General features: G+C 71.5%; 48 protein-coding genes, 2 tRNA genes and 1 pseudogene (2 of these 51 only partly in view). 24 read left to right on the top strand and 27 right to left on the bottom strand.

The genetic code is table 11. The features are described 5' to 3' along the window. The 3 genes from serS to ABZ671_RS11640 all read left to right on the top strand — a co-directional run. On the top strand, positions 1-531 hold the final stretch of the coding sequence (gene serS / locus ABZ671_RS11630; RefSeq protein ID WP_357855156.1) for a serine--tRNA ligase. Its footprint begins 756 nt before the window's first position; the window shows 531 of its 1287 coding nt (coding positions 757-1287); its start codon lies off the left edge, out of view; it ends in the stop codon at positions 529-531. 152 nt (positions 532-683) lie between these two features. Next, positions 684-2129 (top strand): alpha-amylase family protein, encoded by a 1446-nt coding sequence (locus ABZ671_RS11635; RefSeq protein ID WP_357855159.1) that lies wholly within the window; start codon positions 684-686, stop codon positions 2127-2129. A gap of 36 nt (positions 2130-2165) precedes the next feature. Then, positions 2166-3068, top strand: a complete 903-nt coding sequence (locus ABZ671_RS11640) for a L,D-transpeptidase family protein (protein ID WP_357855162.1) — start codon at positions 2166-2168, stop codon at positions 3066-3068. Positions 3069-3101: 33 nt separating this feature from the next. On the opposite strand, the gene ABZ671_RS11645 is transcribed toward ABZ671_RS11640, so the two are convergent. The 4 genes from ABZ671_RS11645 to ABZ671_RS11660 are packed head-to-tail and all read right to left on the bottom strand — an operon-like array spanning position 3102 to position 6666. Next, positions 3102-3716 (bottom strand): response regulator transcription factor, encoded by a 615-nt coding sequence (locus ABZ671_RS11645; protein ID WP_357855321.1) that lies wholly within the window; start codon positions 3714-3716, stop codon positions 3102-3104. Positions 3717-3721: 5 nt separating this feature from the next. Next, positions 3722-4858 carry a sensor histidine kinase gene (locus ABZ671_RS11650; protein ID WP_357855164.1) on the bottom strand — a complete coding sequence of 379 codons (1137 nt, stop codon included), beginning with the start codon at positions 4856-4858 and terminating at the stop codon, positions 3722-3724. Between the two features lie 21 nt (positions 4859-4879). Then, positions 4880-5686 carry an ABC transporter permease gene (locus ABZ671_RS11655; RefSeq protein ID WP_357855167.1) on the bottom strand — a complete coding sequence of 269 codons (807 nt, stop codon included), beginning with the start codon at positions 5684-5686 and terminating at the stop codon, positions 4880-4882. Between the two features lie 2 nt (positions 5687-5688). Next, a complete protein-coding gene (locus ABZ671_RS11660) occupies positions 5689-6666 on the bottom strand; it encodes an ABC transporter ATP-binding protein (RefSeq protein WP_357855170.1) in 978 nt (325 codons plus the stop codon). Positions 6667-6834: 168 nt separating this feature from the next. On the opposite strand from ABZ671_RS11660, the gene ABZ671_RS11665 reads away from it, so the two are divergent. Next, on the top strand, positions 6835-7686 hold the full coding sequence (locus tag ABZ671_RS11665) for an alpha/beta fold hydrolase (RefSeq protein ID WP_357855173.1): 852 nt from the start codon (positions 6835-6837) through the stop codon (positions 7684-7686). A 122-nt stretch (positions 7687-7808) separates the two neighbouring features. On the opposite strand, the gene ABZ671_RS11670 is transcribed toward ABZ671_RS11665, so the two are convergent. Then, positions 7809-8117, bottom strand: coding sequence for a DUF559 domain-containing protein (locus tag ABZ671_RS11670; RefSeq protein WP_357855176.1), 309 nt, complete (start codon positions 8115-8117; stop codon positions 7809-7811). A 984-nt stretch (positions 8118-9101) separates the two neighbouring features. Between ABZ671_RS11670 and ABZ671_RS11675 the strand changes: the two genes are divergently transcribed. Next, a complete protein-coding gene (locus tag ABZ671_RS11675; RefSeq protein ID WP_357855179.1) occupies positions 9102-10244 on the top strand; it encodes a site-2 protease family protein in 1143 nt (380 codons plus the stop codon). Here ABZ671_RS11675 and ABZ671_RS11680 read toward each other — a convergent pair whose 3' ends face one another. The 3 genes from ABZ671_RS11680 to ABZ671_RS11690 form a co-directional block, all read right to left on the bottom strand. Continuing rightward, complete coding sequence (locus tag ABZ671_RS11680; RefSeq protein WP_357855183.1) at positions 10245-11477, bottom strand: FAD-binding protein; 1233 nt, start codon at positions 11475-11477, stop codon at positions 10245-10247. Continuing rightward, a complete protein-coding gene (locus tag ABZ671_RS11685) occupies positions 11474-12202 on the bottom strand; it encodes a hypothetical protein (RefSeq protein WP_357855186.1) in 729 nt (242 codons plus the stop codon). Before ABZ671_RS11685 ends, ABZ671_RS11680 begins: the two co-directional genes overlap by 4 nt. 124 nt (positions 12203-12326) lie before the next feature. Further along, the gene (locus ABZ671_RS11690; protein ID WP_357855189.1) at positions 12327-13256 is read right to left on the bottom strand and encodes an LLM class F420-dependent oxidoreductase; all 930 of its coding nucleotides are present in this window, start codon (positions 13254-13256) and stop codon (positions 12327-12329) included. Between the two features lie 52 nt (positions 13257-13308). Here ABZ671_RS11690 and ABZ671_RS11695 point away from each other — a divergent pair, with 52 nt between their 5' ends. Then, positions 13309-13965 (top strand): ABC transporter ATP-binding protein, encoded by a 657-nt coding sequence (locus ABZ671_RS11695; RefSeq protein WP_357855192.1) that lies wholly within the window; start codon positions 13309-13311, stop codon positions 13963-13965. Continuing rightward, on the top strand, positions 13962-15503 hold the full coding sequence (locus tag ABZ671_RS11700; protein WP_357855195.1) for a DUF6297 family protein: 1542 nt from the start codon (positions 13962-13964) through the stop codon (positions 15501-15503). The genes ABZ671_RS11695 and ABZ671_RS11700 overlap by 4 nt, the downstream gene beginning before the upstream one ends. 23 nt (positions 15504-15526) lie before the next feature. Here ABZ671_RS11700 and ABZ671_RS11705 read toward each other — a convergent pair whose 3' ends face one another. From ABZ671_RS11705 to ABZ671_RS11715, 3 genes are read right to left on the bottom strand one after another with little or no spacing between them, the layout of a single operon-like run. After that, positions 15527-16180, bottom strand: coding sequence for a response regulator transcription factor (locus ABZ671_RS11705; protein ID WP_357855198.1), 654 nt, complete (start codon positions 16178-16180; stop codon positions 15527-15529). Beyond that, complete coding sequence (locus tag ABZ671_RS11710) at positions 16177-18234, bottom strand: sensor histidine kinase (RefSeq protein ID WP_357855201.1); 2058 nt, start codon at positions 18232-18234, stop codon at positions 16177-16179. Before ABZ671_RS11710 ends, ABZ671_RS11705 begins: the two co-directional genes overlap by 4 nt. A gap of 24 nt (positions 18235-18258) precedes the next feature. Beyond that, positions 18259-18945 (bottom strand): hypothetical protein, encoded by a 687-nt coding sequence (locus tag ABZ671_RS11715; RefSeq protein ID WP_357855204.1) that lies wholly within the window; start codon positions 18943-18945, stop codon positions 18259-18261. A 220-nt stretch (positions 18946-19165) separates the two neighbouring features. On the opposite strand from ABZ671_RS11715, the gene ABZ671_RS11720 reads away from it, so the two are divergent. After that, positions 19166-20329 carry an acyl-CoA dehydrogenase family protein gene (locus tag ABZ671_RS11720; RefSeq protein ID WP_357855207.1) on the top strand — a complete coding sequence of 388 codons (1164 nt, stop codon included), beginning with the start codon at positions 19166-19168 and terminating at the stop codon, positions 20327-20329. A 117-nt stretch (positions 20330-20446) separates the two neighbouring features. On the opposite strand, the gene ABZ671_RS11725 is transcribed toward ABZ671_RS11720, so the two are convergent. The 3 genes from ABZ671_RS11725 to ABZ671_RS11735 all read right to left on the bottom strand — a co-directional run bounded on the left by ABZ671_RS11725 (position 20447) and on the right by ABZ671_RS11735 (position 24878). Then, positions 20447-21406 (bottom strand): TIGR03560 family F420-dependent LLM class oxidoreductase, encoded by a 960-nt coding sequence (locus ABZ671_RS11725; protein WP_357855210.1) that lies wholly within the window; start codon positions 21404-21406, stop codon positions 20447-20449. Positions 21407-21493: 87 nt separating this feature from the next. Further along, a complete protein-coding gene (locus tag ABZ671_RS11730) occupies positions 21494-21892 on the bottom strand; it encodes a hypothetical protein (protein WP_357855213.1) in 399 nt (132 codons plus the stop codon). Between the two features lie 28 nt (positions 21893-21920). Then, complete coding sequence (locus tag ABZ671_RS11735; protein ID WP_357855216.1) at positions 21921-24878, bottom strand: FlgD immunoglobulin-like domain containing protein; 2958 nt, start codon at positions 24876-24878, stop codon at positions 21921-21923. A 105-nt stretch (positions 24879-24983) separates the two neighbouring features. Here ABZ671_RS11735 and drmD point away from each other — a divergent pair, with 105 nt between their 5' ends. The 3 genes from drmD to ABZ671_RS11750 all read left to right on the top strand — a co-directional run bounded on the left by drmD (position 24984) and on the right by ABZ671_RS11750 (position 33217). Beyond that, a complete protein-coding gene (gene drmD / locus ABZ671_RS11740; protein WP_357855219.1) occupies positions 24984-28154 on the top strand; it encodes a DISARM system SNF2-like helicase DrmD in 3171 nt (1056 codons plus the stop codon). Next, positions 28154-32260 (top strand): DNA methyltransferase, encoded by a 4107-nt coding sequence (locus ABZ671_RS11745; protein ID WP_357855222.1) that lies wholly within the window; start codon positions 28154-28156, stop codon positions 32258-32260. The genes drmD and ABZ671_RS11745 overlap by 1 nt, the downstream gene beginning before the upstream one ends. A gap of 132 nt (positions 32261-32392) precedes the next feature. Continuing rightward, complete coding sequence (locus tag ABZ671_RS11750; RefSeq protein ID WP_357855225.1) at positions 32393-33217, top strand: hypothetical protein; 825 nt, start codon at positions 32393-32395, stop codon at positions 33215-33217. Positions 33218-33259: 42 nt separating this feature from the next. Here the strand turns inward: ABZ671_RS11750 and ABZ671_RS11755 are convergent, their stop codons facing one another. From ABZ671_RS11755 to ABZ671_RS11780, 6 genes are all read right to left on the bottom strand, one after another. Further along, positions 33260-33526: a hypothetical protein gene (locus tag ABZ671_RS11755; protein WP_357855226.1), complete on the bottom strand. Its 267-nt coding sequence runs from the start codon at positions 33524-33526 to the stop codon at positions 33260-33262. A 5-nt stretch (positions 33527-33531) separates the two neighbouring features. Next, the gene (locus ABZ671_RS11760; RefSeq protein ID WP_357855229.1) at positions 33532-34077 is read right to left on the bottom strand and encodes a hypothetical protein; all 546 of its coding nucleotides are present in this window, start codon (positions 34075-34077) and stop codon (positions 33532-33534) included. A gap of 43 nt (positions 34078-34120) precedes the next feature. Then, complete coding sequence (locus ABZ671_RS11765; protein WP_357855232.1) at positions 34121-34363, bottom strand: hypothetical protein; 243 nt, start codon at positions 34361-34363, stop codon at positions 34121-34123. Continuing rightward, positions 34360-34632: a hypothetical protein gene (locus tag ABZ671_RS11770; protein ID WP_357855235.1), complete on the bottom strand. Its 273-nt coding sequence runs from the start codon at positions 34630-34632 to the stop codon at positions 34360-34362. Before ABZ671_RS11770 ends, ABZ671_RS11765 begins: the two co-directional genes overlap by 4 nt. 175 nt (positions 34633-34807) lie before the next feature. Beyond that, positions 34808-35011, bottom strand: coding sequence for a DUF397 domain-containing protein (locus tag ABZ671_RS11775; protein ID WP_357855238.1), 204 nt, complete (start codon positions 35009-35011; stop codon positions 34808-34810). Continuing rightward, complete coding sequence (locus ABZ671_RS11780; protein WP_357855241.1) at positions 35008-35910, bottom strand: DUF5753 domain-containing protein; 903 nt, start codon at positions 35908-35910, stop codon at positions 35008-35010. The genes ABZ671_RS11775 and ABZ671_RS11780 overlap by 4 nt, the downstream gene beginning before the upstream one ends. 127 nt (positions 35911-36037) lie before the next feature. Between ABZ671_RS11780 and ABZ671_RS11785 the strand changes: the two genes are divergently transcribed. Further along, a complete protein-coding gene (locus tag ABZ671_RS11785) occupies positions 36038-36391 on the top strand; it encodes a hypothetical protein (RefSeq protein WP_357855244.1) in 354 nt (117 codons plus the stop codon). 53 nt (positions 36392-36444) lie between these two features. Here the strand turns inward: ABZ671_RS11785 and ABZ671_RS11790 are convergent, their stop codons facing one another. Further along, the gene (locus ABZ671_RS11790) at positions 36445-37818 is read right to left on the bottom strand and encodes a hypothetical protein (protein ID WP_357855246.1); all 1374 of its coding nucleotides are present in this window, start codon (positions 37816-37818) and stop codon (positions 36445-36447) included. A 469-nt stretch (positions 37819-38287) separates the two neighbouring features. Here ABZ671_RS11790 and ABZ671_RS11795 point away from each other — a divergent pair, with 469 nt between their 5' ends. Next, a complete protein-coding gene (locus tag ABZ671_RS11795; RefSeq protein WP_357855249.1) occupies positions 38288-38971 on the top strand; it encodes a hypothetical protein in 684 nt (227 codons plus the stop codon). Next, on the top strand, positions 38968-39321 hold the full coding sequence (locus tag ABZ671_RS11800) for a transcriptional regulator (protein ID WP_357855252.1): 354 nt from the start codon (positions 38968-38970) through the stop codon (positions 39319-39321). The genes ABZ671_RS11795 and ABZ671_RS11800 overlap by 4 nt, the downstream gene beginning before the upstream one ends. 260 nt (positions 39322-39581) lie before the next feature. Here ABZ671_RS11800 and ABZ671_RS11805 read toward each other — a convergent pair whose 3' ends face one another. After that, a complete protein-coding gene (locus ABZ671_RS11805; protein WP_357855256.1) occupies positions 39582-39833 on the bottom strand; it encodes a hypothetical protein in 252 nt (83 codons plus the stop codon). 131 nt (positions 39834-39964) lie between these two features. Here ABZ671_RS11805 and ABZ671_RS11810 point away from each other — a divergent pair, with 131 nt between their 5' ends. The 5 genes from ABZ671_RS11810 (at position 39965) to ABZ671_RS11830 (ending at position 47734) form a co-directional block, all read left to right on the top strand. Further along, positions 39965-41893: a hypothetical protein gene (locus tag ABZ671_RS11810; protein ID WP_357855259.1), complete on the top strand. Its 1929-nt coding sequence runs from the start codon at positions 39965-39967 to the stop codon at positions 41891-41893. Positions 41894-41947: 54 nt separating this feature from the next. Continuing rightward, a complete protein-coding gene (locus ABZ671_RS11815; RefSeq protein ID WP_357855262.1) occupies positions 41948-43465 on the top strand; it encodes a helicase-related protein in 1518 nt (505 codons plus the stop codon). Continuing rightward, positions 43462-45303, top strand: a complete 1842-nt coding sequence (locus ABZ671_RS11820; RefSeq protein ID WP_357855265.1) for a DUF1998 domain-containing protein — start codon at positions 43462-43464, stop codon at positions 45301-45303. Before ABZ671_RS11815 ends, ABZ671_RS11820 begins: the two co-directional genes overlap by 4 nt. Then, positions 45300-46103, top strand: a complete 804-nt coding sequence (drmC, locus tag ABZ671_RS11825; protein WP_357855268.1) for a DISARM system phospholipase D-like protein DrmC — start codon at positions 45300-45302, stop codon at positions 46101-46103. Before ABZ671_RS11820 ends, drmC begins: the two co-directional genes overlap by 4 nt. Positions 46104-47182: 1079 nt before the next feature. Continuing rightward, on the top strand, positions 47183-47734 hold the full coding sequence (locus tag ABZ671_RS11830) for a site-specific integrase (protein WP_357855271.1): 552 nt from the start codon (positions 47183-47185) through the stop codon (positions 47732-47734). Positions 47735-47750: 16 nt separating this feature from the next. On the opposite strand, the gene ABZ671_RS11835 is transcribed toward ABZ671_RS11830, so the two are convergent. From ABZ671_RS11835 to ABZ671_RS11850, 4 genes and pseudogenes are all read right to left on the bottom strand, one after another. Beyond that, positions 47751-47824, bottom strand: a tRNA-Ile gene (locus ABZ671_RS11835). Positions 47825-47999: 175 nt separating this feature from the next. Next, positions 48000-49156 (bottom strand): annotated as a pseudogene (locus ABZ671_RS11840) (FAD-dependent oxidoreductase). Beyond that, positions 49146-51284 carry an MMPL family transporter gene (locus ABZ671_RS11845; RefSeq protein WP_357855274.1) on the bottom strand — a complete coding sequence of 713 codons (2139 nt, stop codon included), beginning with the start codon at positions 51282-51284 and terminating at the stop codon, positions 49146-49148. The pseudogene ABZ671_RS11840 and the gene ABZ671_RS11845 overlap by 11 nt, the downstream one beginning before the upstream one ends. 188 nt (positions 51285-51472) lie before the next feature. Continuing rightward, positions 51473-51545: transfer RNA gene (locus tag ABZ671_RS11850), tRNA-Asn, on the bottom strand. Between the two features lie 297 nt (positions 51546-51842). On the opposite strand from ABZ671_RS11850, the gene ABZ671_RS11855 reads away from it, so the two are divergent. The 5 genes from ABZ671_RS11855 to ABZ671_RS11875 all read left to right on the top strand — a co-directional run bounded on the left by ABZ671_RS11855 (position 51843) and on the right by ABZ671_RS11875 (position 57508). Further along, the gene (locus ABZ671_RS11855; RefSeq protein WP_357855277.1) at positions 51843-52196 is read left to right on the top strand and encodes a hypothetical protein; all 354 of its coding nucleotides are present in this window, start codon (positions 51843-51845) and stop codon (positions 52194-52196) included. Positions 52197-52328: 132 nt separating this feature from the next. Further along, positions 52329-52658: a DUF4158 domain-containing protein gene (locus ABZ671_RS11860; protein ID WP_357855280.1), complete on the top strand. Its 330-nt coding sequence runs from the start codon at positions 52329-52331 to the stop codon at positions 52656-52658. A gap of 624 nt (positions 52659-53282) precedes the next feature. After that, a complete protein-coding gene (locus tag ABZ671_RS11865) occupies positions 53283-53813 on the top strand; it encodes a hypothetical protein (RefSeq protein WP_357855282.1) in 531 nt (176 codons plus the stop codon). A gap of 849 nt (positions 53814-54662) precedes the next feature. Beyond that, positions 54663-55844, top strand: coding sequence for an ROK family transcriptional regulator (locus ABZ671_RS11870; RefSeq protein ID WP_357855285.1), 1182 nt, complete (start codon positions 54663-54665; stop codon positions 55842-55844). A gap of 140 nt (positions 55845-55984) precedes the next feature. Continuing rightward, complete coding sequence (locus ABZ671_RS11875; RefSeq protein WP_357855288.1) at positions 55985-57508, top strand: M28 family metallopeptidase; 1524 nt, start codon at positions 55985-55987, stop codon at positions 57506-57508. A 160-nt stretch (positions 57509-57668) separates the two neighbouring features. Here the strand turns inward: ABZ671_RS11875 and ABZ671_RS11880 are convergent, their stop codons facing one another. Beyond that, positions 57669-57671, bottom strand: the end of a protein-coding gene (locus ABZ671_RS11880; protein ID WP_357855291.1) for a sugar phosphate isomerase/epimerase family protein. Its footprint extends 1005 nt past the window's final position; the window shows 3 of its 1008 coding nt (coding positions 1006-1008); the start codon falls outside the window, past its right edge — the gene reads right to left on this strand; the stop codon is at positions 57669-57671.

Raw genomic sequence — 57671 nt, forward strand, 5'->3', positions numbered from 1 at the left:
CCGCTGAAGGCGTTCGCCTACACCCCGTGCTACCGCCGGGAGGCGGCCGGGTCGCACTCGGACGAGCGCGGCACCGTGCGCGGCCACCAGTTCAACAAGGTGGAGATCTTCCAGTTCACCCTGCCCGAGCAGGCGGACACCGCGCTGGCGGAGATGGTCGGCCACGTGGAGGGCCTGGTCGAGCAGTTGGGCCTGCACTACCAGACCAGCCTGCTCGCGGCCGGTGATTCCAGCGCCTCGATGAAGAAGACCCTCGACATCGAGGTCTGGATGCCGAGCACCGGCAAGTACAAGGAGGTGTCGTCGGTCTCCTGGGGCGGCGACTACCAGGCCCGCCGGGCGGCCATCCGCTACCGGGAGCCGGGCGGCAAGCAGACCCGTTTCGTGCACACCCTCAACGGTTCGGCGCTGGCCACCAGCCGGCTCTTCCCGGCGATCCTGGAGCAGTTCCAGCAGCCCGACGGTTCGGTGCTGGTGCCGGAGGTGCTCCGCGACAAGCTCGGCACCGACCGGCTCACCCCGGTCCGCTGACCGGTCGACCCGCAACGCGGGGGTCGGGCTTCGCCCGGCCCCCGTCTTTTTCCCCTAGACAACGACACATTTCCATGCGTTGACAGCTGCTGCAAAACGCTTGTAACCTTGCGGAAAATTTCAGGCGGATCTGCAAGAAGCAGGAGTCCCCGATGCAGCAAACTCAACGTCGCTCGGCGGTCCTCACCCTCGGCCTGGCCGCCAGCCTGCTCGTCCCGACCACCGTGGCGGCACCCCCGGCCACCGCGGCCACCCCCGGCAGCAAGAAGGTCATCGTCCAGCTCTTCGAGTGGAACTGGACCTCGGTGGCCAGCGAATGCACCACCCAGCTCGGCCCCAAGGGGTACGGCTACGTCCAGGTCTCCCCGCCACAGGAGCACGTCACGGGCAACCAGTGGTGGCTGGCCTACCAGCCGGTCAGCTACAAGATTGAGTCGCGCAAGGGCACCCGGGCACAGTTCCAGTCCATGGTGAACACCTGCCACGCCGCCGGCGTCAAGGTGATCGTGGATGCCGTCATCAACCACATGTCCGGCCAGGACAACGGCGGCACCGGCTGGGCCGGCACCGCGTACGGCCACTACAACTACCCCGGCACCTACGGTTCGCAGGACTTCCACTACTGCGGCCGCAACGGCAACAACGACATCGTCAACTACTACGACCGCTACGAGGTGCAGAACTGCGAACTGGTCAACCTCGCCGACCTCAAGACGGAGTCGGACTACGTGCGGTCGACGATCGCCGGCTACCTGAACGACCTGCTCTCACTCGGCGTGGACGGGTTCCGGCTGGACGCCAGCAAGCACATGCCGGCCGCCGACATCGCCGCCATCAAGGGCAAGCTGTCCCGCTCGACGTACCTCGTGCAGGAGGTCATCTACGGCGCCGGTGAGCCGATCCAGCCGACCGAGTACACGGGCAACGGTGACGTGCACGAGTTCCGCTACGGCAAGGACCTGGCCCGGATGTTCAACAGCGAGCGGCTGGCGTACCTGAAGAACTTCGGCGAGTCCTGGGGCTACCTGCCCGGCAGCCAGGCGGTGGTCTTCACCGACAACCACGACACCCAGCGCGACGGCGGGGTGCTGACCTACCGCGACCGGGGCGAGTACGCCCTGGCCAACGCCTTCATGCTGGCCTGGCCGTACGGCACCCCGGCGGTGATGTCCAGCTTCACGTACAGCAACCGGGACCAGGGCCCGCCCTCGGACGCCGGCAACAAGACCTTGAACACCGTCTGCTACTCCGGCTGGGAGTGCGAGCACCGCTGGCGGGTCATCGCCAACATGGTCGGCTTCAACAACGCCACCCAGGGCGCGGCAGTCGCCAACTGGTACGACAACGGCTGGCAGCACATCGCGTTCAGCCGGGCCGGCAAGGGCTACCTGACCATCAACGACGAGGACTATGCGATCACCGGCCGCTCGTACTACACGGGTCTGCCCGCCGGCCGGTACTGCGACGTCATCCACGGCGACTACAGCAACGGCTCGTGCAACGGGCCGGTAATCACCGTCGACGGCAACGGCTGGTTCGCCGCCAACGTCCCGGCCCACGACGCGATCGCCATCCACGTCGGCGCGAAACTGTCCTGACCACGCAAGGGCCCGCCGTCGACTACAGTGCGGATCGTGCTGTCTGGCCGATTGACATCGCGGCGGGCCCTCGGCTGGCTGCTGGCCGCGCTCGGCGTACCGCTGCTGCTGGTGGCGGCGCTGCTGGCCGGAGGAACGCTGACCGGCACCCCGGCCCCAGCCGCCGCACCGGTCGGCACCACGCCGGCGTCGCCGACCGCGAGCCCGGCGCCGGAGGGATCCGTGCCGCCGGCCGCCCCGGCCCCGAACGAACTGCCGGTGATCACGTACGCCCCGGCACCCCGCGGGTTCCCCGCCGACCCGGGCGTGGGCGACATCCGACCGCTCACCGCGGGTCTCGCGCCGGCCCGCATCATCGCCGCGTACGACGCGCCGGGCGGGCGGCCGCTGGCCTTCCTCACCCCCAGCATCAGAGGCGCCAAGCTGACCATGCCGATCGTCGACCGGCGGGCCGGCTGGACCGCGGTGCTGCTGCCCTCGGCGAACCGCCGCATCGCCTGGCTTCCGGCCGACGGCTGGACCGAGGTCGCCCTGCCCGACCAGATCGTGGTGGAACGCCGATCCCACCGGCTCACCTGGTACCGGAACGGTCGCGCGATGCAGTCCTGGCAGGTCAGCCTCGGCATGTCCGGGCAGTCCACCCCGCTCGGACGCACCTTCATCCTCGGCCGCACGCCCCCGCCCGAGGCCGTCTACGGCGGCGTCGACGTCCTCGCCCTGGGCGCGATCCCCGACGACCCGGACGCGGTGCCGACCGGCCTGCGCGGCGCCCACATCGGGCTGCACAGCTGGTACACCGACGCGCAGCTCGGAAAGAACGTCACCAACGGCTGCATCCGGTTGACCCGCAGCGGCCAGCGCAAGCTGCTCGCCGAGGTGCCGCCGGGCACCAGCGTGGTGGTGGTGGACCGACTCCGCACCCCGCCGGCGACCGCCTGACCGTCGAGAGGGTCGCCGGCCGTCCGGCCCGGCTCACTGGCCGAGCAGCCAGCCGTTCTCCTCGGCGACCCGGACCGCGTCGGCCCGGTTGCGGGCACCGGTCTTGCCGATCGCCGAGGAGAGGTGGTTGCGGACCGTCCCCTCGGAGAGGTGCAGGATCGCCGCCAGCTCCGCCACGGTGCCGCCGGACCGCGCGGTCCGCAACACCTCGGTCTCCCGCTCGGTCAGCGGGCTCGCCCCGCTGGCCAGGGTCTCCGCGGCCAGGGTCGGGTCGACCACCCGCAGCCCGGCGTGCACCCGACGTACCGCGTCGGCGAGCTGCCGGGCCGGGGTGTCCTTGACGACGAAGCCGCCCGCGCCCGCCTCCATCGCCCGACGCAGGTAGCCGGGGCGGCCGAAGGTGGTCACCACCAGCACCCGGCAGTCGGGCACCGCCGCCCGTAGCGCGGCGGTCGCGGCGATCCCGTCCAGGCCGGGCATCTCCACGTCGAGCAGCGCCACGTCGGGCCGGGTACGCCGGGCCTCCGGAACCACCTCGTCGCCACGCCCCACCTCGGCGACCACCGTCAGGTCCGGCTCCAACGACAGCAGCGCCGCGAGGGCGCCCCGCACCAGCGCCTGGTCGTCGGCGAGCAGCAGCTTGATCACGCTCATCAGGACACCGCCGGCAGGGCGACCCGCAGCAGGAAGCCGCGCCCGTCGGGGCGGCGGCCGACGATGACCGTGGCGTCCAGCCGCCGCGCCCGCTCGCGCAGCCCGACCAGGCCGTGCCCCGCCGCGCCGGACTCCCCGACCGGCCCCCGGCCGTCGTCGCGCACCTCGACGGCCGAGTCGTCCACCCGGATCTCGCAGCGCCGGGCGCCACTGTGCCGGACCACGTTGGTCACCCCCTCGCGTACCGTCCAGCCGAACAGCTCGTCCGCCTCCGTGGAAAGCTGCGGCACCGTCTCCGGCAGGTCCGCGGCGATGCCCGCGGCGGCCAACGCCGAGCGGGCACCGGCCAGCTCCGTGGCCAGGCGCACACCCCGGTACGCCCCGACGGTGCCGCGCACGTCGGCGAGGGCCTGCCGGGCCAGCCGCTCCACGTCGGCGATCTCGGTGGCCGCCCGGGCCGGGTCCAGCTCCAGCAGCCGGCCGGCCAGCTCGGCCTTGACGGCCACCACGGTCAGCGAGTGGCCGAGGATGTCGTGCAGGTCGCGGGCGGTGCGGGCCCGTTCCTCGGCCACCGCGAGCCGGCGGATCTCCTGCTGGGCGGCCTGCAGCTCGGCGTTGCGTTGGGTCAATCGGCTCACGCCGAACATGGCGAACGAGGCGAGCAGGACCGCGAAGACGATGCTGTCCTTCGACTTCCAGCCGGGCACCAACGCGGCCGTGACCGCCGGGGTCAGCGCGGCGACGACGACCATCGCCAGCGCCTGGCGCCCCGGCAGCAGGAACACCGCCGCCGCCGCGACGAAGGCCAGGGTGGTGAGCCAGTCGCCCTCCGTACCGGGAATTCCGGCGAGCCCGAGGCCGACCAGCGCCGCCAGGGCGATCCAGGCCCGGCTGCGGGGGATGCTCTGATGCGCCTGCCGGCGGGCCCGCGCCCACTGAAACACCAACACGTAGCAGACGCCGAAGGCGACGAGGGTGGATGCGCCCAGCACCCGCCGCCACAGTTCGGGCTGTTGCAGGGCGGTGACCAGCGGGATGTTGAGGAAGATGAGCCAGACCGCGGCAAGCAGCCAGCCGGTGACCCGCCAGTGGTTTCTCGGCTGGCTGCGTTCCGGCGGCGGGTTCACGGTGAACACGCTAACCTCCCGCCGCGACCGTCAGACGCGGCTGGTGTCCCGGCGGAACAGCCGGGCCGCGCCGAGACCGAACACCGCCGTCCAGGCGGCCACGTTGCCCACCGCCGCCCAGTCCAGGCCGTCGCCTGTCAGCGGGGCCCGGGCGAGCTGGCCGACCCCGTACACCGGGGTGAACTTGGCGATCTCCTGGAGGGCGTGCGGCAGCATCTCCAGCGGCACGAAGAGCCCGCCGAACATGGCCAGGATGGCCAGGATCGGGCCCATGAACTGCATGACGTTCTCGGCCGGGGCGAGGTAGCCGACGAAGAGCCCGAAGGCGGCGAAGACCAGCGACCCGATCCAGGCGGCCAGGCCGGCGAGCAGCCAGACGTCGGCCGGCAGGCGTACGCCGGCGGCGGCGCCGACCGCGAACTCGACCAGCACGCCGACCAGCCCGAGCACCATCGCGGTGGCCGCCTTCGTGGCCACGTACGCGGCCGGGTGCAGCGGGGTGAGCCGCAGCTGCCGGCTCCAACCCAGGGCCCGCTCGGTGGCGACCGCCGCCCCCGCGCTGGTGGTGGCGACCATGGCCGCGTACACGGCGAGGCTGATCATGATCCAGCCCATGACCGGGCTGCCGTTGGGCAGCTCCTGGCCGCGCTGCGGCAACCCGAACAGCAGGAAGAACACCGCCGGCATGATCAGCGTGAACATCAGTGTCCGGCGGTTGCGCAGCAGGCGGCGGACCTCGATGCCGAGCACGGCTGTGGAGAACCCGCCGAGGGCCGGCGGACGGCGGTCGGTCGGACGGTTGGACGACGTGGTGGTGGACGAGGCGGCGACGGTCATCGTCAGGCTCCGATCGGCTGCGCGGGGTCGGTGGTCAGGCTGTCGGTGGTCCTCAGGCCGTCGGTGGCCGTCAGGCTGTCGGTGGCCGTCAGGCTGTCGGTGGTGAGGGCGAGGAAGGCGTCCTCGAGCTTGCGGGAGGTGATCTCGACGTCCCGGGCGGCGGTGCGGGTGAGCAGGTGGCGGGCGACCGCGTCCGAGTCGTCGGTGCGTACCAGCACCACGTCACCGCGTACCTCGACCGCTCGGACGCCCGGAAGCGCGGCGAGGGCGGCCTGGTCGGCGCCCGGCAGGGTGGCCCGGACGATCCGGCCGGCAGCCAGGTTCTTGATCTCGGCGGTGGTGCCGTCGGCGATGATCCGGCCCTGCCGGACCAGCACGATCCGGTCCGCGTACGCGTCGGCCTCGTCGAGGTAGTGGGTGGCGAAGATGATGGTCCGGCCGGCCCGGGCGTCGGCCCGGATCGCCTGCCAGAAGTCCCGCCGCCCCTCGACGTCCATGCCGGTGGTGGGCTCGTCGAGCACCATCAGGTCCGGGTCCGGCAGCAGCGCCAGGGCGAAGCGCAGCCGCTGCTGCTGCCCGCCGGAGCACTTGCCCACCGGGCGGTCGGCGAGGTCGGCGATCCCGGCCCGCTCCAGCACCTCGGCGACCGGCCGGGTGTACGCGTGAAAGTGCGCGGTCATCCGTACCGTCTCGGCGACGGTGAGATCCTTGAGCAGGCCACCGGTCTGCATCACGGCGGCGACCCGGCCGCGTCGGACGGCGTCGGACGGCGTGCCGCCGAAGAGCCGGACCGTGCCGGCGTCCGGGCGGGCCAGCCCGAGCAGCATGTCGATGGTGGTGGTCTTGCCGGCACCGTTGGGGCCGAGAAAGGCCACCACCTCGCCCGGCTGGACGCGGAGGCTGAGCCCGTCGACGGCGGTGACGGGGCCGAAGGTCTTGGTGATTCCGGCCAGCTCGACGGCCGGTGGGGTGTCGGTCATGACAATGATGCTCCGGGGAAGGCCCCTGCCGCCCCCGGAGCATGCGTCATCTTCCACCCGTGACATTTGTCAGGGCTCTGGGTCGGCGGAGCAGATCCGGTCGGGGAGTGAGTGTGGCCGGGCCGGGTAACCGCCGGGGTCAGCACACCGCGACACCGGGAGGTCACCATGGCGGCGCCGACGGGACGAGTCGACACGATCGTGCTGATCCACGGGCTCTGGCTGACCCCACGCAGTTGGGAGCACTGGGCCGACCGCTACCGGGCGCGGGGCTTCCAGGTGCTGACGCCGGCCTGGCCCGGTATGGACGCCGAGGTCGAGGAGCTACGGGCGAACCCCACCTCGATCGCCGAACAACGGATCGCGGACATCACCGACCATTACGCCCGGATCATCCGCGACCTGCCCCGCCCGCCGATCATCATGGGGCACTCGTTCGGCGGCCTGATCGCCCAACTCCTGGTCGCCCGGAAGCTGAGCGCCGCCGCCGTGGCCGTCCATCCCATCCCGGTCGACGGGGTGCAGGAATTCCCGGTGAGCACTCTGCGGTCGGTCTTCCCCGTCCTGGACAGCCCGACCCACCTGCACCAGGCAGTGCCGATCACCCCGGACGACTTCCACTACGTCTTCGGCAACACGATGAGCCGGCAGGACTCCGACGCGGCCTGGGAGCGCTACGCCGTCCCCGCCGCGGGGCATGTCCTCTTCGAGGCCGTCTTCGCCAACCTCGAACCGGGCGGAGTCACCAAGATCGACAGCCACGAGTCCGACCGGGCACCGCTGCTGCTGCTCGCCGGGGACGCCGACAACGTCGTGCCGCCCCGGGTGGTGCGCCTCAACGCCGACATCTACCGCCCCTCCCGGGCCCTGACCGGGTATCAGGAATTCCCCGGCCGGTCACACTTCGCCATCGCCGCCCCAGGCTGGGAAGAGGAAGCCGACTTCGCCCTGGAGTGGGCGATGGAAGCCGTCAACGAATTCTCCCAACCCGTGGTCACCCACCCCCCCACCCACCGCTAACCCCGCCCACCCACCCCGCCCGCCCCTCCCACCCGCCCGCCCCCGCCCCGCCTGTCGATCATGGAGTTGTGGCACTGGACGAAGCCAACCTTTCGGACAAGACAGGCGCCACGCCTCCATGATCAACGCGGCTGGGGAGTGCGGAGGCGGAGGGTTTGGCGGATCTCGTGGAGCAGGTAGTCGGGGCGGAGGTAGAGGTCGCGGTCGGTGAAGTAGCGCATGGTCCAGCCGTGGGCAGCGAGCCAGTTCATTCGGGTCCGGTCGGCGCGCAGGCGGTCCCGGGTCAGGTGGGATCTGCCGTCGTACTCGATGCCGACCTTGTGGACGCGGTAACCCAGGTCAAGTCGGACAACCGGGTTTCCCCACTCGTCGGGAACCCAGAGCTGCGGCTCGGGCGGGGGCAGGCCACCGTCGATGAGCACCAGACGCAACTGGCCGTCCAGAACGCTGGCGAACAGGCCTCGGGCACCATCGTCGCCAGCAACGTGACCGGCCCGACCGCCGGCAGCTGGACCGCCGGACCGGCCGCGAGCACCTCCACCTGGCGCAGCAGCTCCGGATAGAAGCGCTCGAAGAACCGTTCCTCGTCCGTCACCGGCACCCGAATCGCCGACCCGGACAGTGCCCGCAGCATGCCGGACGGCATCGTCCCGGTCAGCGGCGCCAACCACAGCGTTCGTTTCCCGGGCGGGACCCGGCGCCATCCTGCCTCTCCCACCAGGCGGCGCCGTGTGCCGGGTCACCGACGAGGACCGATGCTCCGCGCGGATCGGCGCCCCGTCGACCGCCAACGTCGACTGCAGCACCAGGTCCCCGTCGGCCCGGTCGACCCGCACCGACAGCCGGGCCGGCCGACGACCGAGCACGACCGGGCCCGGCTGTTTGCCGGCCGGTACGAGCGGCAGCCGTCGCCAGCCGCACGATCTCGCCGAGCAGTCGGCGGTGCCGTTCGTGCTGTTTTGACCTACTGAGGTGTGGGTAGTTCAACGACGACCGGTTGATCCCGGAACGGACCCAGCCGGCGCGTCCGGGCACCACCGGATGCAGGGCGATTCGGAAGCCATCCGTTTCGTCGGGGCCGGACGGCGTGACCTCGAACTGCAGGCCGAGAGCCGGCTGTTCGTTCGGCGGGGCAACCGGGTGCGCGGCGACGTCGCGGACCAGAGCGGAGATCGCGTTTTCCCAGTTCGGCGTCTTGGGTGCCGGGCGGGGGTTCGAGCAGCTCCGCGGTGGGCAGCGTGGCGAGGAGCCCCGGCCGGCGGTCGGATCCCACTGCACGTCGACCAGCTCGCCGCGTTCGAGGTGCCGCCGGGCCTGTACGAACGCGCGGGTACCGACGATGTCGTACAGCCCCGCCTCGGCCAGGCTCAGCGAAACCCGGGCATGGGCTCGCTGTCGGCGGGTATGACGGGGTCATGAGGGCGAGCTTCCGCCTTGGCCGGATATTGGGAGTGCCGGTCGGGGTCAACTGGAGCGTCGTGGTCATCTTCGCGCTGATCGCCTGGGCGCTGGCGGCCAGTCTGTTCCCACGCTCCTACCCCGGCTATTCGACCTTCGCGTACGTGGTGGCGGGCCTGGCCGCGGCGGTGGTGTTCTTCGGCGGCCTGCTCGCCCACGAGTTGGCCCACTCAGTCGTGGCCAAGCGCAACGGAATCGACGTCGAGGACATCACGCTCTGGCTCTTCGGCGGCGTGTCCAAGCTGAAGGGCGAGGCGAAGGATCCGGGCGCCGAGCTGCGGATCGCCGGCGTCGGCCCGCTGGTGAGCCTGCTCATCGGAATCTTCTTCGGCGTGATCGCGGCGCTGGTCGGCCTCACCAGCGGGCGCGGCCTGCTGCTCGGCGTACTGTCCTGGCTGGCCGGCATCAACATCCTGCTGGCGATCTTCAACGTGCTGCCGGCCGCCCCGCTGGACGGCGGGCGGCTGTTGCGCGCGGTGGTGTGGCGGGCCACCGGCGACCGTACGAAGGCGTCGGTGGTGGCCGCCCGGGCCGGCTGGGGGCTCGGCATCCTGCTGATCGCCGTCGGGCTCTGGCAGTTCCTGCGAGGTGCCGGGATCGGCGGGCTCTGGCTGGCGCTGATCGGTTGGTTCCTGATCGGGGCCGCCAACGCAGAGGAGCGCCAGGCGCGGATGGGCAGCGCGCTGCAGGGGGTACGCGTCGCCGACGTGATGACCCCGCAACCGCAGACCGTTTCCGGGGAGCTGACCGTCGCCGACTTCGTGGACCACTATTTGTTCGCGTACCGACACACGACGCTGCCGCTGGCCGAGGACGGGCGGCCGGTCGGCCTGGTCACCCTTGACCGGGTACGCGGCATCCCGGCCGACCAGCGCGCCACCACCACCCTGGCCCAGGTCGCCTGCCGCGCCGACGACCTGGTGCTCGCGCGCCCGGAGGAGCAGCTCACCGAACTACTGCCCCGGCTCAGCGACTGCGCCGACGGCCGGGCGTTGGTGGTGAGCGACCAGGGGCTGGTCGGGATCATCTCGCCCAGCGACATCAGCCGGGCGGTGCAGCGCGGCAACCTGCGCGACCAGGTGGCCGCCGGGCGCCATTAGTCAGTCGCGGGGGCAGTAGCGGTCCAACTCGTCGGTGCGGAACTTCCCAACCGGGTCGAGGTCACGCAGCAAGGCCCGGAAGTCGTCGTACCGGGGGTACGTGGCGGCCGGGTCGCGGGCGAAGAGCTTGCCCCAGTGCGGGCGCGGGGCGAACGGCGTCAGCCGCTCCTCCACCTCGGCCAGCACCGGGGCCACGGCCGCCGCGTCACCGATCCAGGTGAAGTGGATCGCCAGGCTGTCCCGTTCGTGATTCGGGCTGAGCCACAGCCCGTCCGCGGCGACCGTACGCAGCTCGCAGACCTGCAGCACCGCGGCGATCCGCTCGGCGGCCGGGTCGAGCGCGGCGAGCGCCTCGGCGGCCGAGGCGCGGGGCACGTGCCACTCGGACTGGAGTTCGTCGCCGCTGCTCGGGGTGAAGCCGAGCCGGAAGTGCGGCAGCCGCTCGTGCCACGGCCCGGGCGCGCCGAGCTGGGCGGTGCAGTGTTCCGCCGGCATGCCGGGCACCGGGTGGCAGGGGGCCTCGGCGGCGACGGTGTCCAGCCAGTCCGCCGGGGGTGGCGGCGCGTCGGCCCGCTGTTTGAGCCACACCTGGTCCAGCCGGGACGAGCGCCAGTTGGTGAAGACGCTGACGCTGTACGCGGCGGCGCAGGCGGCACCGAGCGCCTCGCGGGGCAGGCCCAGTCGGACGTACTGCCGGATGTGGAAGGTGGGCACCACGTCGAGGGTGACCCGGGTGACCACCCCCAGCGCGCCGAGGTTGACCACCATCCCGGCGAACCGTGGGTCGGCGCGGTCCACGGTGAGCAGGTCGCCGTCGGCGGTGACCAGTTCCAGGGCGGCCACCGCGGTGGCCAGGTTGCCGTGCGCGACGCCCGACCCGTGGGTGGCGGTGGCCACCGCGCCGGCCACCGAGATGTGCGGCAGCGAGGCGAGGTTGGCCAGCGCGTACCCGTCGGCGTGCAGGCGGGTGGCGACGTCGCCGTAGCGCAGGCCGGCGGCGACGGTGACGGTGCCGCGGTCCCGGTCCAGCGCGACGGTGGGCGGCAGCCCGGCCACCGAGATCAGCTCCCCGGTGGTGTCGCCGAGCCGGTTGAACGAGTGCCCGGTGCCCACCGCCCGAACCCGGTCGGCCCCGGCCACCAGCCGCCGCAGGTCGTCCAGCGTGGACGGCCGGTGCCGCGACCGGGCGGCGTACCGGACGTTGCCCGCCCAGTTGTGGCCGGCCCCGGTCACGCGGTCGCCGCCGGGTCGGGGTTCTCGGCGAGGGCGGCGTAGAGCGCGTCGAGCACGGCGTCGACCTGGCCGATGTCGTACCCGCGCAGCGCGAGCTCGATGCCGGCGGCCCGGGTCTGCTCGATCTCCGCACGGGCGGCCCGCCGCTCGACCCAGCCGCCCGTGGCCAGTGTCTGCTCGGCGCGGCCCACCAGCCTGTCCACCTGCCTCTTCTCGTAGCCACGCAGAGCGGTGTTGAACGCGATCTCCATTCCGACGCGCCAGCCGGCTGGCAGGGTACGCGCGTCGGTGAAGCGGCCACCGGAGTAGCGGGTCAGCGTCACCGCCACCTCGTCGGGGTTCTCGCGCACCTGGGTGAGGTCGAGCAGCTCCACGGCGGGCCGCCCGTCGCCCGGGTGGCGCGCGGTGGTCGGCAGATCCGGCGGCAGGCCGGCCCCGGGCACCCCGACCAGCCGGGCCGCGTCGTCGAGGGCGAGCGCGTCGAACTGCTCCCACCGGTACGTGCCGCGCAGGCCCGGGCGGCGCACGTCCAGCCCTTCCGGGCCGATGACGAAGCGGAACGGGCGCACCGCGCCGAACAGCACCGCGCCGCCGACCACCACGACGCCGATCGCCGCCAGCTCGCGCAGCAGGGCGCCTTCGCCGGCCATGGCGAGCACCATCGTCCCGCCGGTCACGCAGGCGACCGCCAGCGGCAGTGCTCTGCGGCTGCGGTGCAGCTCCATGTCGCCCCCGATCCGACGCCGTCCGGGGGCATTATCGTTCAACCTGTCAAGACACGTCCGGCCGCTACGGCCGCCGCCCGCTTCCTGCTCGTGGCCTACAAAGCTGATGACGTAACCGACAAGGTCAGAGCTGCCGCATGACCTCGGCGGCGACCAGTTCCAGGTGGTCCAGGTCGGCCAGGTCAAGCACCTGGAGGTAGACCCGGCTGCTGCCGAGTGCGGCGTACCGGCCGAGCTTGTCGACGATCTCGGCGGGCGTGCCGGCGAGGCCGTTCTCGCGCAGCTCGGCGGGCTCCCGCCCGATCGCCGCCGCACGCCGGCCCACCTCGGCTTCGTCCCGCCCGCAGCAGAGCACCAGGGCGTTGGACCAGACCATGGTGGACGGATCCCGGTCGAGCTCGGCGCAGGCGTCCTTCACCCGCTGGAACTGGGCCGCCGAGTCCTCGACCGAGACGAACGGCAGGTTGAACTCGTCGGCGTACCGGGCGGCGAGCCGAGGTGTCCGCTTCGGCCCCATCCCGCCGATCAGGATCGGCGGGCGCGGCCGCTGCACCGGCTTGGGCAGTGCGGGCGAGTCACTGACCGGGTAGTACTTGCCCGGGTAGTCGAAGGTCGCGCCGGCCGGGGTCTCCCAGAGGCCGGTGATGACGGCGAGTTGTTCCTCCAACCGGTCGAAGCGCTCTGCCAGCGGCGGGAACGGAATGCCGTACGCGGTGTGCTCCTCGGCGAACCAGCCGGTGCCGATGCCCAGCTCGACCCGGCCACCGCTCATCTGGTCGACCTGTGCCACGGTGATCGCGAGCGGACCGGGGAGACGGAAGGTGGCCGCGGTCATCAGGGTGCCGAGCCGGATCCGGGCGGTGTCCCGGGCGAGGCCGGCGAGGGTGGTCCAGGCGTCGGTGGGACCGGGCTCGCCGGTCACCGAGCCCATCTTCAGGTAGTGGTCGGAACGAAAGAAAGCGTCGAAGCCCGTCTCTTCCGCGCAGCGCGCCACCGCGAGCAGTTGGTCGTAGCTGGCGCCCTGCTGGGGTTCGGTGAAGATCCGCAGTTCCATGTCCCGAGCATATTGACCCCCACGCGGCTGAGTCGGCGAACTAGCCTGAGGCGTGACCTCAGCGGCCGTCTCCATCCATGGGCTTCGGGTGGCCTTCGGCGCCCGGCCCGTGCTCCAGGACATCGACCTGACCGTGGCCGTCGGCGCCGCGCTCTGCCTCACCGGTGAGAACGGCACCGGCAAGACCACCCTGCTCCGCTGCGTCACCGGGCTCGTCGAGCCGGACGCGGGGACAGTGCGGGTGTTCGGGCAGCGGCCCGACGAAACGGCGACGTTCTGGCGGCGACTCGCCACCACGATCGAGCAGCCGAGCTGGTACGCGGGTCTGACCGTCCGCGAGCACGTCGAGCTGATCCGGCTGGCCAACGGCGCCGACCCGGGCGACAGCCGGATCGACCACCTTTTCACCGCGCTGGGGCTGCATCCACTTGCGGACAGCACCCCTGACACTCTCTCCTCCGGCCAGCGCCAGCGGCTGCTGCTCGCCGCCGTCCTCTGCCGGCCGAGTGAGCTGCTGGTCCTCGACGAGCCCGAGCAGCGGCTCGACGCCGGCATCCGGCAGGTCGTCGCCGGGCAGTTGCGCGACTACCTGGACGCCGGAGGCAGCATCCTGATGGCGAGCCACGACCCGTCCCTGGTCGCCGCCGTCGGATGTCCCGTCCTTCCGCTCGACAACGCGTCAACGCCGACCACCAGCGGTGCGGCGTGACCGTCCGGCCAGGCAGCGGCGCTGGCACGGATGAGGTCCTCACGTCGGCCGTCGAACTGCGGCGGTGGATCCGCCGCCGCCAGGTGGCCGCCCGTGGCACCATCTCGCTGGGAACGGTGTACGTGGTGGGGCTGGCCGTCGTCATGGCGGTCGCGCTGCTCGGGCCGAAGTTGGGGCGTGCCCTCTGGCCCGCCGCGCCCATCGTCGACCCGGACCCGCTGGCGATCATCGCCCTGGTCGCGGTCGGCGGCGCGGGCCTGTCGGCGGCGCTGCGCCGACTGGGTCCGCTGGTCATCGGGCGTCCGGACGCCGGTTGGCTGCTCACCGCGCCCGTACGTCGGCGTGGGTTGCTGCTTCCGGCGCTGGTCCGCGTGCTGCTCGCCGCCGCCGTCGTCGGGATCGCCGCCGCCGTGGTCGGCGTCGGTCGACTCGCCACGCGTCCGGTCGACGGGGCGACGCTGCTGGGCTGGGCGGCGCTTGGCGCCGCGGCGGGCGTGCTGGTCGCGCTGACCACCGTGCGGGGCCAGCGCGACCCGGGGTGGGGTCGCCGCTGGGACCGTCTCGGCACCGCGCTGTTGCTCGGATCCGGTGCGGCGATCCTGGTCGCGCCCGTGCTGCCGGCACTGCCGATCGTCGCACCCGCTGCCCCGGTGCTGTGGACAGCCGCGCTGGCGGCGATCGCCGCCGCGGTCCTGGGCATCGCCGTCGCGGTACGCCAGCTCGACGCCTTCCCCGGCGTGCGGTTACGGGAGGCGTCGGACCTCGTCGGCTCCTACCTGGACGCTGCCTACGCCGTCGAACCCGCCTACCTGGCCGACCTCCGGGAACGCCGCTCGTGGCGGGGCCGGATTCTCCGGTCAGCGCCGGTACGCCGGCTGCCCGGGTTCCCCGTCGAGGCGATCCACGATCTGCTGGTGCTGCGGCGCAAACGGGGCCGCCTGGGCTGGCTCGCCGCTGCCGCGTTGCTGCCGGCGATGCTGGCTGGCAGCCCGGGCTGGGTGCTCGTGTCAGTCCTGCTCGCCGGCGGCATGGTCAGCGCCGGCACCACGCTCGACGCGGTACGCCGCGACTCGGCCCAACCGGCCCTGGTCCGGCTGCTGGGCCGCACCGGTCGCCAGGTCGTCGCCGCCCGGCTCCTCGCGCCGGCGATCCTGGCCGCCGCCTGGTCGGGGCTGGCGTTGGCCGCCCTGGCCCTGCGGTCCGACCTGCCACCCGGCCCGTGGTGGGTCCTGGGGTTGGCGGTCGGGCCCGCCGTCGCGGTCGCCGCGCTGCGGCGGGCCCGGGCACGGTCGATCGACAACAGCCTGCCCCTGGTCGACACCCCGATGGGCGCCTTCGCGCCGGGGCCGCTGATCTGGCTGTTCACCGGCCTGGAGGGGCTGGTCGTCCTCACCCTGCCGACGGTCCTCGCGTTGCTCGGGGGCACCGGGTCGACCGAGCTCGGGTGGGGTCGGGTGCTGACCCAGGCCGGGCTCTCGGCGCTGGGCGTCGCGGCATACCTGACGCTGGCCACCGACCGGAATCGCACGGTGAGCTGACCCCACCCCGGGTCCTCGACCGGTCAGGGCTGACCGAGACCGGCCTCCCGGGCTCGGACGATGGCCTGGCTGCGGTCGGTCACCTGGAGCTTGGCGAGCACGTTCGACAGGTGGTTGCGGATCGTCTTCGGGCTCAGCGTCAGCCGGCGGGCGATGACCACGTTGCTCAGCCCCTGGGCAACCAGGTCCAACACCTCGCGCTCCCGGTCGGTCAGCTCGGGAAAGGGCACCGCCCCGACGCCGCGCGCCCCGGACAGGTAGCTCACCGCCCGGCTCGCGATCACGGGACCGAGCAGCACCTCGCCGTTGGCGACCGCCCGCACCGCCCGTTCCACCTCGACCGGGGCCGCGCCTTTGAGCAGGTAGCCGCGGGCGCCGGCACGCAGCGCCGCGAAGACCGAGTCGTCGTCGTCCAGCATGGTCACCACCAGCACCCCGATGCCCGGGTGCCGGGCGACGATCTCCCGGGTCGCGGCCACCCCGGACCGGCCGCCCAGGTGCAGGTCCATGATGATCACGTCCGGCCGCTGCTGGTCGGCGACCCGCAGCGCGGCGTCCGCGTCCGCGGCCTCCCCGACCACCTCGAGCCCGGCGGTCGAGGCCAGCAGCGCGGTCATGCCGAGCCGGAACACCGGGTGATCGTCCACCACCGCCACCCGGATCGTCTTGTCGGTCACTGCCCCACCACCGCCGGCAGCCGCTCCAGGGGCAACCGGACGGTGACGACAGTCCCGCCACCCTCCCCGGGCGCGACGATGCAGGCCCCGCCTATCCCCTCCGCCCGTTCCCGCATGGAGCGCATCCCGATCCCGGCGGGCGTGCCCGGCGGCACGCCCCGACCATCGTCCTCGATCCGAACGGTGAGCCCGCTGTCGTCCCGGTCCACCCGCACCCGGCAGCTCGCCGCGCCCGCGTGCCGGTGCACGTTGCGGACCGCCTCGGAGACGATGCCGTAGATCGCCGTCGCCACCGGCTCCGGCAGCGGCAGCGGGGCGGCGGCCACCCGGACGGCCAGCCCGGAACCCTCATAACGCTGGGCCAACTCGTGCAGAGCCGGCGCGAGACCCCGCTCGCCGAGCACCGGCGGGAGCAGACCTCGGGCCAGGTCGCGGACCTCCTCCACCCGCTGGTCGGTCTCGTCGCGCAACCGATCCAGCAGCCGGCCGGCCGCCTCGGGATCCACGGTGAGCAGGTTACGGGCCGCCTGCAGGCCCAACGCCACCCCGGCCAGCGCCGGTCCGAGCCCGTCATGCAGGTCCCGCCGCAGCTTGCGCCGTTCCTCCTCACGCGCCTCGGCCAGCCTCGCCCGCGAGCTCGCCAGGGCACGGCTCGTCGCGGCCAGGCTGGCGGCCGAGGCGACCACCGGCGCCAGGTCGACCAGCGCCGTCCGGGTACGCCCGTCCAGCCGCTCCCCGGCCCGGGCCCAGGCCACCAGCCGACCGATCTCGGTCCCGCCCCGCTGCAGCGGCAGCACCAGCGGCGCGCCGACCGGCCCGGCGGAGGCGCCGTGCGCCGCGTACGGCTCGGGGCCGTCCACCTCGATCGTGCACGCGCCGAGGCGGAGCAGGTCGGTCAGGCTCTGCGCCACCCCGGTCAGCACGTCGACCGGGTCCGCGGAAGCGCTGATCCGATGCCCGACGCCGCGTACCACCCCGAGCGGCTCCACGGCCTCGCCATGGGTCAGCCGGTCGACGCCGCGCTGCACCCGGGCCCGCGCCGGCTGCATGCCCACCGCCACCAGCGCGGTGACCAGCACCCCCGGCACCGCGGGGGTCGACGGCAGCAGCCCGTCCAGCAGGCTCACCCCCACCACGTACACGGCCACCAGCAGGAAGGTGAGCAGGAACCAGACCAGGGTGCGGCGGACCGCGATCTCGATCCCCCACAGCCGCTGCCGGAGCACCACAGCCAGCACCGCGGCCGGGAAGAACGCCTGGGAGGCGAGCATCGCGGTCGGGGCGAGCCAGTCCGGAACCTGCCGGGCCCAGTCGGCCGGGAAACCCAGCGGGGCGAAGCTGACCGCGAGCAGCACCGTGCCGACCGCCAGCCAGCCCAGCCCGACCCGCTCGGCCGGCGGCCCGGTACGCCAGCGACGGAGCAACCCGGCGGCGGCGAGCAGCCCGAGCACCGGCACCGCCCGGAACAACAGCAGGTCCCCGGTGTCCACCAAGGCCGCCCAGCCGGGCACGTCGATCGGCAGCGGCGCGCCGGAGGGCCGACCCGGCCGACCGGGCCAGGTCAGGTGGAACAGTTCGATCCCGGCGGTCACCAGGGTGCCGGCGGCCACGGCGACCCGGGCCGGGACGGGCAGCCGCCCCTCCCGGACCAGCCACGGCACCACCACGATGAGCGAGAGCATCCCCGGCACCCAGGCCCAGTCCCGGGCGGAGGTGAGCAGCACCGGGGCGGGCAGCCCGGGACGTACGGCGAGCAGGTCCACGTACTGCGCGCTCAGCGCGGAAAGCCCACCGCCCACCCCGGTCGCGGCCAGCAGCCAGGCGACCGGGTGGCCGCGTCGCAGCAGCACCAGCCAGGCGACCGTGCCGTACACCGCGCAGTCGGTGAAGTCGACCAGGAAGTAGAGCTGGGACAGGCCCCACGGGCGTTGGGCGAGCAGCCAGCAGATCGCCGTACCGGTGAGCAGCAGCCCGCAGGTGACGGCGACCAGCCGGGCGGCGACCGGATGACGACGGTCGCCGCCCGACGCGGACGTCACGGAGTCTGCGGGCATGCCCTGATCCTGGCAGTCGCCGGGTCAGTTGCCGAGCCCCCAGCGCTCCAGCGCGAATGTCAGTCCGGCGACAGCGGCCCACAACGCCGCCGGGGCCAGCGCCAGGTACTGCAGCGGCACCGCCTGGGTGACCACCACCAGCAGCGTCATCAGCAGGCTGAACACCGCCAGCCAGCGGCTCACCGACCGGCGGCGCAACCCGGCGACCGCTACCGCGGCGGCGCTGAGCCCGGCCCCCGCCCAGACCCACGGGAAGGTGTTGTAGCCGGTGACGAGCGCCGCGATCGTGTCGGCGTCGGTCTCGGACAGGTGCAGCAGGTCCCAGTAGAGCTCGGTGGAGACGCCGCCGCCGACCAGCAGCAGCGCCGCGGTGAGCAGCAGTCCGGCGGCCGCCACGTCGGGCAGCAGGCCACCGGCCGGTTCGCGGGCGGCCAGCCGCCGCCGCAGCCCCGCCGCGAAGACCGCCAGGCACCCGGCGGCCAGCGAGGACAGGACCTGGAACACCCACACGTACGCCTCGCGGCCGTCCATCACCGCCACGTAGCGGGCGTTGTCGGCCAACAGTGCCCGGTCCACATCGGCCAGTCCCGGACTGAACAGGAAGAGCGCGATGCCGGTGAGCCCGGCGAGGATCCCGGCGACCGCCCAGCCGCGGCGGGGGCGGCCGGTGACGTTCGGGGCGGCGGTGGCGTCGAGCGTGGCGCTGGTCATGGTTTCTCCTCCGGTCAGGGGCACGGCGGGACGCCGCAGGGGAAGCGTCGCCGTCCCGGCGTCCCGGGCGCATGGGCCGGGCCGTCCCGACCTTCCGGGCGGTTTCGGCCGTCGTACGGGACACCGCCGGCGTCCCGGCCGATCGGTGCCGGTGTCCCTGGCGGCCGGGACGGCGGATGTCCCACCGTGGATCTGCCACACCGACGCCGAGGAGGCCGCCATGGATCACCGCCCCGACCTGCTGACCGCCGTACGCGAGCTGGCCCCCGAGCTGGCCGCGCGGGCCGAGGAGTTCGAGCGGGCGCGGGAACTTCCGGCCGACCTGCTCGACCGGCTGCGCGACGCCGGCTGCTTCCGGATGTTCGTGCCCCGATCCCACGGCGGGTACGAGGTGGACCTGCGCACCGGGATGGTGGTGTTGGAGACCCTGGCCCGGGCGGACGGGTCGACCGGCTGGACCGTGATGATCGGTGCGGAGAGCCCGCACCTGCTGGCGATGCTTCCCCGCCACCGGTTCGACAAGCTCTACGCCGCCGGGCCGGACGTGGTGGTGGCCGGCGGTTTCGCCCCGCAGGGCCGGGCCGAGCTGGCCGACGGCGGGTTCCAGGTCAACGGGCGGTGGGCGTTCGCCAGCGGCTCCCGGCACGCCGACTGGATCTTCGGCAACTGCCTGGTCACCGCGGACGGTCAGCCGATCCCCGGTGCGGACGGGCAGCCGCCGGAGACCCGGTCGATGCTTTTCCCCGCCGACCGGGTGACCGTGGTGGACACCTGGCACGTGCTCGGCCTGCGCGGCACCGGCAGCCACGACGTGCTGGTCGAGTCGGCGTTCTGCCCGGCGGAGGAGAGCTTCGACCTGTTCACCGGCACGCCGTGCGTACCGGGGCCGGGGTTCGTGGCGCCGCTGGTGCACTTCGTGCTGCACCTGGGCGCCGTCGCGGTCGGCATCGCGCAGGGTGCGCTCGACGACATGACCGCGCTGCTCGACGACGGCCGGCAGCGGCTGTACGCCCGGCAGCCGCTGGCCGACTCTCCCGCCTTCCGGGTTCAGCTCGGCCGGGCCGACCTGAACGTCCGCGCCGCCCGATCCCTGCTGGCCACTCTCGCCGACGAGCTCTGGACGGCCTGCGCGCAGGATCCGGAGCGCATCGCGGCGCTGCACCCGACCATCTCCGCGTCGTTGCCCTGGGTGACCGAGCAGGCGATCGCCGCCGTGGACACCTGCTACCGGGCGGCTGGCGGCGGGGCGGCCCGCGACTCGTCCCCGATCCAGCGTCGCTTCCGGGACATCCACACCTTCGCTCAGCACGCCGCAGCCGCCGAGGGCTGGCTGGGCAACAACGGCGCCCGGCTACTGGGCCGCCCGGTGGCGCTGGCGTACTGATCTGCCCGGGTCGGCGGGTGGAGGGGTCCCCCGGCCCGGCGGCCGGCGCGGGAAGGGGCGCGCCGGCCCGCACGGGGCCGGCCGCCGAGGGGGTTCGGCGGCCGGCCCCGACGCGCGTCAGCCGAGTTGCGGCGCGACCTCGCTGGCGAACAGCCGCATCGGATCCAGGTCGGTCGGCTCGTGGAAGTAGAGGATGACGTACTCGATGCCGGCCTCGGCCAGCCGGCCGAAGATCTCGACCAGCTCGGCGGGGGTGCCCACGGCGCTGCCCACGGCCGTCTCCGCCCGATCCCGCCCGCGCAGGCGGGCGGTCACCTCCCGGTCGGTCGCGCCGGTGACGACCGAGAGGGCGGCGGTCTTCAGGATCGTGTCGTAGTCGCGGCCGACGTCGGCGCAGTGCCCGGCCAGCACGTCCAGCTTGTGCCGGTAGAAGGCCGGGTCGGTGTGGTCGGTCAGGTTGCAGGCGTCCGCGTACCGGGCCACCGTCCGCAGGGTGCGCTTCTCGCCGCTGCCGCCGATCAGCAGCGGTACGTGTGGCCGCTGCACCCCGGTCGGCACGTTCTGCGCCGCCCGCACCGAGTGGTACCGGCCCTCGACCGTGGCGACCGGCTCCCGCAGCATCGCGGTGACCACCGCCGCCGCCTCGTCCAGCCGGGTCAGCCGCTCCCCCGTCGACGGGTACGGCTGCTCGTAGCCGTACGCGTCGTACTCACGCTGGTCCCAGCCGGCGCCGAGGCCGAGGAACGCCCGCCCGGCGCTGGCCACGTCGAGGGTGGCGGCCATTTTCGCCAGCAGCGCCGGATTGCGGAAGCTGTTGCAGGTGACGATCTGGCCGAGCCGGACCCGGTGGGTCTCCCGGGCGATCGCGGCCAGGCTGGTCCAGCACTCGAAGGTGGTGTCCGGCTCGCCGGAGACGGCCTGCAGGTGGTCGTAGAGCCACACCGAGTCGTAGCCCAGCTCGTCGGCTTCCCGGGCCACCCCGACCATCGCCTCGAACTGCGCCACCGGATCGGCCAGGTGGGTGAGGTCCGACCGCCAGCCCTGGGGCAGCACCACGCCCCACCGAATCCCGCTCATTTCGTCCGTACCCTCCCCTATCGCCGCAGGACATCGTAGGGGAGCGGGATTTTGCGCAGGTTCGCCGGTGCGGCGAGCCGCCCCGCGTCAGACAGCCGGCCGGCGGGCGCGGCGGCGGAGCAGCCAGGCGGCCAGACTCACCACGGTGGTACCGGCCGCCATGCCGACCAGCACCAGCGCCGCCCCCACCGCCCAGAGCCCGCTGTCGTCGGTCGACGCGGCGTGCGCCGCCCAGGTGACAGTGAAGGTGACCGTCATCACCGGTGCCACCAGCCACGGGCCGAGCCACCACCCACCGGCGGCGGCGAGCAGGGCGAGGGTGACCACACAGCCGGCCACCTGCCACCCGGCGTACGGGCCGCTGATCGCGCCGGTCCCCGGGTCGACGGTGTAGCCGGTTTCCCAGCCCAACCAGGCCCACCAGGCACCGATCGTGGCCGCCGTCAGGAGCAGGCCACCGAGCGAGTTACGCGCCAACTGAGTCATGGCCCGATCCTTCCGGTCGGTTCGCGACTCAGCGGCGCACGATCACCGCCGCGCTGGTCGCCTTGCCGTCCAGGTAGCCCGCCTTCTTGGCAATCACCGTTACGGTGAGTTTCTTGTTACGCATCGACGATGTCAACTTCAGCGTCGCGCCCGTGGCGCCGCGGATCACTTTCCCGTTCAACCGCCACTCGTACCGGTAGGAGTCGACCTTCGGTGACCAGGTGCCGACGACGGCTCGCACCTTCTTGCCGACCTTTTTGCTGCCGGTGATCGACGGCTTCTTCGTCGCCTTGGGCGCCTTGCCCTTGGCGACGGCGGCCGAAGCAGCCGACGACGCGACCCCGGACGGGTACCCGGCGCGCGACGCGGTCACCCTGACCGTGAGCCGCTTGCCCAGCAACGACGCGGTGATCGGCAGGGACGCGGCGGTCGCGCCCCGGATCGCGGTGCCGTTCGCCAACCACTGGTACGCGTACGAGGTGGCCGCCGGGGTCCAGACGCCGGGCGCTGCCTTCACGGTGGCACCGACGGCGAGGGTCCCCGAGATCGACGGCGCCTTCGTCGCCCGCAACGGCGCGGGGTGCGGCGGTGCGGGAATCGGCGGCCCGGCGACGGTCAGGGCAGCGCCCACGCCGTCCGCGGGCTGGGCGGTGAGCGTCCAGGTGAAGGTGCCGTCCGCCACGGCGTGACCGGCGGCGTCCTTGCCATCCCACGAGGTTCGCAGCACGCCTCGGGCCGACGAACCGGACAGCGTACGGATCGCGGCGCCGGACGCGTTCCGGAACACGATCTGCCAGGCGGCGGCGGGCTTCGACAGCCACCAGCTGCCGGACCAGTTGGCCACGGCGTTGGACACGCTGGAGTCGATGACGCTGAGGGCGGGGGCGGGGATCCCGGTCGGCACGATGTGCACGCGCTGCTGGTCGTCGGCGTAGGCGACCGCGCCGCCGAACCGGTCCACGGTCCAACTGGTGCGTACGCCGACCTCGGTGCCCAGGTCGTCCGCGCCGACCAGCATCCGCGTGGGTAGTTCGCCGCGCAGGTCGATGAGGCGCAGCCCGCCGTTCGGGCCGGTGACGTGCTCGACGAGGTAGCCGTCGCCGAGGAGGACGCGTTCCGCCGGGGCCGCGATGGCGCGTTTGGTGGTCCGGTCGTAGACGCCCGAGCCGAGCACCCAGCCAGAGTTGTCGACGCAGGTCCAGTACACCCAGCGCCCCACGGCCTGAAGTTCGGACGGGGTGCACCCGTCTTTGGTGGTGAAGCTGTCCACGATCTCACCGGCGGGCAGCCGGGTGGCCGTCACCGCACCGCCGGAGGTGCCGGTCCACAACGTCGAGCCCCAGACGGCCGCGGCGGCCCGGTCCCGCCACGGCTGAACGACTCCGCTCGCTCCGTACCGGAACTCGCCGATGTACTGCCGGCCGGATGAGGCGCTGTCGACCACCGCGTACCGCCCGGACAGGTCGGCCAGACGCGGGTAGTCGTCACCGGTGCTGAGGGTCGGCCCCCACGAGCTCGCGCCGTTGGCGTACAGCATCGTCAGGCCGGACTCGGTCGGCTCCGCCCGGCCGTGGTAGCCGGTGCCGTCGGCGAACATGTGGATGCAGCGCGGGGTGCTGGTGCAGAAGCCGTCTCGCGAGTTGACCGGGCCGTCCACGGTGGCCTTTTCCACTTCTGGGCGCCCACCCGGGGTGGGCGTGGTCAGCCAGGCGCTGCGGTACGCGCCGAGGACCGAACCCGGCGCGTACGCCGTGCTGTCATCGGCCCTGCTGAGGATGCCGCTGCCCAGGGCGAGCCCACGGATCTGCGCGGGCATCGGCTGCACCGCCGTCAGCCGACGGCGTTCGACCGAGCCGTTGGCGGCCTGGGTGATGCGGTAGATGCCCCAATCCAGGTCGCCCTGCTCGAGGTAGCGTTCGGCACCCGCCACGAGGACGGAGCCGTCCGGCGCCGGGACGATCTGGTGCGCGGTCGGATCCATGACCATGGTGGGCCGGCCGGTGGTGCCGGTCGGGACCGCCCAGAGCGGCTGCCCACGATACAGGCCGTTCCCGGGCCAGACCGGCTCGACGGCCAACAGCGTGGTGCCGACGATACCGAAAGCCGCCTGGTAGGTGAGAAAGCCCGTTTCGACCGTACGCGGCTCCGCGGACAGGTCGTCCCGGTCGAGGACGTCCAACTTCATGCGACCGCTACGCAGCCGCAGCACCGAGCCGGCACCGAGCCGGAAGCCACTCACCTCCCAGCCGTTGTCCGGATCCGGTCGATCGGGCAGCCTGACGAACGCGCCGGTGGCGAGCTCGACCATGCCCCAGCGCCCCCAGCCGTCCGACTGATCGTCCGTCTTGTACCGGAAAATGACGGACCGGGCATCGCCGTCTTCCACCGTGACCTCGGTGGCGTCGGCGGGGAATCCGGTCACCGGCGTGTCGGCGCCGGCCCGGAGGAGGTGGAACGCCGCGCCGTTGGTGCGGGTGAGCATGGTGTCGCCGAAGGTGCCCAGGTACGACTGCCCCTCGGGCAGCGGCACGTCGCGACCGCCGGAGGCTCCCTGGGTCAGGGTGACGTGCGGTGACGGCTCGGCGGAGTAGAACGCGACGGTGTCGGAGCCCGCCCCGTACCAGCCCGGCTCGAACGACGCTGCCGTCCTGAAGTAGCCGTAGTCGACGTCGTACGTGACCGGTGCGGGCAGCCGCTGCTGGAGCGGGGTGGCCGCACCGGTGGCGTACTCCGTCCACAGGAGGCGGTCGTCGCCCTCCTGTGCCCACAGGAAGCCGGTGCTCCCGGCGTTGAGGATCTGGGTGGCCCGGGGTACGGCCCGCGGCGCGGCGGGCAACACCAACTCCGCGGGCTCCGGCAGCGCCGCGCCTGCCGGGGAGGGCAGGGCGGTGAGCGTGCCGACGAGGCACAACGCCGCGGTCAGGCCGGCCAGGACGCGCGGTGGTCTCCTGGCGATCATTCGATTGGACTGACCGGGTCGGGCCACCGATCCTCCTTTGAAATCCGAAGGCGGAGCATAGCAACCTTCGTCACTGCGCCGCTGACCCAACAACTGATTGCTGTATTCGAATATCGAGCTAGAGTGCGTCCGATGTGGAATGCATCGCCGGCGCCGGGTCAGCTCGTCACGGTGCGCAACCGCCGCTGGGTGGTCGCGGATGTGATCCGCAGCGAGGTGACCAGCGGCGACCCGCACATTTTCACCGCTCAGGCGCCCCACCTGGCCACGCTGATCAGCATCGAGGATGACGCCCGCGACGAGGAACTGCGGGTGGTCTGGGAGCTGGAGCCGGGGCGGCTGGTGCACGACCAGACGACCCTGCCGGACCCCCGGCACGGCTTCGACGAACCCGCGCAGCTGGACGCCTTCCTCGACGCCGTGCGGTGGGGCGCGATCGCCTCGGCGGACCGGACCGCGCTACAGGCGCCCTTCCGCTCCGGCATCGAGATCGAGGACTACCAGCTCGACCCGGTGGTCCGGGCGCTGTCGATGCCCCGGACCAACCTGCTGATCGCCGACGACGTCGGGCTCGGCAAGACCATCGAGGCGGGCCTGGTGATGCAGGAGCTGATGCTGCGTCACCGGGCCCGGACCATGATGATCGTCTGCCCGGCCGGGTTGACCCGGCAGTGGCGCGACGAGATGCGGGACAAGTTCGGCCTCGACTTCCGCATCGTCGACACGGCCCTGCTCCGGGAGCTGCGCCGCTCGCGAGGCCTCTACACCAACCCGTGGACGCACTACCCACGGCTGATCGTGAGCGTGGACTGGCTCAAGCGGGACCGGCCGCTGCGGCTGCTCCGCGAGGTGCTGCCGGTCACGCCGCGCTACCCGCGCGCGTTCGACCTGCTCGTGGTCGACGAGGTGCACACCTGCGCGCCGTCGGGCCGGGGCCGGTACGCGGTGGATTCCCAGCGTACGAAGGCGATCCGGGCTCTCGCCCCGCACTGCGAGCACCGGCTCTTCCTCTCCGCCACCCCGCACAACGGCTTCACCGAGTCGTTCACGGCGCTGCTGGAGCTCCTCGACGACCAGCGGTTCGCCCGGGGCGTCAAGCCGACCGACGAGCAGCTGGCCCGGGTCATGGTGCGCCGGCTCAAGTCCGAGCTGCCGCCGAGGTGGGACGGGAGCCCCCGCTTCCCCCAGCGCCACCTCGGTTTTCTGGAGGTCGACTACCCGGCCGCCGAGCGGCACGCCCACGAGCTGCTCGGCCGGTACGCCACGAGCCGCCGGGCGAACGCCGACGGTCGGGCCGGCGAGATCGCCGCCGATTTCGTCACCACCCTGCTCAAGCGGCGGCTTTTCTCGTCGCCGAAGGCGTTCGCCGAGACGGTCGACACCCACCTGGCGACGATGACCGCCCGCGACGACGCCGCCTCGCTACGCGGGGCGGAGCGGGCCGCCGGCGAGAAAGTCCTGCAACCGGTGATCGACCGGCTGGCGGAAACGGCCGAGGACGACGAGGCGTACGGCCACGCCGAGGCGGATGCCCTGACCGCCGTACGGCACTACACGGCCCCACTCTCGGCGCAGGAGCGCGCGCTCCTGGACGAGCTGCGTACCTGGGCCCGCGCGGCGCAGGACCGGCCGGACGCCAAGGTCGCCGCGCTGCGTCGCTGGCTCGACCCGATCGTGCGGCCCGCAGGCGAGTGGCAGCCCGAGCGGGTGATCATCTTCACCGAATACCGCGACACCCAGCGCTGGCTGCACGAGCGGCTGCTCAGCGCCGGCTATCCGGCGGAGCGGATCGCCCTGCTGCACGGCGGGCAGGACCCGGACGAGCGGGAACGCGTCAAGAACGTCTTCACCGAACACCCCGACCTGGACCCGGTCCGGATTCTGCTCGCCACCGACGCGGCCAGCGAAGGCATCAACCTGCAACGGCACTGCCACCGGCTGCTGCACTGGGAGATCCCGTGGAATCCCAACCGCCTCGAACAGCGCAACGGGCGGATCGACCGGCACGGCCAACGCGCCGCCCGGGTGGAGGTGCTGCACTTCGTACCGACCGGCTGGCAGCAGGTCGACTACACCACCGGGTCGTTGGAGGACGAGCTGGCCTTCCTGCGGCTGGCGGTGGAGAAGGTCGAGGCGATCCGCACCGACCTGGGCAGCGCCGGCGAGGTGATCGCCGCCCAGATCGAGCAGAAGATGACCGGCCGGCGGACGGACTGGCAGGTCACCGACGCCGAAATCGACCGGCGGGCCAGCCGCGCCCGGCTGCGGGTGGAACGTGACCTGGCCCGGGACCTGCAGCGGCTCACCGAGACGCTGCGGGGCAGCCGGGCGGAGCTGAACCTCACCCCCGCCACGGTGGAACGGGTGGTCCGCACCGGGCTGCGCCTGGCCCATCGTCGGGATCTGCTCGACGCGCCGACCCCGCCCGGCGCGGTGGGCCCCTGGTTCCGGCTGCCCGAGCTGCCCGGCGCCTGGGCCGCCGCCCGCACCAACGGGCTGCTGCACCCGGTCACCGGCGTCGAACGACCGGTCACCTTCGACCCGGACGCGGTGACGGGCCGCACCGACGTGGTCCTGCTGCACCTCGGGCACCAGTTGGTGCAGATGTGCCTGCGCCTGCTCCGCGCTGAGCTGTGGGCCCAGGCCCGGGGCGGGGTCGGGTCCGGCGGCGCGAAGCTGAGCCGGGTCACCGCGCGGGTGGTCCCCGGCGACCTGCTGCGAACCCCGGCGCTGGTCGCCCACGGCCGGCTGGTGGTGACCGGCGCGGAGGGCACCCGGCTGCACGAGGAGATCGTCACGGCCGGCGGCCCGATCGAGGGCGGGAAGCTCACCCGGGCCCGCCAGGAGGAGTTGGAGGCGCTGCTCGCCGCCGCCACCGACACGGTCCCCGCCGAGCAGGTCCGGCAGAGCCTCACCGAGCTGTGGCCGGCGCTGTCCGGGCCGCTCGGTCGGGCCCTCGCCACCCGCGCCGACCAGCGGACCCGCAGCCTGCACGGGCTGCTGGCCCGGCGTTGCGAGGAGGAGGTCACCGCGATCGGCGCGGTCCTGACCGAGCTGGCGACCTCGATCCGCGGCAGGCTCGCCGACGAGCCGCACTGGGAACAGCCGACCCTGTTCACGATCGAGCGGGAGCAGTTGCACGCCGACCGGGACGCGCTGCGGGCCCGGCTGCGCGACATCCCGGCGCAGCGCGAGCGGGAGAGCGAGGCCCTGCGCCGCCGCTACGCCGACCCGACGGCCCGGTGGTTTCCGGCCGCCGTCACCTTCCTGGTCCCCGCGTCCCTGGCCCGAGGTGCCCGCTGATGCCCGCCATCCCCCGCCAGTCCCGAGGCGTGTCCCGCCGGCCCGGCGCCGGCCCGGGTCACCGTCCGCCGCTTCGGAGCGTCGATGAGCAGCACGCCGAGTGGCTCGGGCTGCTGCGCCCGGAGGGCCCTTTCCTGACCGTGCCGGTGCTCGTCGAGGCGCTGCCGCACGGGCTGGACACCGTGCCGGACGACGTACGGGACCGGATCCGCCGGGGCTGGGCGGAGGTGCAGGACGCCCCGGACCTGCTCGGCCCGGCCTGGGTCGAGCTGATCCTCGGTGAGCTGCTGGGCTATCCGCCGAGCACGCGTACCGATGAGGTGGCCGGGGCGGACGGCTTCCGGCCGGACGTGGTGTTGTCCGGTCCGCGGCCCGGCGGCGGCCGGGCCGCCCGGCTGCACGTGCACCGCCTGCCGTTCGACGCCTCGCTCACCACCGCCCGAGGTGACCGACCGGCCCCGACCGAGCGGGCCGCCCAGCTCTGCCGGGACACCGCCGTGCCGCTGGCTCTGGTGACGAACGGGCAGCACTGGGCGCTGGTGCACGCCCGCCGGGGTGAGCCGACCGGGGTGGCCGTCTTCGACGCCGACCTCTGGCTGGAGGAGCCGGCGCTGCTGCGCGCCTTCGCCACCCTGCTCGCCGCCACCCGGGTGCTCACTCCGCCGACCGACCCCGACGGCCGCCCGTCGACCAGCCTGGCCGGGCTTTTCGCCCGCAGCGCGGAGGCGCTCACCCAGGTCACCACCACGCTCGGCGACCAGGTCCGCCGCGCGGTGGAGCTCTTCGTCGGCGAGCTGGCCCGGCTGGACCGGGAGTCGGAGGGCCAACTGCTCGGCAAGGTCAGCGACCGGGAGGTCTACCGGGGCGCGCTGACCGTGCTGATGCGGCTGGTCTTCCTGCTCTACGCCGAGGAGCAGCGGCTGCTGCCGGTGACCGATCCGCTCTACGCGCAGGCGTACGCGGCGTCCACCCTGCACGGTCAGCTCGGCGCGGCCCGCGACCTGCACGGCGACGAGGTCGGCGACCGGCGGACGGCGGCCTGGCCCCGGCTGCTGGCTCTCTTCGCCGCGGTGCACGGCGGCTGCGAGCACCCCGACCTGCGGATCCCCGCCCACGGCGGGTCGCTGTTCGACCCGGAGCGGTTCGGGTGGCTGGCCGACGCGGCGGTCACCGACCGGGTGGTGCACGAAATCCTGGACGCCCTGCTGGTGCTGCGGCACCGGGGTCGGGCGGCCGAGCAGCTCAGCTACTCCAGCCTCGGGGTGGAGCAGCTCGGGCACGTCTACGAGGGCCTGCTGGACTTCTCCTGCGCCCGGGTGCGGGAGCCGTACGTCGGGCTGCTCGGCCGGCGCGAGCCGGAACTGCCGCTGGCCGACCTGGCGGCCGCCGCCGCGCAGGGCGACGCGGAGCTGCGCGCCTGGCTGGTCGCGCGCTGCGACCTCACCGCCCGCCAGGTGGAGCGGGCCCTGACCGCGACGCCCGCGCCGCACCAGCTCGCCGCACTGCACGCGGCCTGCGACAACGACGCCGACCTGGCCGATCGGGTACGCCCGTACTGGGGGCTGCTCCGCACCGACCTGCGTGGCCTGCCCACGGTCTTCCCCGCCGGCTCGATCCTGTTCACCCAGTTCGGCGACCGGCGAAACACCGGCACCCACTACACCCCCCGCGAGCTGGCCGAGGAGGTCGTCCGGCACACCCTCGCTCCGCTCTGCTTCTCGCCCGGCCCCGCGCAGGGCGTCACCGACGAGGCCCGGTGGGAGCCCCGACCCGCCGACGAGCTGCTACGACTGAAGGTGCTCGACCCGGCGATGGGCTCCGGGGCGTTCCTGGTGGCGGCCGGCCGCTACCTCGCCGAGGTGGTGGTGCGGGCCTGGCGGCGCGACGGGCTCCCCGCCGAGCTGTCCGACCTGGCCAACGGCAACCCGGCCCAGGAGGATCTGCTGCTCGCCGCCCGCCGGCGGGTCGCCGCCCGCTGCCTCTACGGGGTGGACCGCGACGACATGGCGGTGGAGCTGGCGAAACTGTCGCTGTGGCTGGTGACCCTGGCCAAGGGGAAGCCGTTCGGCTTCCTCGACCACGCGCTGCGCTGCGGCGACTCGCTCGTCGGGATCACCTCGCTCGACCAGCTCACCGCGTTCCACCTCGACCCGGAGGTGGGGCGCTTCCAGCACAACCGCTTCTTCGGCACCCTGGTCGACCGGCTGCAGCAGACGGTCGACGAGATGACCGCGCTGCGCGAGTCGATCGCCGCGACGGTGGTCGAGGACACCCGGGACGCCGCCGACAAGGCGGCCACGCTCGCCGAGGCCGATCAGCTCGGCCGGGGGCTGCGACTGGCCGCCGACGCGGTGGTCGGCGCCGCGCTCGCCACCGCCGTCCGCCCCCAGCGCCGCCCGTGGGATCCGGACGACGACGAGGACGACCCCGAGACGAAGTACGACGACCGCCTGCTCGCCATCAGCGACGACGTGTACGGGCTGCTCGACAACCCGGCCGACTCGGAGTTGGAGCAGCAGGTCAGCCTGACCGTCGCCGGCTGGCTGCGCGGCTCCCGGCCGGAACCGATCCGGCCGCTGCACTGGCCGTTGGAGTTTCCCGAGGTGGTCAACCGGGCCGGCTTCGACGCCGTCATCGGCAACCCGCCGTTCGTCGGCGGCCAGCGCCTCACCGGCGCGATCGGCCCGGACGTACGCGAATATCTGGTCGAGCGGGTCGGCCGGGGCAGGCGGGGCAGCGCCGACCTCTGCTCCTATTTCCTGCTACGCAACCTGAGCGTCACCGGCCGGGGCCGGGTCGGCATCATCGCCACCAACACGATCGCCCAGGGCGACACCCGCGAGGTCGGGCTCGACCAGGTCGTGGACATGGGCTGGACGGTCTACCGGGCGAACAAGTCGCAGCCCTGGCCGGGCACCGCCTCGCTGGAGGTTTCGCTGCTCTGGGTCGGCCACGCCGCCGACGGCGAGCAGCCGGTCCTCGACGGCCGTTCGGTGCCGGGCATCACCCCGTCGCTGGACGTCCGCTCCCGGGTCACCGGCAACCCGTACCGCCTGGCCGCCAACGCCGGCCAGTCGTACATCGGCTCGTACGTCCTGGGCACCGGCTTCCTGCTCGAACCGGAACAGGCGCAGGCGCTGATCGCCAAGGACCCGCGCAACGCCGACGTGCTCTTTCCCTATCTCAACGGCGAGGACCTGAACGGCCGCCCCGACTGCTCAGCCCGCCGCTGGGTCATCAACTTCCACAACTGGTCCATCGAACAAGCCCAGGAGTACCCCGACTGCTTCGCCATCGTCGAACGAGAGGTCAAACCCTTCCGGGCAACCAACAATGATCGCCGTCGCCGGGAGATCTGGTGGCGATTTACCAGACCGGCCCCGGAACTCTACGCGACGATCGAAGGGCTCGACCGCGTGCTCGTCATCGCGCTCGTCAGCAAGACCGGCCTGCCGGTGTTCGTTCCGACCGAGCAGGTCTTCTCCCACAAGCTTGGCGTCTTCGCCTCGAATGTATCGGCGAGCATCCCTCTGCTCTCAAGCACCATGCACAGCGCTTGGGCTTGGAAGCATTCCTCGATCACGAAGGCAGACCTGAACTACTCGCCGTCGGACGGGTTCGAGACCTTTCCTCAGCCCGAGCCGACCGAGCGGATGACGCGGGTTGGCGCGGAGTTGGATGCGTACCGGCGGTCGGTGATGTTGGGGCGGGAGTTGGGGCTGACGAAGCTCTACAACCTGGTCCACGATGAGCAGGTGACCAGCGCGGACATCCGCCGCCTCCGGGAGATCCACCTCGAGATCGACGAGGCGGTGGCCGAGGCGTACGGGTTCGACCTCACGCTCGGGCACGGCTTCCACCAGACCCGGCAGGGCACCCGGTTCACCATCGACCCGACCGCCCAGGTCGAGGTGCTGGATCTGCTGCTCGAACTCAACCACGAGCGCCACCGGGATGAGGAAACCCGAGGACTGCACGGCGGGACCCGCCGAACGCCACGGAGGCAGACCCGCGCCGCGCCGCGTCCGCGTACCCCGGAAGCCTCATCGTCGGCGGAGCCCACGTTTGACGACGGCCTCTTTCCCCTCCCCGACGCCCTGTTCTGACCTCGGGCGCGGTTGTTGCCGCAACTCCGGGTTGGCCAGCGATGACCGCAAGCTGGCGCGTCAGTCCATTGTGTCCACCGTGACTCTCGCGCAAACTGGTCAGACAGGGGCCGCTTGAACTCAACAGTCGGAGTGCGCGCGATGGACATAGCAAATGTCGTCTACGCGGCGGTCGACGCGGTGGCACGCCGCATCGCGAGCATCGGAACGGCAGGCGCCCTCGCGCTCACCGACTCTGTTGCGGATCGTCTCTACGGTGCCGTCGCGGAACGGCTCAGCGGGTCTGCGATCGGTGCCCACCTTCTGCGCGGGCTGGAAACGGCACCCGCAGACACCGCAGCCCAATGGGCCATCGCACAGGCTCTGGCCGCCGAGGCTGAGGCCGACGGTCAGTTCGCCGAGGAACTCCGGCACCTTGTCGGCCAACTCACGGCCAGCGCGCCCCAGCACGGCGCTTTCGGCCTGGCCTCCACCACGGTCGGCGGCCAAGGCTTCCCGCGCCCTGGGCCGATCCCGCCCCAGGGCGCGGCGGTCGGACCAGATCAGATCAGCAAACCGCGGCAAACCTTCAAGCCGACCACCGGCGGCGTCATAGTGATTATCGCGGTTGCGGTGATCATGATGCTGATCAGCATGACCGTCCTGGCCAAGGTGGTGCTGCCCCAGGCCGGCATCACCGAAAGCGCCCGATTGAATCGATTGGAGGGTATATGGACAACCCAGACATCAAACGGCAGCGCAATGCTCATCGTCCGCTCTGACCACACAGTCGCGCTCAGCGGCGGCAGCCCTTCCTGCCCTGGCCGGGTCACGTCGCCGGCCCGGTCCAACTACGTCTTCGAGGTGGACTGCGGCCTGGTGAAGACCACCTTCGAGGCGAAGCTCAACCTGCGCGGCAACGAACTGACTTTGACGTCGCCGGGTGGGGTCGACAAGGTCGTCATGCACCGGGAATAAGTCCGCTCCGCCGGGATCGTGGCTGTTGGTGTCGGCGAGCGTTCAGAAGCGCGCGGCGAGGTCGTCGCGCTCTTGCGGCGTCAGCTCCTGGTATGCCTTCCAGAAGGAGAAGGTGCGGAAGGGTGGGCGCAACTCCGCGCTGTAGGCGTCGCTGGACACCGCCTCGCGGAGAGTCAGCTCACCGTCTTTGACGGCGGAGGCCATCTCACGCAGGAGTGGGTTGTCGCTGCGGCCGAGCCGGTCGAGAGCGTCCGACAGTGCGGCGGCTCGTCTCGCGTCCCCGCCAGCGATGTCGTCCAGGTCGTCCATGGCGTTCAGGCCCCCGCTCCGGTCGTCGCTCCGGCAAGCGGGTGACGGTAGTACCCGCCGTCGGGGAGTGTGGGAAGGGTGACAGCGTCGAGGCCGCTGAGCTCGTGGGTGAGCTTGGCGCGGAAGGCGAGGACGGCCGTGGCGATGTCCTGGTAGAGCTTGGTGGCGTTGCCCCAGAGGCGAAGCATGTTGGCGATTTCGGCGGCGGCGAGATTGTAGCCGACGGCCGCGCCAACGCCGGTCTCGGCGGTGATGGTGCCGGCGGCGACCTCGATGCCGGCGATGATGGCGGAGTCGATCAGGCTTTGGACGATGCCGCCGAGGGCCGTGCCAGCGGACCAGACAGCAGCCGCCATGTCGCGGTATGCCTTGCTGACGTTGCCCAACGGTCCCCTCAATTCGGCGACGGCGTTGGCGGTGGTGGTGAAGTAGCGGAAGGCGCTGTCACCGGCAGCGCCTTGCCAGAGTGGGTACAGAGCGGTGGCGCCAGACTGGAGGTTGTAGGCCAGGTCGTGCAGAGCAGCAGCGATGTTGCCGACGACGGGGGCCATCCTGGCGAGGGCCGCCCAATCGCCGAAGACGCCGTTCTTAATCTCACCGATCGGGTCGAAGCTCCGGGGCGGAGTTTTCCAAACGACCGGCGAGCCGGTTGAGGGTGGCGTTGATGACTTCGACCGCGTGATCATGTCCGGCCTTGGCCATTTTGATCTGCTCGCCGCCGGTCGCGATGTCCGCGTACCGGTTCAGGTAACTGCGAAGCTCCCATACGTCTGCGGCGGCACGGTCGACCTGGCCGGCGAAGCCAACCATCGCGTCCGGCTCGACGGACAGCGTCATCTTCCGGCCTCCATTTTCGCCACGAACATGCCGCCAGCCAGGCCGACAACGGCGAACACGAGGGCAAGGGCGAGAACGTAGCGGCGCGGACGTGGCTCGTGCACGACAAATGAGCTCGCGCCGAACACTCCGCCCACGATCGTGGCGACGTACCAGGGCCAGAGTGAACGCGGGGAATCCCCATCGAAAAACATGATCACAAGCGCCGCCAAGCCGATGGTCGCGAAGGCGATTCTGTGCCGAAGAAGCCGGTAAGTGCCCTGCTGCAAATCCGCGAGCTCCTCGCGGTAGGCCGCTTCCGCCTCGGCGGATCTTGCCTCTGTGGCCGGTCGCTGGCTGAGGCCATCGTCAAACCCGATGCTCCGGACTCATGCCGGCAAAAATAACATCGACGGTCATGCTGCGGTTGCCCTCAGTTAGCAGGCTGAGGGCAACGGCGGGACGTCAGCTCGGCGAGTCGGTCTTGAGCCCGGCCAGGAAGCTGGCCCAGGAAGGGCCACCGAAGCTGAGCACCGGGCCGGTGCGGTCCTTGGTGTCGCGGACGTCCACCGCGCCACCGACAAACCGCACCTCGACGCAGTTGGCGTTGTCCGAACTGCGAGAGGATTTGAACCAACCCTCCCCGGGGATGCTGTACGACGAGGTCACGTCATCTCCTTGACGATCCGGCGGATCAGGTCGAGCGAGTCGTCCGAGCTTAACGCGCGTTCGCGCGCCTCCGCGAAGGTCACCTGATAGTCGGTCACCCGGATGGACTGGTCGATGATGTCGATCGAGGTCAGCACCTCCTGCCACACCAGGTCCGGCAGCCGGGGCGACGGGAACGACAGGATCTGAAAGGACCCACCCAGCGCAGGATGTGCACCAGCGGTGAACGGCAGCACCCGGACTTCAATCTGCTCCGGCCGCTCGGTCGCCAGTCGGACGAGGTGATCGAGTTGAGCCTTCATCACGGCCGGTCCGCCGACCTGCTGGCGTAGCGCGCCCTCGCCGAGCAGCGCCGTCAGCCGGATCGGGTTGGCGGCATCCAGCCGCGCCTGCCGGGCCATCCGGGCACCGACCCGCCGCTCGACCTCGGTGAGCCGAATCGTCGTGGTGCCTCCGGCGATGACCGCTCGCGCATACTCCTCGGTCTGCAACAGGCCAGGCACCAGCTCACTGCCGTAGAACCGGATGTGCTCGGCACCGGCCTCATAACCGAGGAAGCGGATGAACTCGGCCGGGAAGAGCTGGGAATACTCGTGCCACCAGCCGCGCCGGCTGGCACCGTCGCGCAAGTTTTCCAACTCGGCGGCCTCCTCCCGCTCCAGCTCGTAGACCTCGACGATCCGGGCCAGCCGGGCGGCGGGCAGCTTCACCCTGCCCGCCTCAACTCCAGAGACGTACGCCTGAATGATGCCGATGGCACGACCAGCCGCCGCTGCAGTCAGGCCGATCTCCTCGCGGCGTTGGCGCAGCCGCAATCCCAACTCCCAGGCCTGCACCACTGGCGACGGCACCGTCGATTGCTGACGTGACTCGGACGAACCCGAGGGTGTGGATGACATGGCCTCTCCTTCCACTCCGGACAAGCACCTTGAGCATCCTCCCAACTACCCTTGATATCAAGCTCGTTTCGGTGCACTCTCATCTAGAGCACTGAGAACCGATTCGTGGATGAGTCGAGGAGGCAGGATGCTGAACGAGATCGGGTGGATCTGGCGGAAGCCGCAGGTGCGGCACGCGTTCGCGCTCTCCCGGGTGGTCGACGCCGGCACCCCGGACCAGTGGCACGACCTGCTCGGGGTCGTTCGGGTGCCGGTCGACCGGCTCGCCCCAGACAAGCTGCGCGACGGGCTTCGGCCGTGGGCGCTGGCCACCCTGGCGGCTGGCGGTTACGGCTTTGGCCGCTACTACGCGAGCTATTCCACGCTGGACGAAGACGACGAGCCGGACAAGCTCATCGTTGACGAGGACATCGACTGGTCCGGCACCGCCGTCCTGGTCCCCGCCGAGCAGTCAACCACTACACGATTCGCCACTCCTTGACTGCGCGCTAGGCACGGGCGGCTGTCAGAAGCGCTTGGCTCCGACGTAGGCGACTACGAGCCGTTGTCGGGACCATCCATGCGGAAGTGCAGCCGCCCAGGCCGGCACCCGGCGTAAACCTCGCATGCAAGTCGAAGACCCGCTCTGTCCCGTCGGTAACCACGAAATGACAGAGCGCCTTTCGGGTGTCGCTCTCCGGTGTCACCTTGCTCCGCCAACGCGGGCTGGCCTCCAGACCTGGTGGCGTCGATCCAAGTCGGTGACGTTGCGTGACGGGTGTTGCTGAGCCCAGCGTCCTTCTCGACGTGCGGATCTGGCCGATTAGAGTGCATCAACAGGTCACCGCTGCGAGGACCAGCGGCGTGCCGGCGACCAGCGTCGGCGATGGCGTCACCGCCACATTTGGCGACCAGGCATACCAGGCGGTGGAACTGCGTCCGGCGCAGCCCGGTGAACGGGTCGATCAACTCTGGACGGTAGGCCGAAAATACCTCTACCCACCGATGATCAACCGCAGTCCTCGCCAGACAGTCAGTGGGGCTACGAGACATCCCTCCGGCATCCGGTAGGCGAGGGGCGGTCGGCGCCGCTACAGTCCGGGAGCGGTCCTGAGCTTCTGAATTAGTCTCTTGCCGACATTCAGGCGCACGGTTGCCTGGCCAACCTCCCAGAAGTTCTTCGCGCCGTTTTGCTTGGCATTCCAGAGCAACGTGTGCGATGTGGCTCCCCCAACCTCGGTACTCGTCGGGGTGCCACTCGTACATGTCACGGATCCGGATCGACACCTCCGCGTGAACGTCATCGACCGCGCTCAACAGCTCGTAGTGAACCTCGTCGACCGCACCTAGCGCGAATTGCCAATCGGCACTGAAGTAGGCGAGCTGTGGCACTTTGAATTGGCCACTAAGCTCGCCAGCCTCGCCGATCTGGATCTCCGATTCCAGCTTGAACCCGCCGTCTTGCTGGTAAAGCGCTGCGACGTCTTCGACGAAGTCGCTCCCGCTTCCGGCGAGATAGTGGTCTAGGTGCTGGCGTGCGAGGGGTCCCTTGGACGAGACCTCGCGCTGTGCAAGCGCGATCAGCCACGCTTGGGGCAGTATTTCGGCGACGGCATCATCCCGCAGTAAGCCGCCGAGCAGCCCCCCGCCGATGATCACCTCCAAAACTTCGCGGAAGGATTCCTTTCGCGAGGCCTCCTGGGCGATGTGGTAGATCGTCATCCATCCGTACAGACTTGCCAGGGCACGGAAGACCTTGCCGACGCCGGGCAAGGCGTCCTTCATGAATGCGGGTTCGTATGTCTCCGGCTGGTCCTGGCCGAACCCGACCGGGCGCGGTGGTTCTCGCTGAACCGCCGCACCCGTTAGCGCTGCGCCGGTGCGCTGGAGATAGTCGACCGTTGCCGCGTTGCCGACCTGCCGCTGCATGAGTGCGACCCAGTGCGGCGCAGGGCCGCTCACCCTCCTGCCAGACGGCGGCCACGTGACGTCTGCTCGCCCAGGTGCCTGGTGTTCCCGCACAGCCCTTCCTCGACGGCTGCCGCGAATCATAAGGGAGTCGAGGCGTTCCGGGCCTACAGCGGAGACAGCAGGTGCACCACATGGAACTTTGACTCGCACAGGCCGCAGTGGTTTGCGGCAACGACGCCACATCGAGGATCCGGACCTGCCGCCATTAGCTCGCTACGCAGCGTCACGCCGAACTGGCCCGGTTGCCGTCCGTCATGCCGATGAGCGGACATCTGATCTTGATCCCGGTGTCGATGCGATGACTGAAGTGTCGCGCCCTTGCGCGGAGGGCGAGACCCACGCGGGCTGGTACTGCTCCAGGCTGATTGTGCGGCAACCACCCAAACTCGTACTAGCGGAAACAGGTTTGCTATGGAAACCTATTGGCATGACCACTGATTCGGTACCCGCCGGCGGCGATCCCCGCCGTGTGCTGTCCGACGTGCGCGCCCTCGCCCACCGGGTGCGGCTCGACCAGCGGGTGACCTGGTTCGCGCTGCTGGTGCTGGCCGCAGCGACCTTCGTGGGGATCGCGTTCGACTGGTACTTCCTCGACGTGCACTGCGTGCCCATGCCTGATGGGTCCGAGTGCCGCGTCTGGCATCGGGGCGCGGCGTTTTACTGGCCGCCGGCGCTGCTGCTGGCCTACACGGCGATCGCCGTCTGCTACGTGCGGGTCGCCCGGGCGCGGGGGCTGGCCGCCCGGGTGCTGCCGTACGCGGTCACCGGCGTCGCGGGGGCCGTCCTGTACACCGTCGCGGGGCTGCTGGTGCGCCAGTACCTGCTCAGCCACCCGGTGCCGACCCACCCGCTTCCGTACTGGGCGCTTCTGCTGGACCGCCTGGTCGCACCGTGGGGCACGATCGGGGTGGCGCTGCTGGTGCTGGCCTGGCTGGAGCGCCACGTCGCGCTGCTGGCGTTCACCCTCGGATATCTGGCGGTGGTGCTGGTGCCGATCAACTTCGGCTGGGGTCCCGACTGGGGATACTCGCTGCAGCAACAGGCCATCAACGGCACCGTGCTGCTGCTGGGCGCGATCGGCTTCGCGCTGGCCCGCCGGCGGGACCGGTGACCGCCGAGGACGGGGCCCCGGACCCGCACGAGCACCCGGTCAACGGCCTGGACGACGTGGTGCACCAGCGGGTCCGCCTGGGCATTCTCGCCATCACGCACGAGGCCCGCCGAGTCGAGTTCGGCTACCTGCGCACCCATCTGCAGTTGACCGCCGGCAACCTCTCCCAGCACCTCGGCGTGCTGGAGACGGCCCGCCTGATCGAGATCGAGAAGGGGTACGCCGGAAAGCGCGGCCGGACCTGGATCACGCTCACCGCCGCCGGCGACACCGCGCTCGCCGACGAGATCGCGCGGCTGAAGCTGCTCATCGCGCGGGTCGAGACCACCGACACCTCGGAGGACCGATGACCACCGCAGTGACCCGCCGACACCTGCTCACAGCCCACCGGGGTCGCCGTGCCGTTCGGCGGCACCGGCCGCGGGTGGGCGGCCCCGACGCCGGCCGCGCCCGGCCGGCTTACGCTGCCCACACCCACCGAGCCGCACCGTGTCGCTGCACCTCGTCGACAGGTCCCGCCCGGATCTCCCCCGGCCGTGATCCTCACCGGCGGCAACCGCAACGACGTCACCAACTCGTCGCGGCTGCGGCCTCGGCACACTGCGCTGGGTCAGCGCACGTCCAACCCACAGCCGCCGCAGACGCCGAGACGAGTCGACCAGGCAAACGACACCATTTGATCGGGTGCACGGATCTGCCGCAATCCGGTGCAGGCGCGACCGACCTGGCAGTAACGGGGTGTAGTCGGCGAAACGGTCTCTCGTGCGACATGGTGACTTGGCAGCCGAAGCGGCTCCGATTTGATCGCCGCAGGCTCGATGAACTGCGCGATCGCGGTCAACCGCTGGATGCCGTCCACCATGGCCCATGCTTCGTCGTCGCCCTCCGCTGCGTAGAAGGTGGGCAGCGCAAGTCGACCGTGATGTTGCGGGTTAACATGTCGATCCGCCTCGGCCCCTGTCGCTGTCGCAAGCAGACGCTACGGTCACTCCCATGTCTGGGGAGAGCGTGCTCGCCGTACCCGATGAGCGGGTGATCCGCGACGAGCTGCAACGGTTGGTCCTGGCCGACCTACACGGGCCGCTCGGCGGGCCGGCCGAGGAGTTTCCCACCAGGGAAAACCCGCTCGACCGCTACATTCTCGGGCGGCTGGCGCCCAACGGCGAGTCCATCGATCCGGCCACTCAGGACGCAGGCGCCGACGCCACCGTCTCCGACCCGATGGAGGGAAGTGCTGAGCCGAGCGCGCCGAGCGTGCCGAGCCTGGCCCCGTCCGCGCTCGGCTTCACCGCGGCCGTGCCGGTGTCGGTCACCGAGCTGCGCGTGACCGCCGCCTGGGGCAGCTACGAGACCGCCGCCGCCGACCGGGAGGGGCCCGCCGGGGGGCGGGTCTGGCGACGGCACCAGCGCGGGCGCGCGGTCACCGTGGCCCTGCGCGAGGGGCTGATCGCGCCACGGTCGGTCGACCCGGCGCAGCCCACGGTCGTCGTACGCGGTCGGGCGCGTCGCCTGGACGGGGTCTGGCTGGTCTCGCTCTTCCTGGAGAACCGGGAGCGCAGCTCGTCGACGCGGGAGCCGGCCCGGTGGATCTTTCAGGTGGAGCTGAGCGCGACCGGCCCCGAGCAGGGTGTGCCCGTCTTCGTGCCCCGGCCCGAGCAGGTCGCCGGGGGCGACGCCGCCGACCAGGCGGAACGCCTCCGGCTGGCGATGGCCTACCGGTTCCAGCCGGAGTTCGCGGTGGGGCACGGCACCGCCGTGTACGCCGAGCCGGCCCAGTCCGACCCCCTGCGGGCCGTCACGGTCGGCACCGCGACCGTCCCCGCGCACGAGCTGCCCTTCACCGGCGTGCCCGACAGCGAGCAGGACGCGGACCTGCCCGAGCTGGCCGACGTGGAGCGGGACATGAAGCGGCTCGCCGAACTGGCGGAGGCGGGCCCGGTCGAGGCGCTGACCGGGGCGTTGCGGCCCCTGGTCACCGGCTACCGGGCGTGGATCGACCGGAACGAGGCGACGGCCGGCGACCCGGCGCGGCGGCTCGACGCGTACCCGTTGCAGGTGCGGGACGCGATGCGCGAGGCCCGGGAGGCGGCCGACCGGATCGAGGCCGGCATCACGCTGCTCGCCGCCGACCCGAAGGCCCGCGCGGCGTTCGGCTTCGCCAACCGGGCGATGTACCTGCAACGTGTGCACACCGTGGCCGCCGCCCGGCGGCGGAAGCAGCCGAACACCCCGCTGGAGCAGGCGGTCGCCGCCGCCGACCAGCCGGCCCATCACCGGTGGCGTCCGTTCCAGCTCGCCTTCGTCCTGATCAACCTGCCGGCGCTCGCCGACCCCCGGCACCCGGAGCGGGGCGACGACGTCAACCGCGCCGTCACCGACCTGCTCTGGTTCCCCACCGGTGGCGGCAAGACCGAGGCGTACCTGGGCCTCACCGCCTTCACCATCGCCGTACGCCGCCGCCAACCCGACTACCCCGGCTTGACCGGCGGCGACGGGCTCGCCGTGCTGATGCGGTACACCCTGCGCCTGCTCACCATTCAGCAGTTCGAAAGGGCCGCCACCCTGATCTGCGCGGCGGAGACCCTGCGCCGCGCCGACCCGCACACCTGGGGCGGAACGCCGATCCGGATCGGGCTGTGGGTCGGCGGCCGGGTCACCCCCAACCGCACCCAGGACGCGAAGGACTGGCTGGACGAACGGCGGCGGGGCCGCTCCAACCGGGGAGTCGGCTCACCGCACCAGCTCACCACCTGCCCGTGGTGCGGCACCAGAATCGAACCCGGCCGGGACATCGTGGTGGAGCCCGACCACTGGCGCACCCTCGTGCGCTGCTCCGACGTGGAGTGCCCGTTCAGCGCGGTGGGCGGCTACCTGCTGCCGGTCGACGAGCAGGGGCTGCCGGTGCTGCTGGTCGACGAGTAGATCTACCGCCAGCCGCCGGCGCTGCTGATCGCCACCGTCGACAAGTTCGCCCAGTTGCCGTGGAAGGGTGAGACCGCCGCCCTCTTCGGCCGGGTCGGCAAACGCTGCGAGCAGCACGGTTATCTCACCGAGGATCTCGAATCGACCGACTGGGAGCGCCGGCGGCACCGGCCGGGCAACCGGGTGGTCGCCTGCGATCCGCTGCGCCCGCCGGACCTCATCATCCAGGACGAGCTGCACCTGATCTCCGGGCCGCTCGGCTCGCTGGTCGGGCTCTACGAGACCGCGGTGGACCGGCTGGCCAGTTGGCAGCCGGCGCACGGGCACTGGTCACGGCCGAAGGTGATCGCCTCGACGGCCACCGTGCGCCGGGCCCAGCAGCAGATCGGGGCGCTGTTCAACCGGCGTACCCGGGTCTTTCCGCCGCCGGGGCTGGACGCCGCCGACAGCTTCTTCGCCCGCCAACGCACGGCCGAGGAACATCCGGGCCGCCGGTATGTCGGCATCTGCGCGCACGGCAACCGCATCCGGTCGACCCTGATCCGGGTGTACGTCTCGGTGCTCGGCGCGGCGCAGAAGCTCCACGAGACGTACGGCCGCAACCGGGTCACCGATCCGTACATGACGCTGGTCGGCTACTTCAACAGCCTGCGCGACCTGGGCGGCATGCGCCGGGTCGTCGAGGACGACGTCTCCACCCGCCTCATCCGCGCCGACGAGCGCGGGCTCGCCCGACGGTACGACCCGCACCTGGAGGAGTTGACCTCCCGGATGCCGTCGGACGCCATCCGGCCGCTGCTGGACCGGCTGGCGGTGCCCTTCACCGGCACCCGGGCCAAGAACGGGCCCCGGCCGATCGACGTGCTCCTGGCCACCAGCATGATCTCCGTCGGCGTCGACATCGACCGGCTCGGCGTGATGGTGGTGGCCAACCAGCCGAAGTCCGCCGCCGAATACATCCAGGCGACGTCCCGGGTCGGGCGGCAGGCGCCGGGGCTGGTGTTCAACGTCTACAACTGGGCCCGGCCGCGCGACCTGTCGCACTACGAGCGGTTCGACCACTTCCACGCCACCGTCTACCGGCAGGTCGAGGCCCTGTCGGTGACCCCGTTCGCCGAACGGGCCATCGACCGGGGGTTGACCGGGGTGCTGGTGGCGCTGGTCCGCGACCTGGAGGGCACCTACAACGGCAACCTCCGGGCCCGCGAGTTCGACCGGCACGGCCAGCTCGCCGACCACGTCGTACGGTTCCTCAAGCGCCGCAGCGAGGTGGCCGCCGACAACACGGTCCGCCAGCGGGTCGAGGAGGAGCTGGAGGCCCGCCTCGACGTGTGGGCGCGGGAACGGGCCCGGCCCGCCCGCCGGCTGGCCTACGACAAGCCGTACCACAGCGACGACGTCGCCGGTCTGCTCCACCGCCCCGAGGAGGGCCGGTGGGAGCAGACAACCTGCCCCACCTCGCTGCGGGACGTGGAGCCCGCCATCCAGCTTCAACTGCAACTCGGCGGCGTCGGCGACGAACCGCCACCGTTCGTGCCGCCCGTCCGGTCCGGTCCGGCGGTGACCTCATGACCGGGCCGCAGCAGCGCGGCAGCCTGCGCGTCGGCGCGCTGCGCCCCAACCAGCTCCTGCACACCTACGGCGTCGGGTCGGTCGCCGACCTGCCCAGCCTCTCAGTGCTGGTCCTCGGGCTGGCGCACTGGGATCTCACCCATTCGACCCCGGTCGTGGAGGACCGGCTGTTGGCGACGATCCGGCACCGGCTCGGCGACCAGGTGGAGAGTCTGCGGCTGCCGCCGCACCTGCCGGAAACCTCGGATCTCTTCGCCGACTGGACCCGGGTGGGCGTGCCGGTGACGCTCTTCCCCACCTGGCTGCGCTGCTCCGACACCCGGTGCAACCGGCTGGCCCCGGCGGACTCCGGTCTGTTCGACCTGCTCTCCTCGCCTTTCCAGCCGGACCGGGCCCGCTACGTGCACGGCTGCCGGGGCAACGGCAACTCCCGCCCCACCGCCGTGCCGGCCCGTTTCGTGCTGGCCTGCGACAACGGCCACCTGGACGACTTTCCCTGGTCGTACGTCGCGCACGGGGGCGCGGAGCCGGGTGCCGGTCATTCGCTCACGCTCGCCGAACGCGGCAGCACCGGTGAGGCGGCCAACATCTTCATCACCTGCGAGTGCGGGGCGGCCCGGCCGATGTCCGTGGCGCTCGGCCTGCTCGCCGAGAAGACCCTGCCTGCCTGCCGGGGGCGCCATCCCCACCTCGGCACCTACGAGCCCTGTGACGCCGCCACCCGGACCCTCGCCCTCGGCGCCACCAACAGTTGGTTTCCCATGCAGCTACGGGTGTTCAGCATCCCCCGGGCCGAGCAGCCGGTCGACCAGGCGGTCGCCGACCTGTGGTCGGCGCTGCAGGTGCTCGCCGGGCTGGACGCCGCCACCGCCAAGCAGATCATGCCGACCCAGAGTTGCTGGCCCGAGCTGAAACCCTACGGCGTCGACCGGGTCTGGGCCGCCGTCCAGCGCCGCGCCAACGCCGGGCCCGACGACACCGGCGACGACAACACCGATCTGCGTACGCCCGAGTGGCGCGCCTTCACCTCCGGCAGACCCACCGAGCTGCCCGACTTCACTACCCGCCCGGAGCCGGTGCCGGCCCCGCACCGGGAATGGCTACAGGATGTGGTCCTCGCGCCCCGGCTGCGCGAGGTCACCGCGCTCTACGGCTTCACCCGGATCGACTCCCCCGAGTGGGACGTGCTGCACACCCCCGACCGGCGGCGGGCCCCACTGACCGTCGGCCGGCCGACCTGGCTGCCCTGCGCCGAGATGCGCGGGGAGGGAATCTTCCTGCGTCTCGCCGAGGAGCGCGTCACCGAGTGGGAACACCGGCCGCGGGTCAAGCAGCGCGAACAGCTCCTGGCCAGCGCCCACGACCGCTGGCGACGCCAGCGCGGGCTGGACCCCACGCCGTACCCCGGCCCCCGGTACGTCCTGCTGCACACCCTCGCCCACGTGCTGATCCGCGAACTGGCCCTGGAATGCGGATACAGCGCCGCCGGCATCGGGGAACGCGTCTACGCCTGGTCCGGCGAGCATCCCGCCGCCGGGGTGCTGCTCTACACCTCGGCACCCGACAGCGAGGGCACCCTCGGCGGGCTGGTCTCCCTCGGACGGGCAGACCGGCTGGGATCGCTCGTCGAGCGGGCCCTGGAAGCCGCCCGGCTGTGCAGCTCGGACCCGCTCTGCGCGGAACACGACCCGACCGTGCACGCCCGCCTGTCGGGCGCGGCCTGCCACGCCTGCCTCTTCGCCGCCGAAACCTCCTGCGAGCGGGGCAACCACTACCTGGACCGGGCACTGCTGGTCGACACCCTGACCGATCCCGGCTCCGGATTCTTCGCCCCATGAGCCACGAGCGGTTCGCGGCGGTGATCGCGGACATCGCCACCACACTTCCCGCTGATCACGTCGCGGCCTGGGCGAGCGTGCTCATGCGGGTCGACGGGCCCGTCGACCGCACGGCCACGGTCGACCTGATCGACGCCCGGCCGGGGTTCTCGGTCGCCGCCCACGCCGAACGGCTGATCGGAAGCTGGCAGACCCAGGCACCCGACCTACCGGGCGCAGCGGTCGCCCTCGCGCTACGCAGCGCCGCCGGCCTGCACCAACGCGTCGCCGCCCAGCGGACCGAGCTGGCCGTCAGCGGGCCAACCACCGCGTCCGTGCCGGTACGACTCACCAGTTCCGTGGTCGTGGGGATCATCCGCGCGGCCCGGGGCAGCCTGCTCGTGGCCAGCTTCGCCGCCTTCGGGGTGGCCGAGGTCGTCGCCGAACTGCGCGCCGCCGCCGGTCGGGGCGTACACATCGATTTGATTCTGGAAAGCTCGGCGGCGGACGGCGGTGCCCTACGTGGATCGGTCGGGGCCGCGGCCACCTTCGCTGATCTCCGCGGCCGGGCGACCTTCTGGCACTGGCCCGCCGCGCGACGGGGCACCGGCGGCAGCTCACCCGCCGCGTTGCACGCGAAGTTCATCGCCGCCGACGGCGAGGTGGCGCTGATCAGCAGCGCCAACCTCACCGATCGGGCACTCTCCCACAACATCGAGGTCGGTGTGGTGCTTCACGACCCGGCGGTGGTGCACCGGCTCGTCGCACACTTCCGAGCCCTTTCCGACCCTCGAACCGGGCCGCTGGAGCGACTGGATTGAGCTGAACCTCGGCTGCGAGGCCGCGCCTCGCCTGACCTTAGAGTCGCCCCGCAGCTGCCGGAACGGGAGGACGGACTGATCGACCCGACCCTGGAGATGCGCCGCCTGGCGGGCCGTACTCCTGGCGGGCGTCTACCTTCTCGTCGTGTTCGGTGCAGCGGTGGCCACCGCGACCGGCGACGGCGTCCGCTGGTGGGCTGGCTGCTGCTCCCCTGCCGGCGTTCTCGTTCATCCTTGGGCACGCCTCGACGGGCGATGCCCCTGGACGTCTACGCGGACCTGTTCGCACTTCCAGCAGAGGTCATCCCCTCGCGAACGGCAGCTGCTGACGCGTCCAGCTCGGCGCGCTCCCGGCGCCGCCAGTCCGCGTCGATACGGAAAGTGTCACCGGCGAAGCGCGGAAACATGTGCAGGTGCACATGGAAGATCTCCTGGAACGCAGCTTCTCCGAAGTACGGAATGTAGCCACGAGGTGGGGCGGGCGGGACTCGAACCCGCGACCGAGGGATTATGAGACCAAACTGCCCGCCCCGCCGGCCTGGGCATCTAGCGGTCTAGCAGCGGAAATACCTCTCGACGTCTCCCACCACTCCCCCGCCGTCCGCCAGCCTCTTGCGGACCAGATGCGGACTGCTGGCAATGGAAGCGTCATCTACGATTTGGCGATGAACACGGGGGAGGACGTGGGGGACCTTGGCTCGCTGTTGTGCTGTCTACTCGTGGGTCTCCTCATGGTCGCCGGTTCGGTCGGTTCGGTCTGGTGGGCGATCGTTGATCGACGGCGAAGAGAACGGCATTAAGGCCACGTCCGCAGACGCGACTTCCCCCGCCACCTAGCCATCCCGTCTGCCGCCGGCCCACACACCGTGGAGCGGGCCAGGGCCAGGGCGCCAAGGTGGAGCGCCCTACCGGACGAACGACCTTGGCACCCTGGCCCCTGGTCTGCTCGGCTCTGCCTGGGTCGGCGGCTGGCGGGATGGCATCCCACCACCCACAAACCGGAACCGTTCGGCAACTCCATCTCGGAGTCGTCTGGCCCCCGCCGGAGGCATGCCCTTCAATGGCCGGCGCGCCGGCCGATGCTGGCCGCTCTTCGGGTACGGCGGGTGGATCTCGCGCGGCGTCGGCTGCTGGTGGCGGAGTCGGTGACGGAGGTCAACGGGCGGGCGGTGTTCGGTACGCCGAAGACGCACCACCGCCGGTCGGTGCCGCTCCCCCGGTTCCTGGTCGAGCCGATGGCCACGCAGATCGCCGGCCGGGCCGGTGACGAGCTGGTGTTCACGTCCCCTGGCGGCGAGGTGCTGCGGAACAACAACTTCCGGCGGCGGGTCTTCGACCGGGCTGCGGCGTCGGTCGGTCTCGCCGGTCTCACCCCGCACGAGCTGCGGCACACTGCGGCGAGTCTCGCTGTGGCCGAGGGCGCCAACGTGAAGGCGGTTCAGCGGATGCTCGGGCACGCCTCGGCGGCGATGACCCTGGACGTCTACGCGGACCTGTTTGAGGACGACTTGGACCAGGTGGCGGACCGCCTCGACCGGGCGGCGGCTCGTGCTGCTGCGGACTCAGTGCGGACTGATGGCGTCGGTCCCGATCTTGATGCCGTTCGCCCGGGTCGTCGGCACCATGCCTGAGCAGGGGTTTGCGAGGTGGGGCGGGCGGGACTCGAACCCGCGACCGAGGGATTATGAGTCCCCTGCTCTAACCTGCTGAGCTACCGCCCCGCTACCGCGCCGGATCTTATCCCGCCCGGTCGATCACCGGCCACCACCAAACTCAGCGTTGTCGCTGCCGTCCAGCACGGTGGGCAACGCGAGGATAACAGCGAGCAGTCTCCCTGCCGCGCCCAAGTCCCCGGCCTACCGGCCGGATCAGGGCTCGGCTCGACATGGAAGCTGGTCATGAGGCGGGTGTGGCCCTCCCGTCCAGCTCGGACGGACCGCACTGCCCGCAGCGGAGCGCGGCGAGGATCACACCGGCGGTCCGCCAGCCGCTGGCGAGCGCGCCCTGGATGGAGGGACTGTCCCGGTGGTCGCCGGCCACGAACAGCCCGTCGCCGAGCGCGACCGGTTTGCGCAGCCGGCCCTGCGGTGGCGGCGCGGCGGGCAGTGCCGCCGGCACGCTGACGGTGGTCAGGTGCGTCCAGTCACCACCACTGTGTTGGCGATCAGTTCCCGCCGCTCGCCGTCGAGCAGCAGGATCGGCTCGTCCAGCGGCGGGCGGTCCGTGCTGTGGTAGTAGGTCGTGTAGCTGTGCATGCGTACGGGATGCAGTTGGGGCAGCAGCCGGGCCGCCGCCGGCGGGTCCGTGGCGACTAGGACGGCACGGCAGCCGACCTCCTCCCCTGCCCGGGTGCGGACCCGGCCCGGCGTGACCTCGACGACCGGGGTGTTCAGCTCGATCAGCTCGGCGGGCAGCGGGTCGGCGACGGCCCGGGGCAGCGCGGCCATCCCCCGGGCGGGCAGGCCGATCCGGCCCCGGGCGAACGCGCGCAGGATCACGGCCAGCACGTGGCTGGAGGTCTCCAGCTCCCGGTCGATGAAGACGCCGGAGAGGAACGGCCGGAGCAGTTCCTCGATGATCGCGTCGGAAAGGCCGGCCCGGCGCAGCGCGGCCTCGGTGCTGGTTTCCGGCGCGTCGAGCAGCCGTCCGACCGGCAGGGTGGCGCAGCCGGCGGCGAGCGCGGCGAGGCGTACCCGGTCGAGCAGCGACCCGACGCCGGCGGTGACGGTGGCGGGCGCGTCGGCGGGGTTGCGCAGCGGGTTGACCAGCCGGTGCAGCCGGTCGCCGCGGCGGACCAGCACTCCCGGGGTGAACCAGCCCAGGTCGAGGGTGGTCAGGTCGAGCAGCCCGCCGAGCCGCGGGTACGCGGTGTTGAGCACCTGGAAGCCGCGGTCCAGCAGGTAGCCGTCGACCTGGTCGGTGGCGACCCGGCCGCCGAGCCGGTCGGCGGCCTCCAGCAGCCGCCAGGGTACGCCGGCGCGGTGCAGCCGGCGGGCGGCGGCGGGCCCGGCCAGGCCGCCGCCGACGATGACGACCTCGGTGTCAGCGGCCACGCTCCACCCCCGCGCCGGTCCGGTCGCCGTCGCGGACGGCGCGGGACAGTCGGCTCGGCCACCAGATGACCGGCCCGAGGTCGTACGCGAGCGCGGGCACCAGCAGCGACCGGACGACGATGGTGTCGAGCAGTACCCCGACGGCGACCGCCACGCCCAGCTCGACCAGCACCACCAGCGGCAGCACGGCGAGCGCGGAGAAGGTGGCGGCGAGCACGACGCCGGCGGAGGTGATCACGCCGCCGGTGACGGCGAGACCGGCGAGCACCCCGGCCCGGGTGCCCCGCCGGACCGACTCCTCACGGACCCGGCTCATTAGGAAGATGTTGTAGTCGATGCCGAGGGCGACCAGGAAGACGAACGCGAAGAGCGGGAACGACTGGTCGACGCCGGGATAGTCGAGGAGATACCGGAAGATCACCGCGCAGAGGCCGAGCGTGGCCAGGAACGACAGCACCACGGTGGCGATCAGCAGGATCGGGGCGACCAGGGCGCGGAGCAACAGCGCCAGGACGATCACGATGACCAGCAGCACCACCGGGATGATGACGTTACGGTCCCGAGCGGCGGCGTCGGCGGTGTCCACGTCGACGGCGGTGAAGCCACCCACCACGGCATCGGCGCCGGGCACCTTGTGCACCGCCTCGCGCAGGTTGCGGACGGTCTGTTCGGCGGCGTGGCTGTCCGGCGGGTCGGTGAGGGTGGCCTCCAGCTGCACCCGTCCGTCGACCACCAGCGGCTGCGCGTTCGGCTGGGTCGGCCCGCCCGGTCCCGCTGCGGTGACCGGGCGGACGGAGGAGACCCCCGGTACGCCCTGGGCGACCTGGGCGACCTGCCGGGCGGTGGCCTGTTTCGTGAAGATCGTGGCCGGGCTGCCGGTGCCGGCCGGATAGTGCTGGGCGATCACCTGCTGCCCGGCGGTCGAGTCGGTGGGTTTGGTGAACATCTGCGACTGGCCGAGGGCGGTGATGCCGAGCTGGGTGAGCCCGAGGGTGAGCACGGCCAGCAGCACGGCGGTGACCAGCCAGACGGCTCGCGACCGCCGGGCGACGAAGCCGGCGATCCGGCCCCAGACGCCGTGCTCGGCCTGCGGGTCCGCGTGGTCGAAGCGGGGCCGCCGCGGCCAGAACGCCCACCGTCCGCCGAGCAGCAGCAGCGCGGGGAGGAAGGTGAGCATCACCAGCAGGGTGGCGGCGATGCCGACGGCGGCGACCGGGCCGAGCGACCGGTTGGAGTTGAGGCTGGACAGCAGCAGGCAGAGCAGGCTCGCGATCACGGTGGTGCCGGAGGCGATGATCGCTGCGGCGGCGCCCTTCCAGGCGGCCTTCAGCGCGTCCCAGGGTCGGTCGTGCCGGTGCAGTTCCTCGCGGTGGCGGGCGATCAGCAGCAGCGCGTAGTCGGTGCCGGCGCCGAAGACGAGCACGGTGAGGATGCCCTGTGCCTGCCCGTTGAGCTTGATGATGCCGTTGTCGGCCAGGTGGTAGACGAAGAGCGCGGCCAGCGCGTACGACATGCCGGCGGCGAGCAGCGGAAAGATCCAGAGCACCGGGCTGCGGTAGACGACCAACAGGATCACCAGCACCACGATCAGGGTGACCAGCAGCAGCGGCCCGTCGATGGCGGTGAAGACCTCGATCAGGTCGCCGAGCAGTCCGGCGGGCCCGGCCACGTCCACGGTGAGCCCGTTCCGGTCCGCGCCGGCGACGTCGCGCAGTTGGGTGACGGCCTGTCGGATCTGTTCGCCCTTGGTGCTGGCGATGGGGACAATCACCTCCACGGCCTGACCGTCCTGGCTGACGATCGGCGGCGGCAGCGGCGTGACCACCCCGGGCACCTGGGCGAACCGGGCAGCGTCGGCCTGGACGCGCTGCTGGTCGGCCGGGGTGATGCCCGAGGTGCGCTCGTAGACGACGATGGCCGGGGTGGTCTGTCTCGGCGCGAAGCCGGTGGAGAGGTCCTGTGCCCGGGTCGCCTCGGCGTTCGCCGGTAGGAAGGCGGAGTTGTCGTTGGTGGCGACGTTTCCGAGTTTGCCCGCGTACGGGCCGGCGATTGCGCCGACGGCCAGCCAGCCCAGCACGACCGCCACCGCGACCAGCGTCGCCGTCCGGCGGCTCGGTCCCCCGGCCATCTCCACCCATCCTCGGCCCGATGCCCCAGCCGGCCCAGCGGAGATCTGAGCCGGCATCGCTCATCCTGCCGGGCAGAACGGCATCAGGGTGGAGAAAACGGGCGCTACGCCGGGAAGGGGTCACCCGGGTCGGACCGAACAAGAAACGCCCGCTGGCCTGGGCCGACGGGCGTTGTGTTGGAGTGAAGCTCCCCCGATTGGACTCGAACCAATAACCTGCCGGTTAACAGCCGGCTGCTCTGCCAATTGAGCTACAGGGGACCGTGCACCGCCTGGCTGCCGGATCTCTCCGCGCCGTGCGACGCCACAAGAATACAGGACTCCGGGGGGTGGCGCGCCAGGGGGTTACCCGCCGATTGCGGCGCTGGGTCCCTGCCGCCGCATACGCCCGACTTCACTCACAAATCGGGCAAATCGCAATCTCCGCCCAGGAAGGCATGAGCGGAGAGCAAGATGGGTAGTTAGCCGCTGACAGAGGACCCAGGCGCGAGATGGTCGCTTCCCGCCGGGCAGACCCCGGCCGGAAACGGCGGCGCGTCAGGTACGGAAGGAGCCGCCATGCGCGGAAAGATCATGTTTCTTGGCGGGCTGGCTGCGGGATTCGTCCTGGGCGCCCGTGCCGGTCGGGAAAAGTACGAGGAGCTGATGGTCCGGGGCCGCAAAGTGCTCGACCACCCGACCGTCCAGGAGGCGGCGGGTGTCGCGCAGGCCCAGGCGAACCGGCTGTATGCCGAAGGCAAGGACAAGCTGGGCCAGACCAAGCTCGGCGAGAAGCTCGGCAGCGGCAACGGCAGCAGGCAGGGAATGACCCCGGCCGACGAGCCGTTCGCCGGCACGCCGGCCAGCGCCGGCGCCAAGTCCGGTTCGAGCGGCTCGAGCACCAAGGCGTCCGGCACGGGCAGAGTTTCCTGAGGTCATCGGGGAGCGGGCCGGTCACCGTAGAGGCGACCGGCCCGCTCTCGTCCGGGTGTTGGTAAGAACCGCGACACCAGGGGCCAAAGATGATCTAGATGTGAGGGCTGCCGGGGCGCTGTGGGCATCTGAATGACCTCCGGCTATGGAACGGCCTTCTTGGGGACCTGGTTGAGCACTGGACGCTGGTCGGTGCCGAGCAGGATCTGTCCGCGGCGAATGGTGGAGTTCGTCGCGCGGCAGTTGGGTGTGGATGCCGGTTCGCTGGGCGTCTACGAGTGGGCGGGGCGCACGATCGAGCGCCATCGAGCGGAGATTCGGGCGCATCTGGGGTTCCGGCCGTCGCACCTGCGCGAGCACGGCGTCGAGGTGACGCTGACACTGCTGGCGACGTTGGGGTGCACCGCCCGGTGCTGGAAGCCCTGCACCTGGTCCGCCGGTACCGGTCGCAGACGGATCTGACGTACCTTCGCGCCGTCGGTGAAGTGGTAGGTCGGCCCCGCGACCGACACGAAGCCGGCCGGCGCCGGCGTGGCCACCACCGGAGCGTTCCCTGACGGTGCAGCCGAAGCTCCCCGAGGATGCGTTCGCGTTGCTCGGCGTACTCACTGTCGCTGATCAGTCCGTCGCGGTAGGCCACGGCGAGCTGGCCTCCTGGTGGTAGACAGCAAGAAAACTAACGACAACGCTGGTCAGAGCAGGTACCGCGCGGGACAGCGGTGCTGCTCGTGCCGAGAGCCGGTTCACGAGCGTTGCCGTTGATTTCGGGCTGGAAGCTACGGCCGGGCCGGTAGTGCGGCCGGGCACCCTTCACCCACGACGAACCTGCCGGCTGACCCGGGCATGGTGACGGCCCGGGAGCCAGTGCCGCCGCGCCGTCACCGCCGGTCTCGACCAGGACGGACCGGGACCGACCTCGCTGACGCGGTCCGCTCGTCCGGGCTGACCTCGGCCGAGTGGGAAATCGCACACTTCTATATAGAAATAGACAGGGATTTGGATTGCTGAGAGTATCGGGGCGCTAGCTCATGACTACGGGGGCCATGGGTGTAGCGAGATTCTGCCTGCCCCCGAACAGGAGGCGGCATGAAGCGCATCTTCCTCTCGCCCGGCCGAATGCTGATAGCGGCCGTGGCGGCGTTCGCTCTCGTCCTCGGGCTCGGCGCTACCAGCGCGAGCGCCGACGACGGGCTTTCCCCGTTCAACAAATCGATCCTCGTGCCCGACTACACGGAGATGCTGTGGTCCCTCGTCGGGTCGCAGAGCGATGAGCAGATTGACAGGATCGCGAATTCCGGACACGAGGTCCAGTTGCTTCTTGACCCCAAAGCCGGCAAGATCCTGGCCGCAATCGACACCGAGAGCACGTTCACCCCGTCCGCGCTCACCCGCCTCGGCCCGGGGTGCTCTACAGACAGTCTCTGCATGCTGAACAGCGTCCCGAACGGCTATATCGGTACTGGATCCCTGTACGGCACCTGGTCGAACGTGTACAAATACATGACCGGCGACAGGATTGGCACTTTTCAGTTCAACGGTCTCAACTGGACGCACAATCCTCGCACGACCGTGAACCTCCCGGACCCGGAGAAGATCGTCTACATCGCTCGACAGTAAACACCCTTTGACGAGCGGAACGTGGCAGGGCCCGGGTCGTTCGGGCCCTGCCACGTTTCACGGTCTGTCGGCTGCAGTCTGCCGTGGCGATCTCCTCCAAGGCTCCCGCATGCGCAAGGAGGCTCCCGTGTCAGAGCGAGCTAAGGAGTGCCGCACCGCACCGAAATAATACGGCCGGACTGAGAATCGATGGTGAGCTCGACGCTCGGCCACAAGGTTGTGGGAGTCGCCGTGTTGTCTGCTGAAACCGTAGGAGGCCCGCAAACCGACCTCGTATCAACCCGCAAGGGTCGTTCCGCCGGCTCGCCGGTGAGAAAGCCAAGGCCTAGCATCACGCTGGCGGCAATGACAAACCGAGGTTGCGGGCGCCGCAGAGGCGGCGAGCTGCGCGGTGGCGCATCCAGATCAATAACTGGCACACGGTACCTTAGCGCCCGGACCAGCCCAAGGACCATCTTCCAGGTCCGACCCGCCAGAGCGGCGTGACATGAGGGCACACAAGAAGCTGTCGGGGCTGAGAAGGCACTCCGGATACGCGGTGCTGTGCGTTGACGGGTGCTACGCCCCGGCTCTGGAAGACCCTGTCGGCCCATCGCGTCGGTTGGGTCGTGGATCGACCCGCCGAGGTTGAGTTTCACCTCGCGGACGGTCAGCTCCTTGGCAATGTCGTGCGCGTCGGAGACCGAGCGGGCGAGCCGGTCCAGCACCAGCAACCCCGAACGGACCGTGAAGATCAATTATTTGGCCCCTGGTGACGCCGTTCTTACCAGCACCGCTCGTCGGGACACCCCCCTCGCGGGCACGCGCCGATGACGGCGATGTGGCACATTTCGAGAGGAGGTGGTCGCGATGACGATGATCGGACCGGAAAACGCGGACCAGGCGCGGCTGCTGCGACTGCTGCGCGACGGCCCTCGGTCACGGGTGGAGCTGACCGACGCTCTGGGCCTGCCCCGGGGCCGGTTCGGCACGGAGGTGGACCGGCTCGCCGCGCAGGGTCTGGTGGAGGCCGCGGGGCCGGCCGCGTCCCGGGGCGGTCGCCGCTCGTCGCTGCTCCGGATCGCCGAGCAGGTCCGATTCGGCGCGGTGATCGTCGGCGAGGGGCGGCTCGACGTCGCGCTCACCGACGGGGAGTTGAACATCCTCGCCCGGCACACGGAGCCGGTCGACGTACGCCTCGGGCCCGAGCCGGTGGTAAGCCACGCGGTCGAGCTGCTCGCCAAGCTTCGCGCCGAGGCCGGGCTGGCCCGGTTGACCGGGGTCGGGGTGGCCCTGCCCGCGCCGGTCTCCGTCCGCGACGGCGCCCCGGTCTCCCCACCCGCCCTGCCCGGCTGGCACCAGTTCCCGGTGCGCGACACCATCGCCGCCGAGCTGGGCTGTCCGGTGCAGATCGACAACGACGCCAACGTGATGGCCCTCGGCGAGCACCACACCGGCACCGGCCGGGCGTTCGACGACTTCCTCTACGTCAAGCTGGGCAACACGGTCGGCTGCGGGCTGGTGTTCGGCGGGGCGCTCTACCGGGGCGCGACCAGCGGGGCCGGCGACATCGGGCACCTCCAGCTGACCGAGGACGGGCCGTTGTGCGTGTGCGGCAACACCGGCTGCGTCGAGGCGTACTGCGGGGACGCCGCCCTGGTGAGGGAGGCGGTGACCGCCGCACGGACCGGGCGCTCGACGGCGCTCGGCGACCGGCTGGCCGTGGCCGGCACCCTGACCATCAACGACGTGGCCGCCGCGGCGACCGGCGGCGACCCGACCGCGCAGACGCTGGTCCGAGACGCCGCCCGCCGGCTCGGCCAGGTGCTCGTCGAGCTGGTCAGCTTCGTCAACCCGGCCATCGTGATCATCGGCGGCACGCCCGCCGGCATCGGTCCGGTCCTGCTCGCCGAGATCCGTGGCATGGTCTACCGGCGTTCCACGCCGCTGGCCACCGGGGCCATGCCGATCGTGCTCTCCGACCTGGGCGACCGGGCCGCCCTCGTCGGCGCCGCCCGCCTGATCAGCGACCAGGTCTTCGGGGCCCGCTGAGCGCCGCCGACTCACCCGGCACCCGGTCGCACAGGAAAGGGTGCGGAATATCACTCCTATGGCTATGCTCACCGGACTTTCCCAGGGCTCACCGGGGTCGATCCATCCGGTGAGCCCTGGCTGGCCAATAGGAGGACATCGTGGTCTCCCGCAAAGCCTGGCAGCGCGGCGTGGTGGCAACCGCGACCGCGGTGCTGGTCGGCGTCGCCACCGCGACGCCGGCAGCGCACGCCGAGCCCAACAACAACAACTCGAAGAAGTTGCGGGCGGCGGTCACCGCCGACGGCATCATCAAGCACCTCAAGGCCCTGCAGCGAATCGCCGACGAGAACGGTGGTACGCGGGTGGCCGGCTCGGCCGGCTACAACCGCTCGGTCGACTATGCCGAAGGCGTGCTCCGCGCGGCCGGCTTCTCGGTGAGCCGGCAGCCGTTCCAATACCAGACGTTCATCTCGCACGGCCCCGGCCTGCTGCAGCGGGTATCCCCGTCGCCGGCCGCCGACCTGCCGAACGCGCTGATGAGCTACTCGGGCAGCGGCGACGTTACCGCGCGGGCCTCCGTACCGACCGGCAACGCAACGGGCTGCACGGCTGCGGACTTCGGGCCCGCCACCGTCGGCACCATTGTCCTCGTCAGCCGAGGCGACTGTTCCTTCGGCGAGAAGGCAACCAACGCCGCCGCGGCGGGTGCGGCGGCCGCGATCATCTACAACAACACCACCGGTGACCTGAACGGGACGCTGGGCGACACGTTCACTCTGGACTTCGCGGCCACGGGCATCACCCAGGCGCTCGGCCAGCAGCTTGTGGCGCAGGTTCCCAGTGGCCTGACGCTGCGGGTCAAGGCCGACACCTTCCGTGGTACGGCCACCGCCGAGAACCTCATCGCCGAATCGGCCGCAGGCGACCCGAACAGTGTGGTGATGGCCGGCGCCCACCTGGACTCGGTCTCCGCCGGCCCAGGCATCAACGACAACGGCTCGGGCAGCGCCTCGCTGCTGGAGATCGCCACGCAGATGCACAAGGTCAAGCCGAAGAACAAGGTCCGCTTCGCGCTCTGGGGCGCCGAGGAGTCCGGCCTGATCGGCTCGGAGTACTACGTCGCCAACCTGTCGGCGGCGGAGCGTAAGAAGATCGCTCTCTACCTGAACTTCGACATGGTCGCCTCGCCCAACTACGTCCGGTTCGTCTACGACGGCGACAACTCGGCGTTCCCCGTCGGCACCGGTTCCGCTCGCGGGCCGGCCGGCTCGGGTGCCATCGAGCAGCTCTTCCACGACTACTTCGCCTCGCAGGGGCTGGCATCGCGGGAGACAGCGTTCTCCGGGCGTAGCGACTACGGGCCGTTCATCGCCGCGGGCGTGGACATCCCGTCCGGCGGCCTGTTCACCGGTGCCGAGGGGATCAAGACCGCGAATGAGGCGGCGGTCTTCGGTGGCACCGCGGGCATGCCGTACGACTCGTGCTACCACCAGGCCTGCGACACGATCAACAACATCAACAAGAAGGCGCTCGAGGAGATGTCGGACGCGATCGCGCACGCCGTGATCACGTACGCCTTCGACATCAGCAGCCTGCGCGCGCCGGTCCGGGGCAAGGGGCCGGGCGCCGGTGACAGCGGCGGCGGTGGCCTGCACGACCACGACCACGAGGTCGCGCAGTAACCGTCCGACCAATCGGGATCGGCAGGGCGAGAGGCGACATCGGCTGCCGGAAGCTACGAACTTGATGACGTGGACGGATCACCTACCGGTCGCCCGCGCCGACGGCGGGGGCGACCGGAGTGAATCGTTTACGTCATCAAGTTCGTAGCGACCAAAAGGGTCA

The organism is Micromonospora sp. NPDC006766 (genome assembly GCF_040636055.1).
Taxonomy (GTDB): Bacteria; Actinomycetota; Actinomycetes; order Mycobacteriales; family Micromonosporaceae; genus Micromonospora.

Excerpts from the sequence above, each read along its gene's own strand:
- ABZ671_RS11635 (WP_357855159.1), top strand. The coding sequence starts at position 684 with ATGCAGCAAACTCAACGTCGCTCGGCGGTCCTCACCCTCGGCCTGGCC.
- ABZ671_RS11655 (WP_357855167.1), bottom strand. The coding sequence starts at position 5,686 with ATGACCGTCGCCGCCTCGTCCACCACCACGTCGTCCAACCGTCCGACC.
- ABZ671_RS11660 (WP_357855170.1), bottom strand. The coding sequence starts at position 6,666 with ATGACCGACACCCCACCGGCCGTCGAGCTGGCCGGAATCACCAAGACC.
- ABZ671_RS11665 (WP_357855173.1), top strand. The coding sequence starts at position 6,835 with ATGGCGGCGCCGACGGGACGAGTCGACACGATCGTGCTGATCCACGGG.
- ABZ671_RS11675 (WP_357855179.1), top strand. The coding sequence starts at position 9,102 with ATGAGGGCGAGCTTCCGCCTTGGCCGGATATTGGGAGTGCCGGTCGGG.
- ABZ671_RS11685 (WP_357855186.1), bottom strand. The coding sequence starts at position 12,202 with ATGGAGCTGCACCGCAGCCGCAGAGCACTGCCGCTGGCGGTCGCCTGC.
- ABZ671_RS11690 (WP_357855189.1), bottom strand. The coding sequence starts at position 13,256 with ATGGAACTGCGGATCTTCACCGAACCCCAGCAGGGCGCCAGCTACGAC.
- ABZ671_RS11710 (WP_357855201.1), bottom strand. The coding sequence starts at position 18,234 with ATGCCCGCAGACTCCGTGACGTCCGCGTCGGGCGGCGACCGTCGTCAT.
- ABZ671_RS11715 (WP_357855204.1), bottom strand. The coding sequence starts at position 18,945 with ATGACCAGCGCCACGCTCGACGCCACCGCCGCCCCGAACGTCACCGGC.
- ABZ671_RS11720 (WP_357855207.1), top strand. The coding sequence starts at position 19,166 with ATGGATCACCGCCCCGACCTGCTGACCGCCGTACGCGAGCTGGCCCCC.
- ABZ671_RS11725 (WP_357855210.1), bottom strand. The coding sequence starts at position 21,406 with ATGAGCGGGATTCGGTGGGGCGTGGTGCTGCCCCAGGGCTGGCGGTCG.
- ABZ671_RS11730 (WP_357855213.1), bottom strand. The coding sequence starts at position 21,892 with ATGACTCAGTTGGCGCGTAACTCGCTCGGTGGCCTGCTCCTGACGGCG.
- drmD (WP_357855219.1), top strand. The coding sequence starts at position 24,984 with ATGTGGAATGCATCGCCGGCGCCGGGTCAGCTCGTCACGGTGCGCAAC.
- ABZ671_RS11745 (WP_357855222.1), top strand. The coding sequence starts at position 28,154 with ATGCCCGCCATCCCCCGCCAGTCCCGAGGCGTGTCCCGCCGGCCCGGC.
- ABZ671_RS11755 (WP_357855226.1), bottom strand. The coding sequence starts at position 33,526 with ATGGACGACCTGGACGACATCGCTGGCGGGGACGCGAGACGAGCCGCC.
- ABZ671_RS11760 (WP_357855229.1), bottom strand. The coding sequence starts at position 34,077 with ATGGCCCCCGTCGTCGGCAACATCGCTGCTGCTCTGCACGACCTGGCC.
- ABZ671_RS11765 (WP_357855232.1), bottom strand. The coding sequence starts at position 34,363 with ATGACGCTGTCCGTCGAGCCGGACGCGATGGTTGGCTTCGCCGGCCAG.
- ABZ671_RS11780 (WP_357855241.1), bottom strand. The coding sequence starts at position 35,910 with ATGTCATCCACACCCTCGGGTTCGTCCGAGTCACGTCAGCAATCGACG.
- ABZ671_RS11785 (WP_357855244.1), top strand. The coding sequence starts at position 36,038 with ATGCTGAACGAGATCGGGTGGATCTGGCGGAAGCCGCAGGTGCGGCAC.
- ABZ671_RS11790 (WP_357855246.1), bottom strand. The coding sequence starts at position 37,818 with ATGCAGCGGCAGGTCGGCAACGCGGCAACGGTCGACTATCTCCAGCGC.
- ABZ671_RS11795 (WP_357855249.1), top strand. The coding sequence starts at position 38,288 with ATGACCACTGATTCGGTACCCGCCGGCGGCGATCCCCGCCGTGTGCTG.
- ABZ671_RS11805 (WP_357855256.1), bottom strand. The coding sequence starts at position 39,833 with ATGGTGGACGGCATCCAGCGGTTGACCGCGATCGCGCAGTTCATCGAG.
- ABZ671_RS11810 (WP_357855259.1), top strand. The coding sequence starts at position 39,965 with ATGTCTGGGGAGAGCGTGCTCGCCGTACCCGATGAGCGGGTGATCCGC.
- ABZ671_RS11820 (WP_357855265.1), top strand. The coding sequence starts at position 43,462 with ATGACCGGGCCGCAGCAGCGCGGCAGCCTGCGCGTCGGCGCGCTGCGC.
- drmC (WP_357855268.1), top strand. The coding sequence starts at position 45,300 with ATGAGCCACGAGCGGTTCGCGGCGGTGATCGCGGACATCGCCACCACA.
- ABZ671_RS11830 (WP_357855271.1), top strand. The coding sequence starts at position 47,183 with ATGCTGGCCGCTCTTCGGGTACGGCGGGTGGATCTCGCGCGGCGTCGG.
- ABZ671_RS11845 (WP_357855274.1), bottom strand. The coding sequence starts at position 51,284 with ATGGCCGGGGGACCGAGCCGCCGGACGGCGACGCTGGTCGCGGTGGCG.
- ABZ671_RS11855 (WP_357855277.1), top strand. The coding sequence starts at position 51,843 with ATGCGCGGAAAGATCATGTTTCTTGGCGGGCTGGCTGCGGGATTCGTC.
- ABZ671_RS11860 (WP_357855280.1), top strand. The coding sequence starts at position 52,329 with ATGACCTCCGGCTATGGAACGGCCTTCTTGGGGACCTGGTTGAGCACT.
- ABZ671_RS11865 (WP_357855282.1), top strand. The coding sequence starts at position 53,283 with ATGAAGCGCATCTTCCTCTCGCCCGGCCGAATGCTGATAGCGGCCGTG.
- ABZ671_RS11870 (WP_357855285.1), top strand. The coding sequence starts at position 54,663 with ATGACGATGATCGGACCGGAAAACGCGGACCAGGCGCGGCTGCTGCGA.